Raw genomic sequence first — 56,818 nt, forward strand, 5'->3', positions numbered from 1 at the left:
CAGGCCGGGTTCGGACAGCCCCTTCGACTGGCTGGCGATCCACGGCCCGACCAGCGGAAAATACTTGGGCTTGGCATCGATATAGAGCCGCAGGTTGTCGACCGCCTTGCCGACCACCATGCGCGAGCGCAGGATCTCGATTTCCGCGGTCGCCTGCGTCTTGACGTCGAACAGCGACGAGACATCGCCCAGCAGGCCGTTGGGACTGTTCTGGCTGTCCTCGACCTGCACCATGATGTTGGCCTCGTACACCGGACGCGCCAGGAACGCATAGGCAACCCCCAGCATCAGGACGGCAAAGGCAATGGCCGCGATCAGCCAGCGGTTTGCCACCAGCACGTCGAGGTAGCGGACGACGGCAATCTCGTCCGACTGGGCCGGCGCCGCGACGGGAAGATAAGTGGACTGGTTCATGGCAGGCAGGACAGTATCGGTTTAACCCAGGGCCCGGATGCGCGGCACCCAGGACTCCACGCCGCGCTGGATCAGTTGCAGCGCGCTCTCGAATGCCGCACGGGGCTGGCGGTAAGGGTCTGGCACATCGAATTTTTCCAGCTCGCCCAGGCGGAATACCCTTCCGGTGGTCGCCGGATGCAGGCGCTGGATCTCCTGCCGCTGCGCGCCGTCCATCACCAGTATCAGGTCCGCGCGCCGGATCAGCACGTGATTGAGCTGCTGCGCCCGGTGCCCGGATATGTCCACGCCCTGGCGGCTCATCAGGTCCACCGCATGCGGATCCGCGGCGTGCCCGGACAGCGCGCCGAGGCCGGCCGAGACCACCTCGCCCTCGGGCAGCGCCTGCCTGAGCAGGCCCTGTGCCATCGGGCTGCGGCAGATATTGCCGATGCAGACCACGAGTACGGTCTTGATCATTTGACGGCGTTCGCGGTGGACGTGAAGAAGTTGCCGCTCGGCACCAGCTGGTTGATCACGCGGCTCCAGCGCACCACGCCCGCGGCATCGACATAGACCACGTCGCGCGGCTTCAGCTCGAAGGCCTCGGCCAGGGCAAACGCGACCGGTGACTTGCCGTCGAGGTGGAACACCTCGGCCTGCCCGTCGGCGGCTTTGCGAATTACGTAGAGCTCCTTGGCGTTGGCCGAATTGGGGTTCAGGCCGCCGGCTTCACCGATCGCTTCGCTGAGCGTGAGCCGGCCATTGCGCGGCATCACCGGCGTCGGCTTGACGACTTCGCCGGTCACGAAGACCTTGCTGTCCTCGCGCTGCTCCACGCGCACGATGTCCCCGTTGCGCAGCAGGATGCGCGCCGGGTCGATGCCTTGCTGCAGCAGCGCCGGCAGGCTGACGTAGTAGGTCTTGCCCTCGCGCGAGATGCGGATGCGGCTGTTGTCGCCGGTCAGCACGTTGATGCCGCCGGCGCGGTTGAGCGCCTCGACCAGCGTCATCGGCACGTCGTCGATATTCTGCGGACCCGGCGTCTTGACTTCGCCGTCGAGGTAGACCCGCTTGCTGCGAAACGCCAGCACGCGCACCGTGACCTGCGGCATCGTGACCACCGGCTTGAGCTGGGTACTCAGCTGCCCGCGGATCTGGTCCGGCGTCTGGCCGAGCACCTTGAGCACGCCGGCGTAGGGAAACTGGATGGTGCCGGCCGGGCTCACCACGTAGCCCGGAATGTTGGCCGCGCCGCTGTAGCTGGGGATCTCGTAGGCGGCGCCGATCGAGTAGGTCTGCGTGGGGAACACCAGTTCCGGGTGATCCCACACCACGATCGAGAGAATGTCGCCGACCCCCACGGTATAGGGCCCGGGCTCGCCGAACAAGGCCTCGACGCCAGCGTTCGCGGGCGGCGTGGCGGCCTTCAGCGTGCGCACCAGCGCCGGCGTGATCTGCGTGACCTTGGGCACCGACTCCGGGTCTTCCGGATCCAGCGGGCGCTGCGGATCGAAGCGCATGCCCGGCGCCAGCGCGCACGATGCCAGCAACGGAACGATCCCCAGGCACATGACGGCCCTGCCAAACCTCAAGCTGCTTGAAAGCTTTAGCACTCTCGATGATTCCCTTGTTTGCAAGAAGACCCGCATGGCCCGCCGCCACCCTGTCGTAACGCACAGCGGTGACCCCGCTGGTCCGGCATGGCACCCGGGGGTGCCTGTCCGCTTGTCTGCACGGCTGCGGAACTGAACCTGGCGGTGTTGACTGGTTGTGCCCGGCGCGCTGGGCGCGCTCTTTTCTGCACTGCGTCATCCGTAAATGACCGGCGAAGTTTATGGCTCGCGGGACTACATCTTCAAGGCGCGGCCGGCGTTTTTACCAAGTTTCCGATCCCCCCATCGGAGTGGAAACGAATTCCGTCCCAACGCGTGAGGGGTACCGCGGGTGGTGCGACGCAGCACAATCGCGGGTGGCACCCCGTGCCGACTTAAGGGTGTAGGCGATTGATTCCCTGTTGCGCCTACACCCTCTTTCTTTGCCGGCGGATGAAGGCAGGCCTCGCCGCCATCGCACCGAGCATTGCCGAACCTTTGAAGGGAACCACTGAAATGACAAGTCGCGTTAGCAAGGCCGTCTTCCCGGTCGCAGGCCTGGGCACCCGCTTCCTGCCGGCCACCAAGGCCAGCCCCAAGGAAATGCTGCCGGTGGTGGACAAGCCGCTGATCCAGTACGCCGTGGAAGAAGCCATGGCCGCCGGCATCACCGAGATGATCTTCGTCACCGGCCGCTCCAAGCGCGCCATCGAAGACCACTTCGACAAGGCCTTCGAACTGGAAGTGGAGCTCGAAGCCAAGAACAAGCGCGCGCTGCTGGACGTGGTGCGCTCGATCAAGCCCGCCAACGTCGAATGCTTCTACGTGCGCCAGTCCGAAGCGCTGGGCCTGGGCCATGCGGTGCTGTGCGCGGCCAAGCTGGTGGGCGACGCCCCGTTCGCGGTGATGCTGGCCGACGACCTGATCGACGGCAACCCGCCGGTGATGAAGCAGATGGTCGATGCCTACGACCACTACAACTGCTCGGTGCTGGGGGTCGAAGAAATCCTGCCGGAGCAGAGCCGCTCCTACGGCGTGGTCGAGGGCCGCGAGTGGGGCGAAGGCGTGATCAAGGTCTCGGGCATCGTCGAGAAGCCCGCGCCCGAAGAGGCCCCGTCCAACCTCGGCGTGGTCGGCCGCTACATCCTGACGCCGCGCATCTTCGACCACCTGCGCGCACTGAAGCCCGGCGCCGGCGGCGAGTTCCAGCTCACCGACGCGATCCAGTCGCTGCTGAGCCAGGAACAGGTGCTGGCCTATCGCTACCAGGGCACGCGCTATGACTGCGGCAGCAAGCTGGGCTACCTGAAGGCGACCGTCGAGTACGCGCTCAAGCACCAGGAAACCGGCGCGCAGTTCCGCAGCTACCTGGAGCAGCGCGAGCCTCAGCTGTTCCACAGCCTGGCGGCCTGACGGTCCCCTGCTTCGCGCCCCCTTCGAACCGCACAGCAACCACAAGGCAGCCGCCACATGATCGACTGGATCCACCTGGGCAAGGCATTCTTTCTCGGCCTGCTCGAGGGCCTGACCGAATTCCTGCCCATTTCGAGCACCGGGCACCTGATCCTGGTGGGCGACTGGATCGGCTTCACCTCGCACGAGGCGCGCGTGTTCGACGTGGTGATCCAGCTGGGCGCGATCCTCGCCGTGTGCTGGCTGTACCGTGCCAAGATCACGGACCTGTGCGAGGGCGTGGTGCGGCGCGACCCCGACGCACTGCGCTTCGCCACCGCGGTGCTGGTCGCCTTCCTGCCCGCCGCGATCATCGGCGCGCTGCTCATCGGCCCCATCAAGCACCACCTCTTCGATCCGGCCGTGGTTGCCGCCGCCCTGATCGCGGGCGGGCTGGTCATCCTCTGGGTCGAGCGCCGCAGCGCCGTGCCGCGCATCCACGCCATCGAAGACTTCGGCTGGAAACAGGCCATCGGCATCGGCTTCGCCCAGTGCGTGGCGATGATCCCCGGCACGTCACGCTCCGGCGCCACCATCATCGGCGGCATGCTGTCAGGCGTATCGCGGCAGGCAGCGACCGAGTTCTCCTTCTTCCTCGCCATCCCCACCATGCTCGGCGCCGCCACCTACGATGCCATGCGCCACTACCACCTGCTCAGCCTGCAGGACATCTGGTCGATTGCTGCCGGCTTCACCGCCGCCTTCCTCTCCGCGCTCTTTGTCGTCAATGCGCTGGTGCGGCTGGTGGCGCGGCATTCGCTGCGGGTGTTTGCGTGGTATCGGATCGGGCTGGGGGTGGTGATCGGGGTGGTGAGTTTGGGGTGGTCGTTTTGAGTTGGGGGCACTCGCGACGAATGGCGGCATCGTTGGCTACTGGTGCGCCCAAGGATTGATCACCGTAAGGCCGGCTGCCTCGAACGGGCTGGTATCGCGGGTGGCCACGATAAATCCCCTGGAGGCGGCAACGGCGCCAATATACCCATCAGGCGTCGGAAAGCCCTTTCCTGCCGTGCGGGCCTTTACCGCTAGTTCGGCATAATGACGAGCCGCTTCAGTATCGAACGCCAGCAAGCGCTCGGCAAACAACGCTATCAAGCCGTCCAAGGCTTCACCCAGGGCCTTCTTGCGCTTACCGTCCGGCAGCGCACCGATGCCGAACAGCAGCTCGGCCAGCGTCACACTCGACAGATACAGAGTTTCCGCCACCTGCTCATTCAGCCAGGCGCGTACGGCCGGATCGGGTTCCGCCTTCATCGCCTCGGAAACGACATTCGTATCGAGGACGATCATTCAAACCTCATCGGCTCTGCTGACACCTTGTCGCGTACCTTGTCCAATTCTGCGAAATCCTCATTCGTCAGCCCGGCGCGACGACCCAGAGCCGCCAACGCATCGCCTATGCGGACGCGCTGGTCGGACTTCACCGCACGCTCGAGAATCTCGCGGACTTCTGCCTCGGTGCTGCGGCCATGCTCGGCGGCCCGCAAGCGCAGAGCGCGATGTACCGCATCCGGCACATTTCTCACTGTCAGGATGGCCATAGTCCACCTCATTCATGCCTTCATTGACTGCAAATTTACGCAAATGACAGCATGAATGCAAGGGCCATTGTGCTGCCATCAACGTTCCAGCCGTAGCGGCCAGCCTCGCGGAGCAGTATTCGTTGAGCAGCTAAGACGAATGAATGCGGGAACTTGGTTCAGTTGACTCCCCTTCGGCCAGCCTGGACAATCGCCCCCTTGGGTTACGTTTGATGCACATGAGTTTACATATCAAACGTTCCTCCATACTATCCAGCCCACCATCACACGCGAAATCTCCAGGTCATTGATGGCCGTCAGGAAAGAGATGCCAAGATAGCGCGGATACTTCTGTGGGGAATATCGGCAAGCGTGGCAGAACTGACAGCTGATAGTCGCGGGGTCCTGTCGATTTGCGTCCGTCGCCGCCATAAGCCAAAACACGGAGGAGTGCCGGCAATGGCAGTTCATGACCTGACCGACCAAATTCGCCAAGAGAAGGCGGCTGAGCGCTATCCGCCGCTCTTCAAGCGCCTGCCTGATCGCCTTTTCGCGCCGCTGGCCTCAGCTAATCGTTTCCAATATTGGTCACTGCTGTGCGTACTGCATGCCAAACGCTTTGGACCCGAGGCCCCGCTGCCGCCGAGTACAGGCTTCCTGATGCGCGAAATCACGTCCGACATCGCCGAGGAACTTCAATATCAGGACTGGACCCCGGAAGGCGATGATGTGACGCCCGCCACACCCCTAGCAATCCGGGCCATTATGGTCTTCAACCGCCTTCGCGACGCAGGATGGATCCGCGTGGACCGTGTCGGCGTGCGTGAGATGGTGACGATGGCACCTGCCGTGGCCCATTTCATGAACCGCCTCGTAGAGTTCGCGCACACAGGACCGGAATTCGTCTCTGGCAAGATCCGCAGCATCGAGGCTAACCTGAAGCTCCTACTGGACGCGAGCACAGACGGTGCCTCGCTGCAGGAGGCGGCCCGGCAGTCGCGTGCTTTGCTTGAGCACGTCCGCATCGCTGGCACCAATGTGCGCGACTTGATGTTCGAGATCGGCCGCGTCGACGCCACAGGCGAGTTCGTGCGACGCTTCTTCGACGACTATGTCGAGCGCATGTTCATCGGCGACTACAAGGAGTTGCGCACGCGCGAGCACCCCCTCGCGCGACGCCAGGAGATCCTGCGTCTCGTGGCACACGTACAGCAAACACAGGATCTGCGCGCACGCCTGATCCAGTGGTACCTCGAGAAGCAGGCCGGACGCGACCGTACCCGCGCAGAAGCAATGTTCGAGCGAGACATCCAGAAGGTGGAGGACTTGCGCCGGATCGACGAGTACTTGGATCGGCTGGACGACGAGATCCGGCGCGCTAACAAGCTGGCGCTCGCCTACCTGGACTACCGTCTGCGGGCGGCCCGGCCCCTAGACGAGTTGATCGGTCGAGCCATCGATGCTGTCGTCAAGCATGGCAGCAAGGCGGCCGCGCTGGCACCGTTCGCACCCGGCGATTGCATCGCTGGCGACCGTCTGGCTTCACCCCGTGTCGAGACCAAGCGTCCGCCGCCCAGCGGACTTCGAAAGCAAGTCATGTCCGCAGAACAAGAGGCGCGCGCCCGCTTGGCCCTAATGGCTCGGGACCGGCGCACCATGTCGCTACCAAAGCTCGCGGCCTTCGTGCGCCGGCAGCTCGGCGAGGCCGATGCGATGCCCAGCGCCGCTCTCCAGGTCGACAATATCGAGTCGGTCCGAGCGCTGCAGGTTTTGTGCTCCATCGCAACGGCGAACGCGACACCTAGCAAGGTGCTACGCGCCAACGCGCGGGCGATGAGCAGCGGATTCACTACGGTGCGGATGGAAGGCGAAGAAGACCATACCTTGGGCATATCCCACCTGCCCTTCACGATAGCAAGAACAACCAAGTCAGCAAAGTGAGGTGACTAATGGGTTTCTGGGCGAATGCGGCCGAGGCCACCAAGAACGTGGTCACAGAGGATGATTTCGAGTCGACGGCGAACCGGTTGATCACCGAGCAGGTCCTTTACGCGGCGGATCGCGGCAGCAAAGTGGCCTTCGGCCTGATCCGAGACTTCGAGCGCGAGTTCAAGCGGGCATTGGAGCCTCTAGGCTACGTCGTACGGGTCAACAGCCAACTGCGCTATGCCTGTGCTATCCCCAAGCACGTCAAGACCTCTCCAATCACGGTGGACCAGACGCTGCTCGCGCTGGTGCTGCGCAAGATTTTCGACGAGGAGACTCGCTCCGGGCACCACGACGAAAACGGCGAGGTGGCCTGCGACCTGGTTACGTTAGAAGTCAAGTACAAACAGACAACGGGTGGCCGCGAGCTGGCCACCGGCGGCAAGCTCGCCGCGCTGTTGCAGTGGATGCGGCGCTGGGGCCTCGCCCGCGTGTCGGACGAGGACGGCAATCAGTTCGGGCACGATGCAGACCAACCCTACGTGGTCATCATTCGCCCCGGCATCGCCGAGGTCTTGGGAGAAGCAGCGCTGGCGCGCATCGCCCTCTTCACCGACCCGGACGCCGAGGTCGAGCGCTTGAACCATCCGGTCACCCCTGTCACAGAAGAAGGCGGTGCCGCATGAAGAAGCTGATCCGAATCAGGGTGGTTCAGTTCTTCCTATATGAGATGCGCGACGTCGAGGTCGGCATGAACTGCGGCATCTTCGGTGCCAACGGTAGTGGCAAGTCCTCGCTGCTGGACGCCGTGCAAATTGTCATGCTAGGGGCCAACGAGAGCCGCGGCAGCGCAGGCGTCGCGTTCAACGCACAGGCAGACGAGTCAAACCACAACAGCCGCAATATCCGTAGCTACTGCCTGGGCCAGTACGGCGACTCGCCGGATGCACGCGTGCGCGACAGTGCCAACACCTACATCACCCTAGTTTGGGAGGATACTGCGACCAAGGAGATCGTCTCCACCGGCGTGTGCATCTACGTGAGCGCCGACCGGGAAAAAGCCGACGTGCAAGGTCGCTACGTACTCCCCGCAGACCTCACGCTCAACGACCACCTCGAACTCGTCGACTGCGACTACCGACCGCGGCCATGGGCTAGCTTCAGGCAGATGCTGTCGCAGCGTGCACAGGGCGAGGAAGTGCTCTTCCACGACTCCGAGCGCTTCGTCAGCGCAATGCTATTCCGTCTAAGAGGCGCGCGCGGCGCACCACGCCTGGATGCCTACCGCCAGGCGTTCCGCTTCGGATTGCGCATGAAGTTCGACAAGAACGTCGACGACATCGTCCGCCAGCAAGTGCTTGAGACCCGGCCGACCAACATCAAGCGCTTCAAGGAGGTACTGCACACTTTCCAAGAGATGGCAGCGCTGGTGCGCAGCGTGCAGGCCAAGCTTGATGAAGCCGAACTTATCGAGATGGATTTCGCAGACGCGCACCGGCGCAACAGCCACTCGGTTTCGCTAGCGGCCTTGGCCCAGGCGGCACAACTTGAGGTCGCCAACGAAGCAGTGGCTGCCGCCGAGGAAGCAGAAGGTCGCGCGAAAGCGGCCCTGAAAGAGGCCAACGCGAAGCGCGACGAGGTAACTCAGCAGGTTGTGGCGGCCGAGCAGCACGCACGTGACAGCGCCTCCGAGCGGGATAAGCACGCGTCTCACGCCGACGCGGCGCTACTGCGCGAGAGCCTGGCGGGGGTCCAGAACCGGCTGACCGAACAAAGGACCGGACTGCATCGCAGCATCAAAGCCATTGGCAAGGCCATCGATGCACAGATACCTGGCAAGCTAGTCGCCGATTGCGCCGAGGCCACCAGGCTGGCGTTCCAAGACGTCCATGCACTGCTGGAGGGCGACAAGGCCGGCAGCCGCGATGCTTTGGAGTCGACCATCCGCAGGGCGTTGCGCGCGGCCAAGTTGCTCAGCAACGAGGTGTTCGAGGAGATGCAATCTGTCGGTCGCGCCCAGACCATGGCCGAAGCCGAACTCGCTGATGTGAAAGAGAACCAGGAGCGCATCGCCAAAGGCAAGCCGCCGCTGGATGGTCCGGCCGCAGCGCTCAAACGCGTGCTGGCCAACGCTGGCATTGAAGCTACCCCGGTGTGCGATTTGGTGCGCGTCGATGCCCCGGAATGGCAGCCTGCCATCGAGTCCTATCTGACCGCGTCGAACATGCAGGCTCTGCTTGTCGATGAAGCTGACGAGCGCGCGGCCTTCCGGGTGTCCCGCCGGACCGGGGTCTACGACGCGAAGGTCGTGATGCCCAGCAAGTTCTCCAATCGCGTCAGCCCCAGGCGCGGAACCGTGGCTGAACTGATTAGCGGTAACAGCGCCGCCGCGGTCAACTACCTGCGGTCCAAGTTCGGCGACACGCGGCAAGCGGATACCGAGGACGAGTGCTTTGCCCACCGGTTCGCGATGACCAAGGACGGCATGTTGCTGGCTGACGGCGAGATGGTGCGCAAGAAGCTGACGGATCCCGCCTACTTCAAGATCGGTCCGACTTCCACAGCAACGCGCAGCTCCATCGCCGAACGTGCCCTGCAGCTTCAAGCACAGGTTGATGCTCTCAAGGACAGGTACGACAAGCTCAAGCTGCTCTTGAACAACCTCGGCCCTTTTGTGGGAGGCGAGCAGGATAAGGTTGACGAAATCCTCGAGACATTCGATCGGGTGGCCAAGGAGGCCCGCGACGAAGCAGAATTGACGCGACGCCTGCAAGCCCTGGACACCGAGGAGTACCGCCAGTTGGTGCATGCGGCCGAAGCGGCAGAGGCGAGCGTAGTCGAAATGCGTAAGCAGCTCCTGGCTGCAGCCCAGGCCGTCGGTGCAGCAGAAACGGCATGCCAGCAAAAAAGCGAAGACACCAAGAACAGGCAGGAGTGGGCCGTCAGTCAGAAGCGAATCGCCGAAGCAGCGCGCGCTGTCGAGGGCTATGATGCCGACTATGCGTCGGACCAGTGGGAGAGGCTTCTTACGCGCCAAGGCTTCTCTTTCCGCGAGATCGTTACCGACTGCAATCGCCGAAGTACCGGCGCTAAGGACGACTCCCGCCAGAAGGCGTCGAGCGCGATGCAGAAACTGTCAGCCTTCCTCGTCAGGCACAACGAGTTCATGCCGGCTGGCAACCAGGACGACTGGCGCAGCGCCCGGGCTTGGCTGGAAGCGCGCGTCGTGATCCTAACCGAGACCGGCCTGCGCGAGAACACGGCTCGAATGGAAGATGCCCTGAGCGCGGCCAAAAGCACCTTCCGCAACGACGTCGCAGTAGCGCTGCACGAGCACCTTGAGTGGTTGAGCGACACCATCAACCGCATGAACGAGGCGTTGCGGCTGGCGCCGATGTTCACAAACAACGAGCGCTACCAATTCCGCTCACATGTGCGACCAGCCTTCGCCACGCTACTAAAGTTCATCAAGGACGTCGCCCAGTACGGCCCAACCGAGGACTTGCTCGGCGGAGCTGGGGAGTTGCCAAAGGAATTCGAGGAGCTGATGCGCGAGAAGACAGTCACTGGCGCTGCCGCGGTGAAATCCCCTCTGGACGACTATCGCGAATTCTTCGATTTCGATATCGAGGTGCTCCGCGAAGAATCCTCCACTGGCATGGCCAGACACATCGGCTGGCTCAGCAAGCGCGTCGGATCCGGTTCCGGTGGCGAGCATCGAGCTCCGCTGTATGTGATCGCGGGCGCCGCGCTGTCGTCAGCCTATCGGCTAGAGCGCGGCGACGACACCGGCATCCGGCTGCTGGTCATCGACGAGGCCTTCATCAAAATGGATCCGAGAAACATCGTCGCCACCATGCGCTACTTCGAGGAGCTCGGCCTGCAGGTTTTCATGGCCAGCACGGGCGATGCCTTGGGTAGCCTGACCGCTTTCCTTGACCGGTACTACGACATCATGCGCGACGCCGAGAGCAATGTGGTTCTGCTTGAGGGTCACGACGTGTCCCCTGAAACGCGCGAGATGTTTCGCGCCGACTTGCCGGAGTTCAATCCGGAACTGGTCGAAGTGGAGATCAGGAGGCAGTACCGGCCGCGGGTCGGCTCGACGGAGGACGCCGCAACGTGAGCCGCCAAGCCCCGGACGAGATGGATCCGCTGGCCAGGAAGGCGCTGGAGCGCCTGCTCAAGTCCGCCGACAAGCACGAGGCCGGCGCCGCAAAGCGGCGCCCGGCCCTAACGGACTCCGCGCTGTCCGAATACCGCGCGTTGCGCAGCCTGAAGGCCAAAGAGGACTTTGAGGCGGTGATGGCCTACGCCCAGGCTGAGGGCGCGATCATGGCCCTGCGCCCTCTGCGCGATCCCGAGGGGCTCATCGAGCGCGTCGAGCTGGTCGACGTCGTCAAGCTCGCCTCCATCCTGGGCAAGATGCCCCATGCGGTGCGAGTCCGGTCGGCAATAGAGACGTTCGCCGCGCACCTCGGCGAGCACCCAGTCCTGAACGACGTGCTGTCCAGCTGGGAAAAGCTCAAGAAGGTCCGTGGCACGGGAATCGACGCCGCGGCCAACTGGGCCATGGCCTGTGACGTCATCGCATACTGCCGGGCCCAGGTGGCGCTCGGTACCACGGAGACGCCGGTGCGGGACGCCAGCGCGCGCCTGTTCAAGGACAGCAAGCGCATCGAATCCCTGGTGCCTTGCCTCGATGTGCTGCTGGCAGGCAATGTCGAGGACGCTGCGCGCCCGGAAGCCGAAGTGCTTCAGGAACTCGGCCTCTACCGCGAGCCACAGCCCGCGCGACTGGCCGGCGACATTGTTGTCCGCCGCAAGCGTGGCGCATTTCCGCTGGACTGGCCCTACTGCGCCCTGCCCCCTTCGACGGTGCTGGGCCTCGGATCCATGCCCCGTCACGTGCTGACCATCGAGAACCAGACCACGTTCCATGTGTGGGCGCGCCAGCACTGCAACTCCGATGTGCTGTGCCTCTACACCGCTGGCATGCCTTCACCTGCCTGGCGGGCAATGTACCTTCGTCTGCTTTCCGAGCTGCCGGCTTCAACTCCAGTGCTGCACTGGGGCGATGTCGACGAAGGCGGTTTCCGGATCGCCGCCTTCCTGAGCCGGTGTGCGGCGGAGACCGGGCATTCGCTGTCGCCTTGGAAGATGCGCCCTTCAGACATCCCTGAATTGCAGCGCCGGGCGGCGCCGGCACGCACCGTGGATCGAATGGTGAAATACGCCGGTGAGGCCGGCTGGAACGACGTTGCGCATGAGTTGGCGCAAGCAAAGCTCGTCGCCGAACAAGAGGGCTAAGCTGCCTCGAGCAGCATGCTGGAGCGGGTCGCGCAGAGGCGCGATTTACGCCCCGGCTGCCGAAATACAAGAACTGCGTCGTGGGCGTTGGCAGTGGCGCTACGCACCGAATATCCCGCCGATGCCCAGCGGCGTGGTCGACTTGATAATGACCTCACCGTTCCTCGGGCAGCGAACAATGCAGTCATAGCGAATATTCGATAGAAGGACAATCTTCACTGTTCAGCGAATCAACCGTTCGCCTTCTCCAAAGCGAAAAAACAGGGCGCCTCGCAGGCGCCCTGTTCATTAACTCAAACGCCTACCAGATCACTCCCACTCGATCGTCGCCGGCGGCTTCCCCGACACGTCATACACGACCCGGTTCAAACCCCGGACTTCGTTGATGATGCGGTTGGAGCAGCGGCCCAGCAGCGCATACGGCAGGTGCGCCCAGTGCGCGGTCATGAAGTCGGTGGTCTGCACCGCGCGCAGCGCGACGACGTAGTCGTAGGTGCGGCCATCGCCCATCACGCCCACTGACTTGACCGGCAGGAACACGGCGAAGGCCTGGCTGGTCAGGTCGTACCAGCTCTTGCCGACGTGATCGGGCTCGCACAGGCCGGCGGCGGCGTCGTGTTCGGTGGCGATGGTCTTGCGCAGTTCTTCGATGAAGATGGCATCGGCGCGGCGCAGCAGCTCGGCGTAGTCGCGCTTGACTTCGCCGAGGATGCGCACGCCCAGGCCCGGGCCCGGGAACGGGTGGCGATAGACCATTTCGGGCGGCAGGCCCAGTTCCACGCCGAGCTCGCGCACTTCGTCCTTGAACAGGTCGCGCAGCGGCTCCAGCAGCTTCAGGCCCAGCGTCTCGGGCAAGCCGCCGACGTTGTGGTGGCTCTTGATGGTGGTGGCCTTCTTGGTCTTGGTGCCGCCCGACTCGACCACGTCGGGGTAGATGGTGCCCTGCGCCAGCCACTTGGCGTTGGTCAGCTTGCGGGCCTCGGCCTGGAACACCTCGACGAACTCGCGGCCGATGATCTTGCGCTTCTGCTCCGGGTCGGTGACGCCGGCCAGGTGGCCCAGGAACTGCTCGGACGCATCGACATGGACCACCTTGGCGTGCAGGCGGCCGACGAACATCTCCATCACCAGCTTGCCTTCGTCCTGGCGCAGCAGGCCGTGGTCGACGAAGACGCAGGTCAGCTGGTCGCCGATGGCGCGATGGATCAGCGCCGCGGCCACCGACGAATCGACGCCGCCGGAGAGGCCCAGGATGACTTCCTCATCGCCGACCTGCTCGCGGATCTTGGCGACCGCTTCCTCGATATGGTCGCGCATGACCCAGTCAGGCTTGCAGCCAGCGATCTGCAGCACGAAGCGCTCCAGCATCTGGCGGCCCTTGACCGTGTGCGTGACCTCGGGGTGGAACTGCACGGCGTAATAGTGGCGCGTTTCGTCGGCCATGCCGGCGATCGGGCAGCTCGGCGTGGACGCCATCAGCTTGAAGCCGGGCGGCAGGCCGGTGACCTTGTCGCCATGGCTCATCCACACCTTGAGCATGCCGTGGCCTTCCGGCGTGCGGAAGTCCTCGATGTCCTTGAGCAGCTCGGTATGGCCATGGGCGCGCATCTCGGCGTAGCCGAATTCACGATGGTCGCTCCACTCGACCTTGCCGCCCAGCTGGACCGCCATGGTCTGCATGCCGTAGCAGATGCCCAGCACCGGCACGCCCAGGTCCCACACCGCCTGCGGCGCGCGCAGCTGGTGGTCTTCATAGGTGCTGGCGTGGCTGCCGGACAGGATGATCGCCTTGGGGGCGAACTCGCGCACGAACGCGTCGCTGACGTCGTTCGGGTGGATTTCGCAATAGACGTGCGCCTCGCGGACGCGGCGGGCGATCAGCTGCGTGACCTGCGAGCCGAAATCAAGAATGAGGATTTTGTCGTGCATGATGGGCCGATGGCGTGTCTTCCGGGATGGGCTCGGTCACGACTTCCGTGCCGGGGCCATAGCCCGGCGGCGGCGTGATGACCGGCTCGCGCCGGTATTCTGGGGTATTCGTGGGGCGCGCCGCGGGGGCAACGCCGGGTTCCTTCCTGCTTTCCTGTTCCTGCAGCGCGCGTTCCATCTTCCGTTGCTGTTCGCGCACGCGCACGCGCTTGGCCGCCGGGATCTGCACCACGGCAAAGAACAGCAGCACCACCGCCATGGTCGGCAGCCAGATCTTGCCGGCGCCTTCCAGCGGCAGCTCCAGGAACACCATCCAGCCGATGATGAGCACCGCGCTGGCCAGGTTCACGTAGCCTGCCGTGCGCGCCACCGGCACCGTCAGCTGGCCATTGAAGGCGGCTTGCCACAGCAGCACCGACAGCCCCACCAGCGCCACGCCCAGCAGCTGCCCGAACAGCGCAGGCTGGGGCTGCGGCAGCTGCAGCGCCGCGTACAGCGTGGTGAACGGGGACATCAGCAGCAGGATGCCCAGCAGCAGGTCCACCAGGGCATCGAAAAACAGCACGGCTCGCAGCAACACCTTCATTGGCGCTCCTCGTCTTGGCCCCGGCCGGTGGTGCGGCGGGCATCAGGACAACGCCTGCATGGCGCGCGGCCAGGTTCGGATGGGATGGCGGGTCGGGCGCGGGCACGCGCTGGCGCGCCCGCGCCCGGATGCCGGCGGCCGCGCACCGCCTGCAGGGACGGTGCACGGCCATGGGGCATCAGTCGATATGGTAGTTCGGCGCTTCCTTGGTGATCTGCACGTCGTGCACGTGCGATTCACGCATGCCGGCTGCCGTGATCTGGACGAACTGGGCGCTGTCGTGCCAGTCGGCAATCGACTTACTGCCGCAATAACCCATCGAGGCGCGTACGCCGCCGGTGAGCTGGTGGATGATGGCCATCACCGAGCCCTTGTACGGCACGCGCCCTTCGATGCCTTCGGGCACCAGCTTGTCGACGTTGGCGGTGTTGTCTTCCTGGAAGTAGCGGTCGGCCGCGCCGTCCTTCATCGCGCCCACCGAACCCATGCCGCGGTAGCTCTTGAACGAGCGGCCCTGGAACAGGAAGGTCTCGCCCGGCGCTTCCTCGGTGCCCGAGAACATGCCGCCCATCATCACGGTGTGCGCGCCGGCCGCGAGGGCCTTGGCCACATCGCCCGAATAGCGCACGCCGCCGTCGGCGATCAGCGGCACGCCGGTGCCCTTGAGCGCTTCGGCCACGTTGGAGACGGCGGTGATCTGCGGCACCCCGACACCGGCCACGATACGCGTGGTGCAGATCGAGCCCGGGCCGATGCCGACCTTGACGCCGTCGGCGCCATGCTCGACCAGCGCGCGCGCGGCATCGCCGGTGGCGATGTTGCCGCCAACCACCTGCACCTGCGGGAAGTTCTGCTTGACCCAGCGCACGCGGTCCAGCACGCCCTGGCTGTGACCGTGCGCCGTATCCACCACAATCACATCGACGCCGGCCTTCACCAGCAGTTCGACGCGCTCGTCGTTGTCCGGGCCCACCCCGACCGCGGCGCCGACGCGCAGCTGGCCGTGGTCGTCCTTGCTGGCGAGCGGGTTGTCCACCGCCTTCTGGATGTCCTTCACCGTGATCAGGCCGCGCAGCTCGAAGGCCTGGTTCACCACCACCACGCGCTCGAGGCGGTGGCGGTTCATCAGCCGCTTGGCTTCTTCCAGCGGCGCGCCCTCGGCCACGGTCACCAGCTTCTCGCGCGGGGTCATCTTGGCGCGCACCGGGGCGTCGAGCTCTTCCTCGAAGCGCAGGTCGCGGTTGGTGATGATGCCGACCACGGCCTTGCCCTCGACCACCGGGAACCCGGAAATGCCGTGCTGCTGCGACAGCGCGATCACATCGCGGATCTTCATGTCCGGCGAAATGGTGATCGGATCACGCAGCACGCCCGACTCATAGCGCTTGACGCGCGCGACTTCGCGGGCCTGGTCGGCGGGCTTCAGGTTCTTGTGGACGATGCCGATACCGCCGGCCTGCGCCATGGAGATCGCCAGGCGCGCCTCGGTCACTGTGTCCATCGCCGCGGATACCAGCGGGATGTTCAGTTCAATGGAGCGGGTCAGGCTGGTGCGGAGGGAAACATCCCGGGGAAGGACGGCCGAATAGGCCGGGACGAGCAGCACGTCATCGAAGGTGAGTGCTTTCTGGACAAGACGCATAGCAATTCCTCTAGGCGCAAAACCGAATTATACAGGAATGCGCGATTTGCTGATGCCCGGCAACGGCCTTTCCCGGGTGCTGTCTGCTATGCTCGTTGTCTTTTTATCCGGGCACGGCGAAGTATGGGAATCGGCGTATTGTGCGGGCTGCTGGCTGGCGCGTTCTGGGGCATGGTCTTCATCGCCCCCAAGCTGCTGCCCGCGTTCTCGCCGTGGGAACTGGCCATCGGCCGCTACCTGGCCTACGGGCTGGTGGCCTGCGTGGCGGCGCTGCCGCTGCTGCGGCGCATCGCGCGCAAGCTGACCCGCGCCGACTGCGTGGCGCTGCTGCGCCAGGCGTTTACCGGCAACCTGCTCTACTACGTGCTGCTGGCCTTCGGCGTGCAGCTGGCCGGGGTCGGCCCGACCTCGCTGATCATCGGCATCCTGCCGATCTCGGTCACCATCATGGGCCGGCGCGACCACGGCGCGGTGCCGCTGTCGCGTCTGCTGTGGCCGCTGCTGGTGGTGGCCGCGGGCATTGCCTGCATCAATATCGACCTGTTCGGCGGCGGCCAGAGCGCCCATGCGGCGGCGGCCGGCGCCGTGGCGCGGCCGGTGTGGCAGAAGCTGGCCGGGGTCGGCTGCGCCGCCGGTGCGCTGGTCTGCTGGACGCTCTACGCGGTGGACAACGCGCGCTACCTGCAGCGCAACCCGCATTACAGCGGCAATGAATGGTCGGCGCTGTACGGGCTGTCGACCGGCGCGGTGTCGGCGGTGCTGGCGCTGCTCGGCTGGGTCATCGCCGGCGACATCCTGAGCGCCGCCGACAGCGGCCGCGACTGGCAGTGGTTCTGGATGGTCAACGCCGCGGTCGCGCTGGGCGCTTCGCTGATCGGCAACAACCTGTGGAATATCGCCAGCCGCCGCCTGCCGCTGACGCTGTCGGGCCAGATGATCGTGTTCGAAACGCTGTTCGCGCTGGCCTATGGCTTTGTCTTCGACCAGCGCTGGCCCCGCCCGCTGGAAATCGCCGCGATCGTGTTGCTGATGGCCGGCGTGGCCTGGTCGGTGCGCTTGCACGCCACCGACAAGTCTGCGTAGACTAGCGAACCATGGCGCGGGGGTCACACGCGCCACCTAAAAATACAACGCACACCCAGGGTCAAACCGGCGCTACGCATTGCCTTGCATGCGGGGCGCCCAGGCTGTCGCCGCGCTGGTCTGCCGCGGCATCGCCACGCATGCAGCCGACGGCCCGTGCTTCCAGAGCCACTTTGAGACGTCCCGCCATGCAACGATCGTCCGCGCCGTGCCTGCTTGCCGCTGCCCTTGCCGCTGCCTTTGCCGCCGTCCTGGCCGTGCCTGCGCCGGCCCTTGCCTACTGGCAGTGGCGCGACGCCAACGGCCACATGGTCTACAGCGACGTGCCGCCGTCCACGGCGGCGGCCAGGATCCTGCGCGCCCCGGGGCGGCATGCCGGCGACTTCCAGCCGGTCCAGGCGGCGCAGCCTGCGGACGCCGCCATGGCCGCACCGGCTCCCGCCAAGGCGTCGGCCAGGCCCGCCGCGCCGACGCCCGAAGAAGCGTTCCAGAAGCGCCGCGAAGCCAGCCTGAAAGCCGCCGCCGAGGAAGCCCGCAGGGAAACCGAGGCGGCCGAGCGCGCCGTGCGCTGCGCGCAGCTGCGCAACTACGCCACCGGACTGCAACAAGGCATGCGCGCCGCGGTCGCCGGACCGGATGGTTCGCTGCAGCACCTGAACAGCGAGCAGCGCCAGGCCGAAATCCTCAAGACCAGCGCCAACCTGGAAAAGCACTGCCACTGAAGCCATGAAAAACGGGGCCGCACGGGCCCCGTTTGGTTCGGCGGCAAGGCGCGGCTCAGCTGTTGCCGCGCAGCCATTTCTGGCCTTCGCGGGTGCCGCTGGCGCGCTGCTTCTGGACCCGCTTGCGGCGCGCCTGCTTCGGATCCGCCGTCAGCGGCCGGTACACTTCGATGCGATCGCCGTCGCGCACCACCGTCTCCGGGGTCTTGAGCTTGCCGAAGATGCCCACGCGCATGGTGGCCGGATCGACCTCCGGGCAAGCCTGCTGCAGGCCGGAGCCGACGATCGCGGCGGCAATCGTGGTGCCGGCTGGCACGTCGATGGCCTTCAGGAACACGGCATCCGGACGCGCGTAGCAGACCGCGATATGCACCGTGCCGGCGCCACGTTCAGCTGGTGCCATACACCACCTCGGCGCGCTTGACGAAGGCATCGACAAAGGTATTCGCGATCATGCTGAAGACCGGGCCGATGAGTTTTTCCAGCAGCAGGCTGGAAAACTCGTAGTGCAGGTGGAACTCGATCTTGCAGGCATCTTCGCGCAGCGGCGTAAAGCGCCATGACCCGTTGAACGTCTTGAATGGCCCGTCGGCAAAGGTCATGTCGATACGCGTGGGGCGTTCCTGGGTATTGCGCGTATGGAAGAACTGCTGGATGCCCTTGAAGTGGATATGGATCTTGGCGTCGAGTTTGGTCTCGGTCTGCTCGAACACCTCCACGCCGCCGCACCATGGCAGGAACTTGGGATAGTCCTCCACGCGGGTGACCAGGTCATACATCTGCGCGGCGGAGTAACCGAGCAGGACGGATTTATGGACGTCTGCCATGTAAGGGGAAATCTGGCTTGCGGACCTGCCGCGCGCGCTGCGCGGCAGGCATGCGCCTGTGCCGGGGGCTGGTTTGCTAGAATCCCGATTTTAGCCGACCCGCGCGTCCCGCGGCATCCCGCCATGCGGCGCTGCAGCGAGCCGGCCAGAATCCACCCTACCGCACCCTACCCGCACGCATGACCATTGCAGATAACAAGAAGGCCTTCTTCGACTATTTCATCGAGGAACGTTACGAGGCCGGGATCGTGCTGGAAGGCTGGGAGGTCAAGGCGATCCGCGCCGGGCGGGTGCAGATCAAGGAAGGCTACGTGGTCGTGCGCGACGCCGAGATGTTCCTGATCGGCGCCCATATCAGCCCGCTGCAAAGCGCCTCCACCCACGTCAAGCCCGATCCGGTGCGCACGCGCAAGCTGCTGCTCAAGGCCGACGAAATCAAGAAGCTGATCGGCAAGGTCGAGCAGCGCGGCTACACCCTGGTGCCGCTGAACCTGCATTACACGCGCGGCCGCGTGAAATGCGAGATCGGCCTGGCCAAGGGCAAGAAGCAGTTCGACAAGCGCGAAACCGAAAAGCAGCGCGACTGGCAGCGCGAGAAGGCCCGCATCATGAAGGGCGACACCAAGCACTGAGCCGCCACGCCGCGGCCCGGCTTGCGGCGGCCCTTCATTCCACCCCGCTTCAAGCGGCCTTCTGCTGTCCCTTCACGATCTGCAGCGCGGTGGCGATCATGCTGCTCATGTCGCCCATATTGCCCGGCACGATCAGCGTATTGCCCTGCTTGGCGAGGTTGCCGAACGCAGCCACGTACTCCTCGGCCACCTTAAGGTTGACCGCGTCCATGCCGCCTTCGGCGCGGATCGCATTGCCGATCTTCTGGATCGCCTGCGCATTGGCCTCGGCCACCGCCAGGATCGCGCTGGCCTCGCCCTGGGCCTTGTTGATGGCTGCCTGGCGCTCGCCCTCGGACTTCTGGATCGCCGCCTCGCGCGCGCCGGTGGCCAGGTTGATCTGCTCCTGGCGCTTGCCTTCGGACGCCGCGATCAGCGCGCGCTTCTCGCGCTCGGCGGTGATCTGCGCCTGCATCGCATGCAGGATCTCCTTGGGCGGGGTCAGGTCCTTGATCTCGTAGCGCAGCACCTTCACGCCCCAGTTGGAGGCGGCCTCGTCCAGCGCGTTGACCACGCTGTGGTTGATGAACTCGCGCTCCTCGAAGGTCTTGTCCAGTTCCAGCTTGCCGATCACCGAGCGCAGCGTGGTCTGCGACAGCTGCGTGATCGCCACCACGAAGTTGCTGGAGCCGTAGGAGGCCTTCATCGGGTCGGTGACCTGGAAGTACAGCACGCCGTCGACCTGCAGCTGCGTGTTGTCCTTGGTGATGCAGACCTGACTGGGCACGTCCAGCGGGATTTCCTTGAGCACATGCTTGTAGGCGACGCGGTCGACGAACGGCACCACGATCGACAGCCCCGGCGTCAGGGTCGCGTGATAGCGGCCCAGGCGCTCCAGCACCCAGGCGTGCTGCTGCGGCACGATCTTGATGCCCTTGGCAATCAGCACGATAACGGCGATAAGGATGATCAGCGGCAGCAAACCAAGCTGAAAAGCGAGCATGTAACGACCCTCCAGGCAGAACACATCGGTACGACGCCGCCGGTCGGCGGCAGGCGGAACACACCGCGGCCGCGGCCGCGATGCGTAAAGGATCCGGAAGACAGGGCTTCAGCGGGGCGACACCACCAGCGTGCTGCCGCGCACCGCGACGATGCGGTAGCGGCCCGGCGCCAGCGCGCGCTCGGGGGGACAATCGGGCGCCAGCTCGACGGTCCAGTCGGCGCCGCGATACGGCACGCGCGCGCGCCGGTTGGCGTCCCACGCCGGCACGTCGAGCTCCTGGCCGATATCGAGGTTGACGTTGGGATCGGCCGCGGCATTGCCGCGCCGCAGCTTGCCGAAGCGGGTGCGGCGCAGCCCGGCGATCAGCACCGCCGCGACCAGCGCCCCGACCAGGGTCTGCGCCGCGGGCGAGGCGCCGAGCAAGGCCGCCACCCCGGCGGCGGCCAGGCCCACCGCCACCATCAGCAGATAGAAGGTGCCGGTGTTCAGTTCGACGATCACCAGCAGCACCGCCGCCACGAACCAGATGTAGTACGCCATCCAAGCTCCCGTTCGACCACGGATTTCCCGAAAAAGTAAAAACCCCGCAGCGCCATACAGCGTCTGCGGGGCTTTGCAACACCTGACGCAGGGCCGGTGCCTCCGCCGGCTGCCCGAGGGCGCCGGCAATCGTTATTGTGACGTCAAATGCCTCAGGAAGCCAGCTTTTGCCAGGTCTCGACCACCGAGTCCGGGTTCAGCGAGATCGACTTGATGCCTTCCTTGGCCAGCCATGCGGCAAAGTCCGGATGGTCCGAAGGACCCTGGCCGCAGATGCCGACGTACTTGTCCAGGCGGATGCACGCCGAGATCGCGCGCGACAGCATGAAGCACACCGCCGGATCGCGCTCGTCGAAATCCTTGGCCAGCAGCTCCATGCCCGAGTCGCGGTCCAGGCCCAGCGTCAGCTGGGTCAGGTCGTTCGAGCCGATCGAGAAGCCGTCGAAGAACTGCAGGAATTCTTCGGCCAGGATCGCGTTGGACGGCACTTCGCACATCATGATGATGCGCAGGCCGTTCTCGCCGCGCTTCAGGCCATGCTTGGCCAGCAGCTCGATCACCTTCTCGGCCTGGCCGAGCGTGCGCACGAACGGCACCATGATCTCGACGTTGGTCAGGCCCATTTCGTCGCGCACGCGCTTCATGGCCTTGCATTCCATCTCGAAGGCTTCGGCGAAGTCTTCGGCGATGTAGCGCGAGGCGCCACGGAAGCCCAGCATCGGGTTTTCTTCATCCGGCTCGTAGCGCGAGCCGCCGATCAGCTTCTTGTACTCGTTGGACTTGAAGTCCGACAGGCGCACGATCACGGGCTTCGGGTAGAAGGCCGCGCCGATGGTGGCGATGCCCTCGGCCAGCTTGTCGACGTAGAACGCGCGCGGGCTGGCGTGGCCGCGGGCCACGCTTTCGACGGCCTTCTTCAGGTCGGCATCGACCTGCGGGTAGTCGAGGATGGCCTTCGGGTGGACGCCGATATTGTTGTTGATGATGAATTCCAGGCGAGCCAGGCCGACGCCGTTGTTCGGGATCTGCGCGAAGTCGAATGCCAGCTGCGGGTTGCCGACGTTCATCATCAGCTTGACGTCGATTTCCGGCATCTCGCCGCGCTGGACCTCGGTCACCTCGGTTTCGAGCAGGCCGTCGTAGATGCGGCCTTCGTCGCCCTCGGCGCACGACACGGTGACCAGCGTGCCATCCTTCAGGATGTCGGTGGCATCGCCGCAGCCGACCACGGCCGGCACGCCCAGTTCACGCGCGATGATGGCGGCGTGGCAGGTACGGCCGCCACGGTTGGTGACGATGGCCGAGGCGCGCTTCATCACCGGCTCCCAGTTCGGGTCGGTCATGTCGGCCACCAGCACGTCGCCGGGCTGCACGCGCTCCATCTCGGACGGGTCGTTGATCACGCGCACCGGGCCGGTACCGATCTTCTGGCCGATGGCGCGGCCGCTGGTCAGCACCGGGGCCGTGCCCTTGAGCTTGAAGCGCTGCTCGGCCTTGCCGGCCGACTGGCTCTTCACCGTCTCCGGGCGGGCCTGCAGGATGTAGATCTTGCCGTCCTTGCCGTCCTTGCCCCATTCGATGTCCATCGGGCGGCCATAGTGCTTCTCGATGATCATCGCGTAGCGCGCCAGCTCGGTCACGTCTTCGTCGGTGATCGAGTAGCGGTTGCGCAGTTCGCCCGGCACGTCGACGGTCTTCACGCGGCCGGCTTCGCCCGGCTTGGTGAATTCCATCTTGATCAGCTTGGAGCCGATCGAGCGGCGGATGATGGGGTACTTGCCGGCTTGCAGCGTCGGCTTGAAGACGTAGAACTCGTCCGGGTTGACCGCGCCCTGCACCACCGTCTCGCCCAGGCCGTAGCTGGAGGTGATGAAGACCACGTCGGGGAAGCCCGATTCGGTGTCGATGGTGAACATCACGCCCGAAGCGGCCAGGTCCGAGCGGACCATGCGCTGGATGCCGGCGGACAGCGCCACCACGTCGTGGGCAAAGCCCTTGTGCACGCGGTAGGAGATAGCGCGGTCGTTGTACAGCGAGGCGAACACGTGCTTGATCTTGTCGAGCACGTCGTCGATGCCGCTGACGTTCAGGTAGGACTCTTGCTGGCCGGCGAAGGAGGCGTCGGGCAGGTCTTCGGCCGTGGCCGACGAACGCACCGCGAACGAGGCCTCGGCGCCTTCGCGCTCGGACACGCGGGCATAGAACTCACGGATTTCCTGTTCCAGGCGCGGCTGGAACGGCGCGGTGGCGACCCAGTCGCGGATCTCGGCGCCGGCCTCGGCCAGTGCCTTGACGTCGTCGACGTTCAGGGTCTTCAGGCGCTGCGAGATGCGCTCGGTCAGGTTGTTGTGGGCAAGGAAGTCGCGGAAGGCGAGCGCGGTGGTGGCAAAGCCGCCCGGAACCCGGACGCCGGCTTCCGCCAGCTGGGAGATCATCTCGCCCAGCGACGAATTCTTGCCGCCGACGATTTCCACGTCAGCCATGCGCAACTGCTCGAACGGCAGCACATAGGCGCCGTTATCTGCCTGGTTAGTCATGAGAGCCTCAAAACAAAGTAGAAAACTGGTTGCGCATGCCCGGTATGTTGTTGATGTTCTGTTTCCGGACGGATCGCTTGGCTAAGCAACCCCGAACTGGCGCTGCGGACCTGGCGCTACGGCTCTCATCGCGTAGCGCGCATTGTCGACAATTCCTGGCGTGGTTTGTGGCGCGGGCATGTTGCGGAGCCGGCCACCCTATGGAATTGCTTAGCGAAAAGATCGCCGCTATTCTACCGTGCTGCGCCGCACTTTTCTGCGGAAGATTGAATCTATTTATTCCAACCCTCCCCATGTCCCAGCCAGAAGCGCCCGGTACGGCGACACCCGGGTCCCAGCCTGGAACGCAAGCCGAAAGCCCTGCGGCGCCGGCGCCCCAGGCGGCCGACCGCCCCGCGGTGCGCACCGTGTTCATCGTCTCGGATGGCACCGGCATCACCGCCGAGACCTTCAGCCACTCCATCCTGGCCCAGTTCGAGATGCGCTTCCGCAAGGTGCGCATGCCCTTCGTCGATACGCCGGAAAAGGCACATATCGCCGTCGGCAAGATCAACGAGGCGTTCCACAACGAGGGCGTCCCCCCGATCGTCTTCACCACGCTGGTCAATCAGGAAGCGAACAAGGCACTGCGCCGCGCCAAGGCGATGATCCTGGACATGTTCCAGACCTTTATCGAGCCGCTCGAGAAGGAACTGGGCCTGAAGTCCACCCACGCCATCGGCCGCTTCCACCAGAATGCGGACACCGAGGCCTACAAGAACCGGATCGAGGCGATCAACTTCTCGCTGGCGCATGATGACGGCCAGTCACACAAGAACCTGGAAGAAGCCGATGTGATCCTGGTGGGCGTGTCGCGCAGCGGCAAGACCCCGACCAGCCTCTACCTGGCGATGCAGTACGGGCTCAAGGCGGCCAACTATCCGCTGATTCCCGACGACTTCGAGCGCGGCAGGCTCCCATCGGCGCTGTATGCGTTCAAGCCGAAGATCTTCGGCCTGTCGATCGACCCGCACCGCCTGACCGAGATCCGCAACGAGCGCCGCCCCGGCAGCAAGTACGCCGCGCTGGAAAACTGCCGCTACGAGGTCAACGAGGCCGAGGCGATGATGCGGCGCGAAGGCATCAAGTGGCTGTCGTCGACGCACAAGTCGATCGAAGAGATCGCGACCACGATCCTGCAGGAGATCAAGGTCGATCGCGACAACTACTGAAGCAATAAAAAAAGCGGCCGCCCGGGCCGCTTTTTTTATTGGCCGCGCCGCCGCGGTCAGCCGGCGCGCCGCTGGCGCACCGCCTCGAACAGGCAGATCGCCGTCGCCGCGGCCACGTTCAGCGACTCCATCCCGCCCGGTTGCGGAATGCCGACCTTGCGCGTGACATGCGCCATCCAGCCCTCGCTGACCCCTGCCCCTTCGTTGCCCACCACCCACGCCACCGGTCCGCGCAGGTCGGTATCGAACACCGCGGCGTCGGCATGCGACGAGGTCGCCAGCAGCGGGATCGCCAGCCGCGGCGCCAGCGCCTCGAGCGAGCAATGCTCGACGATATTCAGGTGGAAGTTCGCGCCCATGCCGGCGCGCAGGGTCTTGACCGACCACGCGAAGGCACAGCCGGTGGCGAGGAAGGCGTCGCGGATGCCCGCCGCGGCCGCGCTGCGCAGGATCGAGCCGACATTGCCCGCGTCCTGCACCCCGTCCAGGATGATGCAGTCCTGCTCGATGCGCGCCGGCAGGTGGCCCGCCGGCGTCTCGATCACCAGCATCAGGTCGATGCCGTTGACCACGCCGCTGATCTGCGTGAACAGCGCATCGGCCAGCACCACCACGCGCTCGCTGTCCACCTCGGCCAGCAGCGGGGCCACTTCGGCGTGGTCGTAGTGGCGCTCCGACACCACGCAGGTCACGGGCTGGCCGCGCGCGGCCACATAGGCCTGCGCCAGGTGCACGCCGTCGAGCAGCGACTGCCCGGCCTTGCGGCGCTGGTGCGTGGAACCGGCAAGCGCCTTCAGGTGCTTGAACAGCGCGTTGTCGCGCGAGGTGACGTGCTTCACGATGCTTCGGGTGGCAGGAAGGTGCCGAGCTGGGTGGCGGCCTCGGTCGCGGCAGCGGCGAAGATGCCGGCGTCAGCGACCGCAATGTCTTCAGTCACCGGCGCGGCGGCGACCATGGCGGTAAACAGCGGCCGCTGCGCCAGTGCCTCGCGCACGGGCGCGAACGAGCGGCGATGGTGCGGGGTCGCGCCGAATTCGGCCAGCGCCGCCATATGCTGGGGCGTGCCGTAGCCGACGTGCGAATCGAAGCCGTACTGCGGGTAGGCCACGTGCAGCTCCATCAGGGCGCGGTCGCGCGCCACCTTGGCCAGGATCGAAGCCGCCGAGATCGCCTTGACCAGGGCATCGCCCTTGACGATGGCTTCGACCGGGTACGCGACCTGCGGACAGCGGTTGCCGTCGACCTGCACCAGGTCCGGCACCACGCCGCTGGCTGCCAGGCCCTGCACGGCACGCTGCATCGCCAGCATGCTGGCGTGCAGGATGTTGATGGAATCGATTTCCTCGACCGTGGCAAAGGCGATATGCCAGCCCAGCGCGCGTTCGCAGATCTTCTCGTACAGCGCTTCGCGCCTGGCGGCGGTCAGGATCTTGGAATCGGCCAGGCCGCGGATCGGGCGTTTCGGGTCGAGCACCACCGCGGCGGCATAGACCGGCCCCGCCAGCGGGCCGCGGCCCGCCTCGTCGACGCCGCACAGGCGCTGGACGGCGCCTGCGCCGGGCGCCAGGTCCAGTCCCAGTTGCGGAGAAGCAGCATTGCGCCGTGCCATCAGGCGGTCCCCCGGCTGCGCATCAGGTCGACCACGACATCGGCCGCCAGTTGCGCGGTGTTGCACTTGAGCGTCTCGTGCATGCGGGTGAAATGCTCGTACAGGAAGGCGGTATTGCCCTCGTCGTTGAGCTGCAGCAGGGTCTCGCGCGCCAGCGCCTCGGGCGTGGCGTCGTCCTGCAGCAGCTCGGGCACGACAAAGCGCCCTGAAAGGATATTAGGCAATCCCACGTACGGTAGATAACCCTGGCGCTTCATGATCTGCGCGGTCAGCCAGGGCACCTTGTACGAGATCACCATCGGTTTCTTGTACAGCGCCGCCTCGAGCGTGGCGGTGCCGCTCGCCAGCAGCACCACGTCGGCCGCTTCCATCGCCTGGTGCGACTTGCCGTCGACAATGGTCAGGCACAGTTCCGGATGCTGGTGGTGCAGGTCTTCGACGATGGCGCGCAGCGGCGCGCTCGCCGCCGGCAGCACGAACGCCAGCTTCGGGTCCATGCGCTGCATGCGAGCCATCGCCGCGAAAAAGGTGGCGCCGAGGTTGCGCACCTCGGACTGGCGGCTGCCCGGCAGCACCGCCACCACGCGGTGGCCGGCCGGCAGGCCCAGCGCGGCGCGCGCACCGGCCACGTCGGGCACCATCGGGATCACGTCGGCGAGCGGATGGCCCACGTAGGTGGCCGGAATGCCGGCCTTGGCGTAGATCTCGGGCTCGAACGGGAACAGGCACAGGATGTGGTCGACCGCGCGCGCGATGGTGCGGATGCGCCCGCCGCGCCAGGCCCAGATCGACGGGCTGACGAAATGCACCACCGGGATGCCGGCGCGGCGCAGCGGCACTTCCAGGCCGAAATTGAAGTCCGGGGCATCGACCCCGATAAAGCACAGCGGCGGCTCGGCCAGCAGCCAGTCGCGCACTGCGCGCCGCGTGGCGAGGATCTCGCGCAGCGAGCCCAGCACCTCGACATAGCCGTTGACCGACAGCGTTTCCATCGGCCAGCGCGAGGTGAAGCCCTGCGCCATCATGCGCTTGCCGCCGATGCCGGCGTAGTCGACCGCCTTGCCGGTCTCCGCCAGGCGGGCCTGCAGCCCGCCCATCATCAGCGAAGCCAGCAGGTCGCCCGAGGCCTCGCCAGCCACCATGGCGATGGTGCCGCGCTTGCCCGCGGCGCTGCCGCTGCCCGCGGGCAGGTCCTTCCGAATCGCGGCGTCAGCCATGTGGGTCCGGTCTCAGCGCACGATGCCGCGCTGGGTGGCGGCAAGGAAGTCGACAAAGGCCTGCAGCGGCGCCGCGGTGCCGGCATCCACCTGGGCCAGCAATGCGGAAATCTCGTTGCGCGCCTCGTCGAAGCTGAGGTCGGACTTGTAAAGCAGCTTGTAGGCCTGGCGCAGCGCGGCGATCTGGCCGGCGTCGAAGCCGCGGCGGCGCAGTCCTTCGACATTGATGCCGTGCGGCGTGGCCTTGTTGCCGCTCTTGTCGCTGGCCGCGATCACGAACGGCGGGACATCCTGCACCAGCGCCGAGGCGCCGCCCAGCATCGCATGGGCGCCGATACGCACGAACTGGTGCACGCCGCTCATGCCGCCCAGGATGGCCCAGTCACCGACCTCGACGTGGCCGGCGATCTGCGCGTTGCTGGAAAACACGGTGTGGTTGCCGACCATGCAGTCATGGGCGATATGGACGTAGGCCATGATCCAGTTGTCGTTGCCGATGCTGGTCAGGCCGCGGTCCTGCACCGTGCCGGTGTGGATCGTGGTGAATTCGCGGATGGTGTTGCGGTCGCCGATCTCGAGCCGGGTCGGCTCGTTGCGGTACTTCATGTCCTGCGGCACGCCGCCGACCGAGGCATAGGGGCCGATGTTGTTGCCCGCGCCGATCGTGGTATGGCCCTCGACCGTCGTATGCGAGCCGATCCGGGTGCCGCTGCCGACCCGCACGTTGGGGCCGACGATGGAGAACGGGCCGACGCTCACGTCGGCGGCCAGCTCTGCCTTCGGGTCGACCAGTGCGGTGGGGTGGATTTGCGTCATGCGTACTGTCCTGTGATGGGTCTGGTGAAGGATGGGCCAATGCGCCGGGCAAAGGTTCCCGTCCGGGCCATGCGCCCCCGCGGCACGGGGACGCGGCAGTCAGCCCGCGGCAGCGCCGCGGGCCGCGGGCTGCCTCACTCGGCCTGCTTCACGGTGCACATCAGCTCCGCCTCGCAGGCCACCTTGTCGTCGACCGTGGCAAACGCCTTGAACTTCCAGATGCCGCGGATATAGCGCTCGACCGTCACGTTCATGTGCAGCTGGTCGCCCGGGTACACCACCTGCTTGAAGCGGGCGCCGTCGATGCCGACGAAGTAGTACAGCGCGCCTTCCTTGCGCTCCATGTCGGCGCCGAAGGTCAGCAGGCCGGCCGACTGCGCCAGCGCTTCCAGGATCATCACGCCCGGCATCACCGGCTGCTCGGGGAAATGGCCCTGGAAGTATGGCTCGTTGATGGTGACGTTCTTCAGGGTCTTGATCCGCTTTTGCGCCTCGAACTCCAGCACGCGGTCGACCAGCAGGAACGGGTACCGGTGCGGCAGCAGCTTGAGGATCTTGCGGATATCGATTTCGGCCGCGCTCATGATGATTTCTCTTTAGTCTTGTGAGGGTTGGGACCCGGCGGCCTGGCCGCGCAGGCGGCGTTCCAGCGCCACCACCCGTTCGCGCAGCTTGCTCAGGCCGCGCACGATGGCTGCGTTGCGCTCCCACTCGCCGTGCGGCAGGAACGGGAACACGCTGGTGAAATGGCCGCCGGGCTTGGTAATGGATTTGGTGATCGAGGTGCCGCCCGACACCGTGGTGCGGTCGGCAATGGTCAGGTGGCCGGCAAAGTTGGCGGCGCCGCCGATCACGCAGAAGCGGCCGATGCGCGTGCTGCCCGACACCGCGGCGCAGCCGGCGATGACCGTATGCGCGCCGACCCGCACGTTGTGCGCGATCTGGACCTGGTTGTCGATCTTGCAGCCGTCCTCGATCACGGTGTCGGCCATGGCGCCGCGATCGATCGCGGTATTGGCGCCGACCTCGACGTCCTGGCCCAGCACCGCGCGCCCGGTCTGCGGGATCTTCACGTATTCCACCCCGGTCGCGCTGATGTCCGGCGCGAAGCCGAAGCCATCGGCACCGATCACCACGCCGCTGTGCAGGATGGCGCGGGCGCCGACCACGCAGTGGTGGTAGACCGAGACATTGGCGTAGAGCAGCGCATCGTCGCCGATCTCGGCATGCGCGCCGACATAGCCGTTGGCCAGGATGCGCACGCGCTCGCCCAGGCGCGCGCCGGCTTCGATGACCACGTTGGGGCCGATGTAGCACGAGGCCGGCACCACCGCGTCGGGCGCCACCGTGGCGCGCGCGTCGATGCCGGTGCGCGCATCGGTATTGGCGGCGCGGTCGAAACGCTGCGCCACGCGGGCAAAGCAAACGTAGGGATTGCGCGCCACCAGCCAGTTGCGGCCGTCGGCCTTGCCTTCGGCGCGCACGCGCTCGAGGTCGGCGGCCGAGACGATCACGGCGCCGGCCCTGGAATCCAGCGCCTGCTGCAGGTAGAGCGGATTGGACAGGAACGAGAGCTCGCCCGGTCCGGCCTGGTCGAGGGGGGCCAGGCCGGTGATCGCCAGGTCGGGGTCACCCACAACCTGCGCGCCGTTCTCGGTGGCGAGCTGACCCAGTGTGGGTGTCTGCATGGCGGTACTTCCTGATGAAAGAACGAACGAAGGAACGAACGACGAAGCGGCGGCGGCTTACTTGCCGCCGGCGTTCAGCACCTTCATCACGTCGTCGGTGATATCGATGCGCGGATTCACGTACACCGCTTCCTGCACGATCAGGTCGTACTTGCGCTGCTCGGCGAGCTGGCGGATCACGCGGTTGGCGCGCTCCAGCACCTGGGCCAGCTCCTCGTTGCGGCGCTGGTTCAGGTCCTCGCGGAATTCGCGCTGCTTGCGCTGGAACTCGCGGTCCAGGTCAGCCACTTCGCGCTGGCGGCGCTGGCGGTCGGAATCGGCCAGCACGGCCGTGTCCTTGTCCAGCTTGTCGGCCATGCCCTTGATCTTCTGGGCCATGTCCTGCAGCTCGCGGTCGCGCTTGGAGAACTCCTGCTCCAGCTTGACCTGGGCTGCCTTGGCCGGCTGCGAATCGCGCAGGATGCGCTCGGAATTGACCGCGGCGATGCGCGCTTCCTGGGCCGAGGCCGGCAGCGCGGCACACAGCGCCGCGGTGGCGAGCGCGGCGGCGCCCAGGGACTTGACCAGTTTGGATGTTGTAGTCATGAAAACAGATCCTTTTTCAGAATCAGAATGCCGTGCCGATCTGGAACTGGAAGCGCTGGACCTTGTCGTTGGTGTCGCGCCTGAGCGGGAAGCCCATGCTGAGCTTCAGCGGCCCGATCGGCGACAGCCACGACATGCCGAAGCCGGTCGAGTACTTCAGATCGCTGAAGCTCAGCGGCTCGCCTTCCTGATAGACGTTACCGAAGTCGAAGAAGGTGAACAGGCGCAGCGTGCGGTCCACGCCCGAGCCCGGCAGCGGGAAGATGAACTCGATGTTGCCGATCATCTTGGAGGCGCCGCCCACCGGGTTGCCGTTCTGGTCCTTCGGGCCCAGCGTGCTGGTCTGGTAGCCGCGCACCGAGCCGATACCGCCGGCGTAGAAGTACTTGAACACCGGGAACGGCGTGTTGCCGTAGCCGTGGCCGTAGGCGACCTCGCCGTTCAGTGCCAGGGTGAAGGCCTTCGAGATCGGATAGAAGTACTGCTGCTGCACGCTGGCGCGGTAGTACTGCGTATCGCCGCCCGGCAGGCCGACTTCGAGGTTGGCCTGGGTGTACGGGCCCTTGGTCGGGACCAGCGCGCTGTCGCGGCGGTCGCGCGCCCAGCCGATCGTGAACGGGAAGTTGTTGATGCCGTCGCCGGAGCTCTTGCCGATCTTGTTCAGCCAGTCGGTGTACTGGGTCGGCGTGTTGACCGAGGTGTACACCTGGGTGCGTTCGTAGCCGATGCCGAAGAACACGGTATCGACTTCCGAGAACGGCACGCCGAACTTGAAGCCGCCGCCGGCCGAGACGATCTTGTAGTCCTGGTCGCCGGTGTAGTACAGCGGGCGCGAGGTACGGTAGTAGATATCGGTCGAGCGGCTGATGCCGTCCACCGTGAAGTACGGGTCGTACTGCGTCAGCGCAATGGTGCGGAACGACTTGGCGGTGTTAACGTCCAGGCCCAGGCTGGTACCGGAGCCGAACACGTTGTCCTGGCGCAGGCCGGCCTGCAGCACCAGCTTGTCGGTCGACGAGAAGCCCACGCCCAGGCTGATCTGGCCGGTCGGCTTTTCGGTCACGTTGACGTTCACATCGACCTGGTCGGGCGCCCCGGGCACGTCTTCGGTGGTGATGTTGGTGTCGGTGAAGTAGCCGGTACGGTTGATACGTGCCTGCGACTGCTGCAGCTTTTCGCTGTCGAACCACGAGCTTTCCATCTGGCGCATTTCGCGCCGCACCACTTCGTCGCGGGTCTTGCTGTTGCCGACCACGTTGACGCGGCGCACGTAGACGCGGCGGCCCGGATCGACCATCAGGGTCAGCGCGACTTCACGCTTTTCCTTGTCGATCTGCGGTTGCGGGTTGATGGTGGTGAACGCGTAGCCATAGGTGCCGAGCAGGTCGGTAATGGCCTTGGTGCTCTGCGTCAGCTTCTCGGACGAGAAAATATCGCCCTTCTTCAGCTGCAGCAGCTTTTCCATTTCTTCCTGCTTGCCCAGCAGCTCGCCGGCCAGGCGCACGTCGGAAACCTTGTACTGCTCGCCTTCCTTGATGTTCAGCGTCAGGAAGATGTCTTTCTTGTCGGGCGTGATCGAGACCTGGGTCGATTCGATGGCGAATTCCAGGTAGCCGCGGTTCAGGTAGTACGAGCGCAGCGCTTCCAGGTCGGCGGTCAGCTTCTGCTTCGAGTACAGGTCGTTCTTGGTGTACCACGACAGCCAGTTGGGCGTGGACAACTGCATCTCGTCGCGCAGCGTGCTTTCCTTGAAGGCCTTGTTGCCGACGATATTGATCTGGCGGATCTTGGCGACCGGACCTTCGTCGACATTGAACACCACCGAGACGCGGTTGCGGTCCACCGGCGTGATCGTGGTCTGCACATCGGCGGCATAGTAGCCGCGCGCGACGTACTGGCGCTTGAGCTCCTGCTCGGCCTTGTCGATCAGCGCCTTGTCGTAGTAGCGGGCCTCGGCCACGCCGACCGCGCGCAGCGAGCGGCGCAGCGTGTCCTTGTCGAATTCCTTGATGCCGACGAACTCGAGCTGCGAGATCGCCGGGCGCTCTTCGACCTGCACCACCAGCACGCCGTCTTCGGAGCGGATCTGCACGTCCTTGAAGAAGCCGGTATTGTAGAGGGCACGGATGGCATCGGCGCCCTTGTCATCGGTGAAGGTTTCCCCGACGCGCACCGGCAGGTAGCCAAACACGGTACCCGGTTCGACGCGTTGCAGGCCCTCAACGCGGATGTCCCTGACGACGAACGGATCGGCAGCCCAGCCCGCCGGGCTCCAGGCTGCAATAACGGCACTCGCCAGCAAACCCAGCGAAATGCGCTTATGTCTGATCAATGTTGATCCCCTCTTTGATTCCATCCAGGATTGCGCTCCGATGCCTCATTGGACTGCGCCTGGCAAATGGCGTCCCCGGCGACGGTGTCCGACGACACCACCACCCCCTTGCCGACACACGTTTCTAGCCGTTCGCCAGAAACATTCGGCTGACGTCATTGAACAAAGCGAGCGAAGTCAGGAGCAAGATGCAAGCGATGCCAACCTTCTGCAGCATTGCCTGCCAGTGGTCTGGGACGGGCCGGCCAGTCAAAAATTCCACGCAATAATACAGCAAATGCCCCCCATCCAGAACCGGAATGGGTAACAAATTGAGTACGCCAAGACTAACGCTGACCAGCGCCAGGAAGCTGACAAAGGCTTGTATGCCGAGGTTTGCGGCACGTCCGGCGTAGTCGGCGACGGTCAGCGGACCGCTCAGGTTCTGCAGCGAAGCCTGCCCCACCAGCATCTTGCCCAGCAGCTTGAGCGACAGCGCGCTGGTATCCCAGACCTGTCCCGCCGCGCGCGCCAGCGCCTGGTCGGGCCGGTAGCGCACGGTCTCCATCTGCACCGCCTGGCTCAGCGCCGCGCCCAGCTTGCCCGCGGGCGCCGGCGCGGCGCCGCTGGCATCCGTGGCGCCATCGCGCGCCGCGGCGGTGTCGAGCGTGACCGGCACGTCCAGGCGCTGGCCGTCGCGCTCGATGCCCAGCGTCACGGCCTGGCCCGGCTGGCTGCGCACCGCCTTGATCAGCGCGCTGGCCTGCGTCAGCGGGCTGCCCTGCCAGGCCACGATGCGGTCGCCCTTGCGCAGCCCGGCGCGTTCGGCGGCCGAATCCGGCAGCACCTCGGTGATCGTCACCGGCCCGCCCTTCAGGTTCAGGCCGAGCGTGGCCAGCGGGTCTTGCTCGGGGTTGCCGCCGGTATTGGGCAGGCGCGGCAGCGTGACGTCGCGCTCGGCACCGTCGGCGCCGCGCACGCGCAGCACCGCGCGCGCATCGCCGAAGCCTTCGGCAAACACCGCCATGCGCAGGTCGTTCCAGGAGCGGACCGGCTCGGTGTGGCCGTTGGCGGTCAGCGACAGCACCCGGTCGCCCTCGCGCACGCCGGCCTGCGCCGCCATGGTGCCGGCCGCGGGCGCCGCCACCACCGGCACGGGCTCGCGCATGCCGCCGGCGAACAGCGCGAAATACAGCACGATCGCCAGCGCGAAATTGGCCAGCGGGCCGGCCGCGACGATGGCGAAGCGCTTGCCCACCGGCTGGCGGTTGAAGGCACGCGGCAGGTCGGCCGGGTCGATGGGCGTGTCGCGCGCGGGATCGATCTCGCGCTCGTCGAGCATCTTGACGTAGCCGCCCAGCGGGATCGCCGCCACGGTCCATTCGGTGCGGTCGCGGCTTTTCGAGATCCAGCGCAGCAGCGGCCGCCCGAAGCCGATGGAAAAACGCAGCACCTTCACGCCGCAGGCGCGCGCGGCCAGGTAGTGACCCATTTCGTGCACGTAGATCAGCACGCACAGGGCAACGATGAAAGCGAGTACGGTTTGCATGGTGCGGGACGTCGGTAAGATCGCTGGACCGGCCTGCGCGGTCCCCCGGGGACCGGCCGGCGCAGCCGCTATTGTCGCAGATGCGGCAGACCGCCCCGCCGGATCAGCGGGCCGCGGCCCGCGCGGTGACGCTGGCCCTGGCCGCCTCGCGCGCCAGCGCGTCGGCGCAGAGCACGGCCTCGAGCGTGTCGGCGGAGCCGTTCGGTGCTTCTTCAAGCACCTGGCGCACGATGCCGGCGATATCGGTAAAGCGCACGCGGCCGGCGAGGAATGCTTCCACCGCCACTTCATTGGCGGCATTGAGCACCGCCGGCGCCACCCCCGCCGCGCGCAGCGCGTCGAAGGCCAGCCCCAGGCACGGGAAGCGCACCAGGTCCGGCTTCTCGAAATGCAGGCCGCCGGCGAGGGTCAGGTCGAGCGGGCTCACGCCCGCGTCGATCCGTTCCGGGTAGGCCAGGCCATAGGCGATCGGCGTGCGCATGTCCGGGTTGCCCAGTTGCGCCAGCACCGAGCCATCGGCGTAGGCCACCATCGAATGCACGATGCTCTGCGGGTGGATCAGCACCTCGATGCGTTCGGCCGGGGCGCCGAACAGCCAGTGTGCCTCGATCACCTCGAGGCCCTTGTTCATCATGGTGGCCGAATCGACCGAGATCTTGCGGCCCATGACCCAGTTGGGATGGGCGCAGGCCTGGTCGGGCGAGATATCGTGCAGCGTGGCCGGGTCGCGCGTGCGGAACGGCCCGCCCGACGCGGTCAGCAGCACCTTGGCCACGCCGCGGCCGTAGCGCGGGTCGTCGGCGGGCAGGCACTGGAAGATGGCGTTGTGCTCGCTGTCGATCGGCAACAGCGTGGCGCCGTGCTCGCGCACCGCGTCCATGAAGATGCGCCCGGACATCACCAGGGCTTCCTTGTTGGCCAGCAGCACGCGCTTGCCCGCGCGCGCCGCCGCCAGCGTCGGGCGCAGGCCAGCCGCGCCGACGATGGCGGCCATCACCGCATCTGCCTGCGCATCGGCGGCGATCGATTCCAGCGCGGCTTCGCCGTAGCCGACCTCGGTCGGCACGCCGGCATCGCGCAGCAGCGTTTCCAGTTCGCGCGCCGCCTCGGCCGTTCCGACCACGGCGCGCGCCGGGCGGAATTCGATGCACTGGTCGGCCAGCTTGCGCACCTGCCGATGGGCGCTGAGCGCATGCGCCACGTAACGGCCGGGATGGCGCCGGATCACGTCGAGCGTGCTTTCGCCGATGGAGCCGGTGGCGCCCAGGATGGTGATGCGATGCATAGCAGACGGCTTCAGAGAAAAATCAGCATCAGGGCGGCCAGCGGGAACACCGGCAGCAAGGCGTCGATGCGGTCCAGCACGCCGCCATGGCCAGGCAGCAGCCGGCTGCTGTCCTTCTTGCCGACCTGGCGCTTGAGCAGGGATTCGAACAGGTCGCCCACCACGCTCGCCGCGACCAGCAGCGTGGTCAGCGCGGCGACGAAGCCCAGCCCGCCACGGTCGCCCATCACCGAGAACCAGGTCGGGGCAAAGGCGTGGGTGGCCGCCAGCGCGAGGCCGATCACCAACGCCAGCACCCAGCCGCCGATGGCGCCCTCCCACGACTTGCCCGGGCTGATGCCGGGCGCCAGCTTGCGCCGGCCGATCGCCTTGCCGGTGAAATACGCGCCGATATCGGCGGCCCATACCAGCACCGCGGCGGTCAGCAGCACGCCGATGCCGGCGCCGCGCAGGATCATGGTGGCATGGACGAACGCGGGCAGCATCACCAGCCCCAGCACCGCGCCCAGCGCCGTGAACGCCGGGGTGGCGGTGCGCACGCCGCGCGCCAGCAGCAGCACGGCCACGACCCAGCACACCACCGCGGCCTCGAGCAGCCAGGTGGTGGCGTGGCGCAGCGGCAGGTCATGCCAGGTGATGGTAGCGATCAGGCAGGCCAGCGCATAGACATAGGGCCACGGCCCGCGCAGTCCGATCAGGCGGCCGAATTCCCAGCCGGCCAGCAGCACGATCACGCCGAGCAGTCCCGCCAGGCCCGCCGGCGGCGCCAGGAACAGGATCGGCAGGATCAGCAGCAACAGGCACAGGGCGGTGATGACGCGGGTGAGGAGCATGCGCTGCAGTCCCGTGAAAAGTTGGAGTGGCCAGGCTCAGGCCGTACCCGAAAGTCCGGGCGCGACCAGCTGCGCGCTGGTGCGGCCGAAGCGGCGTTCGCGCTGGCGGTACGAGGCAAAGGCCTTGTCGAGTTCCGCGGCGTCGAAATCCGGCCAGTAGACGTCGGTGAAGTACAGCTCGGAATAGGCGAGCTGCCACAGCAGGAAATTGCTGATGCGCTGTTCGCCGCCGGTGCGGATGAACAGGTCCGGCTCGGGCGCATAGGCCATCGCAAGGTGCGGGGCCAGCAGCGATTCGTCGATGGTTTCGGGATCGAGCATGGGCGAGCGCGCCAGCATCTTGCGCATGGCCTGCAGCAGGTCCCAGCGTCCGCCGTAGTTGGCCGCGATGGTGACGGTGAGGCCGGTATTGCCGGCAGTGCGCGCTTCGGCATCCTTGATCAGGCGCTGGATGCGCGGGCTGAAGCGGCCCAGGTCGCCCACCACCCGCAGCCGGATGTTGTTGGCGTGCATCTTCACCACTTCGCGCCGCAGCGACATCATGAACAGCCGCATCAGGAACGAGACCTCGTCGGCCGGACGGCGCCAGTTCTCGGAGCTGAACGCGAACAGCGTCAGGTACTGCACGCCCCGGGCGGCGCAGGCTTCCACCACCGCGCGCACAGCGTCCAGGCCGCGGCTGTGCCCCGCCACGCGCGGCAGGTGCCGCTGGGTCGCCCAGCGGCCATTGCCGTCCATGATGATGGCAACATGCCGGGGCACGTAGGAGGTATCGGGTACGGCAAGCGTCGAGCTGATGTGCTGCATGGGCGTGAGACGGTCGCTGACAGTCCCGGCAAGGCCGGGACGGGCGTCAGACCGTCATGATCTCCTTCTCTTTTTCGGCGACCATCTTGTCGATCTCGGCCACGTACTTGTCGGTCAGTTTCTGCACCTCGTCCTGGCCGCGGCGCTCTTCGTCCTCGGAAATGGTCTTGTCCTTGACCAGCTTCTTGAACTGCTCGTTGGCATCGCGGCGAAGGTTGCGCACCGCCACCTTGGCACCCTCGGCCTCGCCCTTCACGACCTTGGTCAGTTCCTTGCGGCGCTCTTCGGTCAGTGCAGGCATCGGCACACGGATCACTTCGCCCATGGTGGCCGGGTTCAGGCCCAGGTCGCAATCGCGGATGGCCTTCTCGACCGCGCCCACCATTTTCTTTTCCCACGGCTGCACCGTGATGGTACGGGCATCGGCCAGGCCGATCGCCGCCACCTGGCTGATGGGCACCATCGAGCCGTAGTAATCCACCTGAACGTGGTCGAGCAGGCCGGTGTGGGCACGGCCGGTGCGGATCTTGGCCAGATCGGCCTTGAAGGCCTCGATCGACTTCTGCATTTTCTGCTCGACGCTCTTCTTTGTGTCGGCGACGCTCATTTTTACCTCCGGAAATCAGCCAACCAAGATCCCCTCTGGTGGGGATCGAAAATGAATCATTCTACTCTTTGCCCGGCGGGATACCAGCGCCGCGGCGCGGCATCCGTTACCGGACTCACAGATGCGGCTCAGCGATGAAGCTCACACATGCACCAGCGTACCCTCATCCTCGCCCAGGATGACGCGTTTGAGCGCGCCCGGCTTCACGATCGAGAACACCTTGATCGGCAGCTTCTGGTCGCGGCACAGCGCGAACGCGGTGGCGTCCATCACCTGCAGGTTGCGCGAGATGGCCTCGTCGAAGCTGATGGTGGTGTAACGCGTGGCGCTGGGATCCTTTTTCGGGTCAGCGGTGTACACGCCGTCGACCTTGGTCGCCTTCAGCACGATCTCGGCGCCGATCTCGGAGCCGCGCAGCGCGGCGGCGGTGTCGGTGGTGAAGAACGGGTTGCCGGTGCCGGCGGCGAAGATCACCACCTTGCCCTCTTCCAGCTGGCGGATCGCGCGCGGGCGGATATAGGGCTCGACCACCTGGTCCATGCGCAGCGCCGACTGCACGCGGCCTTCGATATTGGCGTGGCGCATCGCGTCCTGCAACGCCAGCGCGTTCATCATGGTGGCCAGCATGCCCATGTAGTCGGCAGTGGCACGGTCCATGCCGGCAGCGCCGCCGGCGACGCCGCGGAAGATATTGCCGCCGCCGATCACCACCGCCACCTGCACGCCGAGCTTCACGATCTCGGCAATGTCGTTCACCATCGCCTCGATGGTGGAGCGGTTGATGCCGAAGGCATCGTCGCCCATCAGGGCTTCACCGGACAGTTTCAGAAGGACGCGCTTGTAGGCTGGCATGTTCACCCTCGGAAGGAGCAGTTCGCTCGGTTGAGACGGCTCGGTTGAGACGGCTCGGTTGAGACACACTGGGACGTATGTTTTGGCACCGGCGGCACGGGTCATCGTGCCGCCGGCAGGAGAAAAGCCGGTTTTCGGGGTGCCCCGGCCGGGACCGGACCACCGCGGAAACAGACTGCTGCAGCGCCACGCCGGCTGCGCCGTGCTGCACTACTTATGCAGAGGGGCACCTTGCGGCGCCCCTGCGGCATTATAGGCGCCCGGACCGGCCACGATGGCCAGCCTGGCGCCCCGGACATCAGCCCTTCTGGGCAGCGGCCACCTGCGCGGCCACTTCAGCGGCGAAGTCGTCCTGCTTCTTCTCGATGCCTTCGCCCACGACGTACAGGGTGAAGCCCTTCACGGTCGTGTTGGCGGCCTTCAGCATCTGCTCGACGGTCTGCTTGTCGTTCTTCACGAACGGCTGGTTGAACAGCGAGACTTCCTTCAGGTACTTCTGCACCGAACCCTCGACCATCTTGGCGGCGATCTCGGCCGGCTTGCCCGACTCGGCAGCCTTCTGCTCGGCGATGCTGCGCTCCTTGGCGATCAGGTCGGCGGGGACCTGCTCGGCCGACAGCGACACCGGCTTCATCGCGGCCACGTGCATGGCGACGTCCTTGGCGGCGGCTTCGTCGCCGTCGAACTCGACCATCACGCCGATGCGGGTGCCGTGCAGGTACGAGACCAGCTTGCCGCCGTTGGCGTAACGGACAAAGCGGCGGATCGTCAGGTTCTCGCCGATCTTGCCGATCAGGGCGGTGCGGGTGGCTTCCACGCTGACGCCGTCGATTTCCAGCGCCGACAGGGCGGCCACGTCGGCCGGGTTCTGCTTGGCGATCAGTTCGGCAACCTTGGCCGAGAAGGCCAGGAAGTCGTCGTTCTTGGAGACGAAATCGGTTTCGCAGTTCAGTTCGACCAGCACGCCGGTGGTGCCGTCGATGAACGACGCGACCACGCCTTCGGCGGTCACGCGCGAGGCGGCCTTGCTGGCCTTGTTGCCCAGCTTGACGCGCAGCAGCTCTTCAGCCTTGTTCAGGTCGCCGTCGGCCTCGGTCAGGGCCTTCTTGCATTCCATCATCGGCGCGTCGGTCTTCGCGCGCAGTTCTGCAACCATGCTTGCGGTAATTGCCGCCATTTGTCACTCCTTGAATGGTTCGCGCCGGCTGCCGGCAGTCGCCCGCGGCACCCGGTCGGTGGGTCTTCAGCGCACCCGCGGCAGATCTTGCCTGGCGCGGATGACAACAATTCAAATTCGAAAAAAGGGGGCGCCAGATGTGCCCCCTTTTTTGCCCTGCTGCCGAAGTACCCCGGCTTGCGCCCTGCGCGCTGCCCGGCGTGCCGGGCGGCAGGCGATGCCTGCCTTGTCGTATGTTGACGTGCGCGCTATCGGGTTCCTTTCAGCAGCGGGCCGGGAGGCTATCAGCCTTCCTGCACTTCGACGAATTCGTCGTCGCCGCGGGCGGCTTCAACGACTTCCTGCACGGCATTGGCACGGCCTTCCAGGATGGCGTCGGCCACGCCGCGCACGTACAGGGCCACGGCCTTGCTCGAGTCGTCGTTGCCCGGGATCACGTAATCGATGCCTTCCGGCGAGTGGTTGGTATCGACCACGCCGATCACGGGGATGCCCAGCTTGTTGGCTTCGGTCACGGCGATCTTGTGGTAGCCGACGTCGACCACGAAGATCGCGTCAGGCACGCCGCCCATTTCCTTGATGCCGCCGATCGACTTTTCCAGCTTGATCATCTCGCGCTCGAACATCAGCGCTTCCTTCTTGCTCATGGTTTCCAGCGCGCCGGCTTCCTTGGCGGCTTCCATGTCCTTCAGGCGCTTGATCGAGGTCTTGACCGTCTTGAAGTTGGTCAGCATGCCGCCGAGCCAGCGGGCGTCGACGTAAGGCATGCCGGCACGGCCAGCTTCTTCAGCCAGGATTTCGCGCGACTGGCGCTTGGTGCCCACGAAAAGGATGGTGCCGCGATTGGCCGCCAGCTGACGCACGTACTTCATGGCGTCCTGGAACATCGGCAGCGTCTTTTCGAGGTTGATGATGTGGATCTTGTTGCGATGGCCGAAGATGAAGGGGGCCATCTTCGGGTTCCAGAAGCGGGTCTGGTGGCCGAAGTGGCAACCGGCTTCCAGCATTTCGCGCATGGTCACGGACATGTAAATCTCCAAAGGGTTAGGTCTGAAGCCCGCCCCGACATTCCTGAAAAGGAACACCCCGGATAGGCGGGCCAGCGATTTCAAGCGACAGGAAAGGTTCCTGCCAAAATAACCGACCTGGCCGGCGCAATTGCTGCGGCGCAACCAGATCAGCCCGCTATTCTAGCAACAAAAGCGCCGCCCGCTCAAGCCGCCCCGCTCTGTTCCGCCTCCGGCGCACGCCTCCGGGCGGCCCGGAACAGGCTGCGATCCGGCCTCGATGGTGCGATAATCCCACTTTGATCCATCGATTCCGGCGCGGCCAGTGGCCCCGCCATCACTTTATTCTGGCGACGCAGCATGAGCATTTACCTGAACACCGCCGAAGACATCGCCCACATGCGCGTGGCTTGCCGCCTTGCCTCCGAAGTCCTCGACTACATCACGCCCTTCGTGCAGCCCGGCGTCACCACCGGCGAACTGGACCGCCTGTGCCACGCTTACATGCGCGACGTGCAGGGCACCGTGCCGGCGCCGCTGAATTATGCGCCCCCGGGCTACCCGCCCTTCCCCGGCGCAATCTGCACCTCGGTCAACGACGTGATCTGCCACGGCATTCCCGGCGAGCGCGTGCTCAAGAGCGGCGACGCCGTCAATCTCGACATCACCGTCATCACCAAGGATGGCTACTACGGCGACACCAGCCGCATGTTCATCGTCGGCGAAGGCTCGATCCTGGCCAAGCGCCTGGCGCAGGTGACCTACGAGTGCATGTGGAAGGGCATCGCGCAAGTGCGCCATGGCGCGCGCCTGGGCGATATCGGTCACGCCATCCAGGTGCATGCCGAAGCCGCCGGCTACAGCGTGGTGCGCGAGTACTGCGGCCACGGCATCGGCAAGAATTTCCACGAAGACCCGCAGATCCTGCACTACGGCCGTCCCGGCACCGGCGCCGAGATCAAGGCCGGCATGATCTTCACGGTGGAGCCGATGATCAACGCCGGCAAGCGCGATATCCGCACCATGCCCGACCAGTGGACCGTGAAGACCCGCGACCGCAGCCTGTCGGCGCAGTGGGAACACACGGTGCTGGTCACCGAGACCGGCTACGACGTGCTGACGGTGTCCGCCGGCACCCCGGCGCCGCCGGCCTTCATTACCGATTCCGTGGCGGCCTGACGCCACGCAGAAGCCAGGGCGCCTGACCGGGCGCCCTTCTTTTTCCAGCCGTGCCGACGAACCCTTCCGCCCTCTCCATGGATACCACGCCGGAACTGCTGCTGGCCGCGCGCGTGCGCGACCAGCTCAAAGCCGACAAGCAGGCGCTGTTTGCGGACTTCAACGCGAGCGCCAACGCCGGCACGCTGACCACGCGGCTGCGCCGCGCCGTCGATGCCGCGCTGGGCGAAGCCTGGCGCGGGCTGGCGATGCCCGCCGACGCGGCGCTGGTGGCGGTGGGCGGCTACGGCCGCGGCGAACTGTTCCCGTACTCCGACGTCGACGTGCTGCTGTTGCTGCCCGCCGAGCCCGACCGGGATACCGCGGGCAAGCTGGAACGCTTTATCGGCCTGTGCTGGGACCTGGGGCTAGAGATCGGCTCGGCGGTGCGCACGGTGGATGACTGCATCCGCGAGTCGCGCCAGGACGTCACCATCCAGACCTCGCTGCTCGAGGCGCGCCTGCTGACCGGCAACCGCAAGCTGTTCGAGGCGCTGCGCAGCCGCTACCAGGCCGACCTGGATCCGGCGGCGTTCTTCCAGGCCAAGCTGCTGGAAATGCGCCAGCGCCACGCCAAGTACCAGGACACACCCTACGCGCTCGAGCCCAACTGCAAGGAAAGCCCAGGGGGGCTGCGCGACCTGCAGGTGATCCTGTGGATGACCAAGGCCGCGGGCCTGGGCGACAGCTGGAAGGAATTGTTCGAGAAGGGCCTGCTGACGCAGCGCGAAGCGCAGGAACTGGCCCGCAACGAGCGCCTGCTGAAGACCATCCGCGCGCGCCTGCACCTGGTCGCCGGGCGCCGCCAGGACGTGCTGGTGTTCGACCTGCAGACCGCGCTGGCCGAGGCCTTCGGCTACCGCCAGAACGCCAACAAGCGCGCCAGCGAGCAGCTGATGCGCCGCTACTACTGGGCCGCCAAGGCGGTGACCCAGCTCAACAGCGTGCTGCTGCTCAATATCGAGGCGATGCTGTTCCCGAGCGAGTCACAGGTGACGCGCGTGCTCAACGAGCGCTTCGTCGAGCGCCAGGGCATGCTCGAAATCACCAGCGACGACGTCTACGAGCGCGACCCGCACGCCATCCTCGAGACCTTCCTGCTGTACGAGCGCACGCCCGGCGTGAAGGGGCTGGCGCCGCGCACGCTGCGCGGCCTGTACAACGCGCGCACGGTGATGGACGCGCGCTGGCGCAAGGATCCCGAGAACCGCCGGCTGTTCCTGGCCATCGTGCAGGAGCCGCAGGGCATCACGCACGCGCTGCGGCTGATGAACCAGACCAGCGTGCTGGGCCGCTACCTGATCAACTTCCGGCGCATCGTCGGGCAGATGCAGCACGACCTGTTCCACGTCTACACCGTGGACCAGCACATCCTGATGGTGGTGCGCAACATGCGCCGCTTCGCCATCGTCGAGCACACCCACGAGTTCCCGTTCTGCAGCCAGCTGATGGCCAGCTTCGACAAGCCCTGGGTGTTGTGGGTGGCGGCGCTGTTCCACGACATCGCCAAGGGCCGCGGCGGCGACCATTCGCGGCTCGGCACGGTCGATGCGCGCCGCTTCTGCAGGCAGCACGGCATTGCGCGCGAGGACGCGGACCTGATCTGCTGGCTGGTCGAGCACCACCTCACCATGAGCCACGTCGCGCAGAAGCAGGATCTGACCGATCCGGACGTGGTCCATGCCTTCGCCGAAGTGGTCGGCAACGAACGCTACCTGACCGCGCTCTACCTGCTGACCGTGGCCGATATCCGCGGCACCAGCCCCAAGGTGTGGAATGCGTGGAAGGGCAAGCTGCTGGAAGACCTGTACCACATTACGCTGCGCGTGCTGGGCGGCGCGCGGGTCGACTCGCATTCGCTGTGGTCGCAGCGCAAGGAAGACACCATCTCGGAGCTGCGCCTGAAGGCGTTCGATCCGGCGCTGGGCAAGTCGCTGTGGGCGCAGCTGGACGTGGCCTTCTTCCTGCGCCACGATTCGCACGATATCGCCTGGCTGACGCGCCATCTCTACAACAAGGTCGACAGCCCGGTGCCGGTGGTCAAGGCGCGCGTGTCGCCGGCCGGCGAAGGCCTGCAGGTGGCGGTCTACATCAAGGACCAGCCCGACCTGTTCGCGCGCATCTGTGGCTATTTCGAGCGCAAGGCGTTCTCGATCCAGGACGCCAAGATCCACACCACGCGCCACGGCTACGCGCTCGATACGTTCCAGGTCACCGACCCCGGCATGGCCGGCGATGGCGGCAATTACCGCGACATCATCGCGCTGGTCGAGCACGAACTGTGCGAGCGGCTGCGCCTGCAAGGCGCGCTGCCCGAGCCGACCCAGGGGCGGCTGTCGCGCCAGTCGCGCAGCTTCCCGATCAAGCCGCGCGTCGACCTGCGCCCGGACGAGCGCGGCCAGTATTACCTGCTGTCGCTGTCCGCCAACGACCGCACCGGCCTGCTGTACGCCATCGCCCGCGTACTGGCACGGCATCGCGTGTCCGTGCATACGGCGCGCATCAACACCCTGGGCGAACGCGTCGAAGACGTGTTCCTGGTAGACGGCAGCCGCCTGGCCGCCGACAACCGATTGCAGATTCAGCTTGAACAGGACTTGCTCGCCGCCCTCGCCATCTGAGGCGGGCGGGCAGCATCAACATATGACCGACAGCAATTCGCCGAAGCGCAAGACGCTAGGCATCAAGGCCAAGGCCGCCAGCGATACCGGCACGGCCGCACGCAAGGGCGGCACCCGCCCCGTGCGCGTGTCCGACCTGAACCGCAAGCGCGTGCAGGCCGTTTCCGAGGGCATCAAGCGCGCCCAGCAGCGTGCCGGCGGCAAGACCGCCAGCGGGGCCCAGGGCGAAGCGCCGGCCCAGCCGCGCCAGCCGCGCGCGCCCCGCCCCGCCGACGGCGAGCGCCAGGCGCGTCCGCGCCGTGCGGATGCCGGCGAGGCGCGCCCGCGCCGCTTCGGCGACGACGACAACCGTCCGCGCCGCACCGGCGGCGATCGTGGCGAAGCGCGCCCGCGCCGCTTCGAAGGCAGCGAAGCGCGTCCGCCGCGCCGCTTTGGCGACGACGACAACCGTCCGCGCCGCACTGGCGACGATCGTGGCGAAGCGCGCCCGCGCCGATTCGAAGGCAACGAATCGCGTCCGCCGCGCCGCTTTGGCGATGACGACAACCGTCCGCGCCGCACCGGCGGCGATCGTGGCGAAGCGCGCCCGCGCCGCTTCGAAGGCAACGAATCGCGTCCGCCGCGACGCTTCGGCGATGACGACAACCGTCCGCGCCGCACCGGCGGCGACCGTGGCGAAGCGCGCCCGCGCCGCTTCGAAGACAGCGAGTCGCGTCCACCGCGACGCATCGGCGACGACGACAACCGGCCGCGCCGCACCGGCGACGATCGTGGCGACGCGCGACCGCGCCGCTTCGAAGGCGCCGACACCCGCCCGCGCCGCTTTGGCGACGACGAAAGCCGCCCGCGCCGCTTCGAGAATGCCGACTCGCGTCCGCGCCGCTATGGCGATGACGACCGCCGCCCGCGCCCCGCGCCGGCGGGCGAGCGCCGCCGCGAAGGCACGGCGCCGGCACGCCGCTTCAGCGACGCGGCCGACCGACTCCGCACTGCCGGCCCCGCACGCCAGCACGCACCCGCCGCGCGCCAGGAAAAGCCCGCCCCGGTCCGCGACGAGTCCACCCACGACGACGGCCTGGTACGCCTGTCCAAGCGCATGTCCGAACTCGGCCTGTGCTCGCGCCGCGAGGCCGACGAATGGATCCCACGCGGCTGGGTGCTGGTCGACGGCAAGCCCGTGACCGAACTCGGCAGCCGCATCCGCCCCGACGCCGAGATCGAGATCCTGCAGGAAGCGCGCTCCGAGCAAGGCGAGCGCGTCACGGTACTGCTGAACAAGCCGGTAGGCTACGTTTCGGGCCAGGCCGAGGACGGCTACGAGCCCGCCGCGGCGCTGTTCGCCCCCGAGAACCAGTGGGAAGGCGACCCCACGCGCAAGCGCTTCGCGCCGTGGCAACGCAAGAACCTGGCGCCGGCCGGCCGCCTCGATATCGACTCCACCGGCCTGCTTGTGCTGACGCAGGATGGCCGCGTCGCGCGCGCGCTGATCGGCGAGGATTCGACGGTCGAGAAGGAATACCTGGTGCGCGTGGTCTGGCACTCGCCGCACGGGCCGGTGGAGCGCAACATCAGCGCGGAATTCCCGGCCGATGACCTGGAACTGCTGCGCCACGGCCTGTCGCTGGACGGCGTGCCGCTCAGGCCGGCCAAGGTCAGCTGGCAGAACGAAGAGCAGCTGCGCTTCGTGCTGCGCGAAGGCCGCAAGCGCCAGATCCGCCGCATGTGCGAGCAGGTGGGCCTGCAGGTGGTGGGCCTCAAGCGCGTGCGCATGGGGCGCGTGGTGCTGGGGGATCTGCCGCCTGGCAAGTGGCGGTTCCTGGGGCAGTTCGAGAAGTTCTGATAAAGAAAAAAGCGGCCGCGATGGCCGCTTTTTTTGATGGGTTCTGGCAAATCACCACACCCTCGTTTCTCTACCGCTTCCTGCGCCGTCAGTCGTCGCTGTTCGCCGGCAGATCCGGAAACAACACCTCCGTAAACCCAAACTGCCGGAAATCCTTGATCCGCATCGGATAAAGAATCCCCTGCAGGTGGTCGCACTCATGCTGCACCACGCGCGCATGGAAGCCTTCGGCCACGCGTTCGATCCGGTTGCCCATCAGGTCGTAGCCGCTGTACTTCAGCCGCAGGTGCCGCGGCACCACGCCGCGCAGGCCCGGCACCGACAGGCAGCCTTCCCAGCCGTCTTCCATCTCATCGGACGGCATTTCCAGCAGCGGGTTGATCAGCACCGTCTTGGGCACGGTGGGCGCATCCGGGTAGCGCGGATTGCGATCGAAGCCGAAGATCACCACCTGCAGGTCCACGCCGATCTGCGGCGCGGCCAGGCCCGCGCCGTTGGCATGGTCCATGGTGTCGAACATGTCTTCGATCAGCGTGCGCAGCTCCGGCGTATTGAAGCGCTCCACCGGCCTTGCCACCTGCAGCAGGCGCGGATCGCCCATCTTGAGAATTTCGCGGATCATGGTTCTGTTCCCGGTTATTCCTCGGCCGGCGCGGCGCCGGCTTGCGCCAGCAGCGCCAGCATGCCGGCCTCGTCCAGCACCGGCACGCCCAGCGCCTCGGCCTTGTCCAGCTTGCTGCCGGCCTCGGCGCCGGCGACCACGTAGTCGGTCTTCTTCGACACCGAGCCCGCCACCTTGGCGCCGGCGGCTTCCAGCAGTTCCTTGGCGTCTTCGCGCGACAGCGTCGGCAGCGTGCCGGTCAGGACAAAGGTCTTGCCCGACAGCGGCGCCGGCGCTTTCGCCACCGGCTCGCTTTCCGGCCAGTGTACGCCCGCGGCGCGCAGTTGCTCGATGACCTCGACGTTATGCGGCTCGGCGAGGAAGTTGGCGATCGACTGCGCCACTACCGGGCCGACATCGTTGACCTCGAGCAGCGCCGCCTCGTCGGCCGCCATCAGCGCGTCGAGCTTGCCGAAGTGCCGGGCCAGATCCTTGGCGGTAGCTTCGCCGACGTGGCGGATGCCGAGTGCGAAGATAAAGCGGTTCATGGTGGTCGCGCGCGACTTGTCGATTGCCGCGATCAGGTTGGCGGCCGACTTGTCCGCCATGCGTTCGAGCGCGGCCAGCTTGGCCACGCCGAGCTTGTACAGGTCGGCCGGCGTGCGCACGATGCCCTGGTCGACCAGTTGCTCGACCAGCTTGTCGCCCAGGCCCTCGATATCCATGGCGCGCCGCTGCGCGAAATGCAGCAGCGACTGCTTGCGCTGCGCCGCGCAGATCAGGCCGCCGGTGCAGCGGGCAATGGCCTCGTCCTCGAGCTTCTCGATATGCGAGCCGCACACCGGGCAGGCGCTCGGCATCACGAAGGCACGGGCATCGGCCGGCCGGCGCTCGGTCACCACGGCGACGACTTCCGGAATCACGTCGCCGGCGCGGCGCACGATCACGGTGTCGCCGACATGCACGTCCTTGCGGCGGATCTCGTCCTCGTTGTGCAGCGTGGCATTGGTCACGGTCACGCCGCCGACGAACACCGGCTTGAGCCGCGCCACCGGCGTGATCGCGCCGGTGCGCCCGACCTGCACCTCGATGTCCTCGACGACGGTGGTCATCTCCTGCGCCGGGAACTTGTGCGCCAGCGCAAAGCGCGGCGCGCGCGAGACGAAGCCCAGGCGCTCCTGCTCGGCCAGTGCGTTGACCTTGTAGACCACGCCGTCGATGTCATAGGGCAGGTCGTCGCGGCGCTTGCCGATCTCGCGGTAGAAATCGAGCAGCCCTTGCGCGCCCTTCACCACCGCGCGGTCCTTGCACACCGGCAAGCCCAGCGCGGCGAAGCCGTCGAGCATGGCGCTGTGGGTAGGCGGCCGCTCCACGCCCTGCAGCTCGCCCAGTCCGTAGGCGAAGAACGACAGCGGACGCCGCGCGGTGATGCGCGGATCGAGCTGGCGCAGGCTGCCGGCGGCGGCATTGCGCGGGTTGACGAAGGTCTTCTCGCCGGCCTCGGCCTGGCGCGCGTTGAGCTTGTCGAAGTCGCGGCGGAACATGAAGACCTCGCCACGCACCTCCAGCACCGCGGGCGCCTGGCCGCGCAGCTTGAGCGGGATCGCCTTGATGGTGCGCACGTTGACGGTGACGTCCTCGCCGGTCTCGCCATCGCCGCGCGTGGCCGCCTGCACCAGGCGCCCGTCTTCATAGCGCAGCGACATGGCGAGGCCGTCGAACTTCAGCTCGCAGGCGTATTCGACCGCGTCGGCGGCACTGAACAGGTCGGCCTCGCCTGCCTCTGGCGCGCTGCGGCCCAGGCCCTGGGCGCAGCGACGGTCGAAGTTCAGCACGTCGTCGTCGGCGAAGGCGTTGTTGAGCGACAGCATCGGCACGCGGTGCCGCACCGAGTCGAACGCCGCCAGCGCCTCGCCGCCCACGCGCTGCGTGGGCGAGTCCGGCGTCTGCAGCTCGGGATGCTCGAGCTCCAGCGCCATCAGTTCGCTGAACAGCGCGTCGTACTCCGCATCGGGTACGGTGGGAGCATCCAGCACGTAATACTGGTAGTTGTGGCGGTCCAGCTCGTCGCGCAGCCAGGCCACGCGGCTGGCCGCGGCGTCGGCCGGCAAGGCGCCGGCGGGCGCGGAGGCATCTGCCTGCGCGCCGCGGTGTTTTGCGGTCATGGCAGGCTCCGGCTAGTTGCTGAACAGGCGCAGCGCCACCGGCGAACCGGCCGGCATGCCGCGCGCTTCCAGCTTCTGGTACAGCGCTTCGAGCTGGCTGAAGATGGCGACGAAGGAGGCTTCGGTCAGCGGACGCATATTGTCGTCGACCAGTTGCGCGCCCATGCGCTGCGCCAGCGTATGGCCGTATTCGCACACGGTCTTGAACGGCCTGGCGGCCTGGTCGGCCACCGGCACGTCGAGCAGCAGCGTGATCTGGCGGCCGGCCTTGACGGTGAGGTCGTCGCGCAGGAAGTTGGTGTCGCCGAACTGCAGCGTGAACAGCGGGCGCTGCACGCCCTCGGCATTGGCCTGGTAGCGGATAAAGCGGGTGCCGTCGCGCGACAGCACCAGCCCGTCCTGCGTCGCCACGTTCTGCACATAGGCGGCCGACCACGGCGCGCCGTCGGAGATCACGTTGACACCCAGCTGCACGTCGCAGGCGGCGGCAAAGGCGTCGAGCTCGCGCGCGTTGGCGACGGTCTCGCCCATGTCGGGCAGGTCGGCCGAGGCGTCGAGCGATTCGGCCAGCGACTCGACCGCGGTGATGAATTCGGAGAACTCCAGCGCGTTGAGCGGGCCGCCACGGTTGGCCAGCTGCACGCCGACCTGCAGGTCTTCGTACTGATGGCCGGCGGTGACGGGCTCCCACGCGTTGGCTTCGGCACGCAGGCCTTCGATATGGACCGGCTTGGTGCCGGCGCGGCGCAGCCGGCCGGTCAGCGGCAGGATGCGGTCGCCCGACGCCTTGCGTTCCAGGTGCAGTGGCACGATGCAGTCGATCAGCGGATCGACCACTGCGGGCGCGGGCTGGCCGTCCGGCACGGCAGCGACCGGAGCCGGAGCCGGAGCCGGCGCAGGCACTGGCGCGGGTGCGGGTGCAGGCGCCGAAGCCGGCGCCACGGCGATAGCGGCATCCGCCTCATCCTCCGCTGCGCGCGACGCCGCGGCCCCGATCGCGACTTCCTCGGCGACGGCTTCGTCGGCATCGGCGGTGCTGGCCGCCGCGGCCGCGGCGGCAGCCGCGTGGTTGTTGTCAGTCACGGTGGCGCCGGCGCTGGCCGGTGCCTGCGAAAAGGTGGGCTCGCGCCGCGGCGGCTGCTCGGCGGCGGTTTCGTGCACGCGTGCGGCGGTTTCCGGCGCGGTGCTCTGGCCGACCACCGGCTCGCGCATCGGCGGCAGGTCGTCTTCGGGCCGCAGCTCGCGCGGGCGGCGCGCCTTGCGGATCTGCCACTGGTTATAGCCGAACACCAGCACCACAAAAACCAGGCCGGCGACGATCAGCGCGGTCTGCAGGTCCATGTTGAGCTTCATGCCGCCTCCGCCATCGACACTGCCGCGTCCATATCTACTGCCACGATCCGCGAAACGCCCTGCTCCTGCATGGTTACGCCAATGAGTTGATGAGCCATTTCCATGGCGATCTTGTTATGTGAGATGAAAACGAATTGGGTCTTGTCCGACATGCGCGCCACCATATTGGCGTAGCGCTCGGTATTGGCGTCGTCCAGCGGCGCGTCGACCTCGTCCAGCAGGCAGAACGGCGCCGGATTCAGCTGGAACATCGCAAACACCAGCGCGATCGCGGTCAGCGCCTTCTCGCCGCCCGACAGCAGGTGGATGGTCGAGTTCTTCTTGCCCGGCGGCTGCGCCATCACCTGCACGCCGGCGTCGAGGATTTCCTCGCCGGTCATGATCAGGCGCGCCTGGCCGCCGCCGAACAGCGACGGGAACAGCTCGCCGAAATGGTGGTTGACCTGGTCGAAGGTGCCCTGCAGCAGCGCGCGGGTTTCCTGGTCGATCTTGGCGATCGCGTCCTCCAGCGTGCCAATGGCGTCGTTCAGGTCGGCCGACTGCGCGTCGAGGAAGGTCTTGCGTTCGCGCGCCGCGGCCAGTTCGTCGAGCGCGGCCATGTTGACCGGGCCGAGCGCGTTGATGGCATTGTTGATGCGCGTGACTTCGCCCTGCAGGTACGACGGCTTCAGGTCGCCGGTCAGCTTGTCGGCCAGCGCGGCCTCGTCCACCGCGGCGGCGCTCAGCTGCTCGCTGAACTGCTCCTGGTTCAGGCGCGCGGCCTGCTCCTTGAGCTGCAGCTCGGTGATGCGGTCGCGCAGCGGCTGCAGGCTGCGCTCGGCGGCCAGGCGCTGCTCGTCGTGCTGGCGCAGCTGCGCCGACAGCGCATCGAGCTCGGTGCGCGCGACGGTCAGCTTCTCTTCCTTCTCGGCACGGCGCTCCAGTGCTTCCTGCAGGCCGGTATGCGCGGTCTGCTCGTTGATGGTCTCGAGTTCGGCGCGGGCGTTCTCGAGCGATTCGGCGATGCGCTCGGCCTGGTCCGCCGCCACCTGGATATTGCGGCGCAGCTCGTCGATGCGGCTGGCCAGGTTGCGCTCGGCAAACAATGCTTCCTGCGCGGCGCGCTCGAGGTCGCGCAGCTGGTGGCGCGCGCCGGAGAGCTTGCTGTCCAGCGCCTCGAAGGCCATCTGCTGGTCTTCGTGGGTGGCCTGCATCTCGGCCAGCGCGGCGTCGTGCTGCTCGAAACTGGCTTCGGATTCGGCGCGGATGGCGCGCTGCTCTTCGATCTGCGCGTGGATCTCTTCCAGTTCCTCGCGGATCTGGCCGCTGCGGGCGGCATAGCGCTCCATCGCCTGCGACAGCTTGAGCACGTCCATCTGCAGCGCATGCACGCGGCGGGTGGCCTGCTCGGCGCGGGCGCGGGCGTCGCCCAGCGCCTGGCTGGCCTGGGTATAGGCCGCTTCGGCGCGCACTGCCTCGGTCTTGGCCTCGTCGGACAGCAGCAACTGCGCGCGCGCCTGCTTCTGCAGGTTTTCGATTTCCTGCTCGCGCGCGAGCATGCCGGCCTGCTCGGAATCGGCGGCGTAGATCTGGATCGCGTTGCGGCCCACTAGGTGGCCCTCGGCGACCACGAACGAGGCGCCGTCGGGCAGCGTGTTGCGCGCGGCCAGCGCCTGCGTCATGTCGGTGGCGACATAGACGTCGGCGAGCCAGTCCTGCATCACCGCGCGGATGCCGGGCTCGGTGATCTGCACCAGCGCCATCAGCGGGCGCAGGCCGGCCGGCGTTTCGAGCGGACGGGCCGCGGCCGGCGGCGAGTAGAACGCCAGCTTGGCCGGCGGCGCGTCGGACAGGAAGGCCTTGACCCAGTCCAGGTTCGACACTTCCAGCGCGGCGAGCTTCTCGCGCAGCACGGATTCGAGCGCGTTTTCCCAGCCCGGCTCGATATGGACCTTCTTCCACAGCCGCGGCAGCTCGGCCAGCTCATGCCTGGCGAGCCAGGGCTGCACCTTGCCGTCGGTCTGCACGTTTTCCTGCAGCTGGCGCAGCGCCGACAGGCGCGCCTCGAGCGTGGCGATGGCGGCGGCTTCGCTGTGCACGCGCGCCTGCGCGGCGCGGCGCGCCTCGTCCAGGCGCGGCACGTTTTCTTCGGCGTCGGCGAGCACGGCCTGGGCTTCCTCGACCAGCGCCTCCTGCTCGGCCAGCTCGGCGCGGGCCTGCTCCAGGCGGGTCTCGTCGGGGCGGTCCAGGCCCTTGTCTTCGGCCGACAGACGCTCGCGGCGCTGTTCCAGCTGCTGCAGCATCTGGTCGGCGCTGCGCTGCTGCGCGGCTTCCAGCTTCAGCGCCTGCTCGGCCTGCATGATGCCGGCGCGCTGCTCGTTGAGCAGCTGCTGGGCATCGCGCCATTGCGCCTCCAGCGTCGGCAGCTCGTCGTTCTGCTGCGCCACGGCCTCCTGGGCCTCGACCGTGCGGCCCTCCGCCACGGCGAGGTTTTCCTCGGCCTGCGCCAGTTCGTCGGTGGCCTGTTCGGCCTTGCCCTGCCACTGCTCGCGCTGCGCGGTCAGCGCCGCGATCTGGGCCTGCACGCGGTTGCGCGATTCCACCACGTAGCGGATCTCGGCCTCGAGCTTGCTGACCTCGGCATTGGCCTCGTACAGCGCGCCCTGCGCGGCGTGCATGCCGTCGGACGCGGCATAGTGCGCGGCGCGCATGGTTTCCAGCTCGGCCTCGACATGGCGCAGCTGCGCGGTCTGCGCTTCCAGGTCGATCTGGGCCTGTTCGATGGCGCGCTGGTGGCGTTCCTGCTCCTGCTGGGCCTCGCGCTTGCGCAGCAGCCACAGCAGGTGCTGCTTCTCTTCGCCGTCGGCCTGCAGCGTCTTGAAGCGCTGCGCCACTTCGGCCTGGCCCTCGAGCTTCTCGAGGTTGCTGCCGAGTTCGCGCAGGATGTCTTCGACCCGGGTCAGGTTTTCGCGGGTGTCGGACAGCCGGTTCTCGGTCTCGCGGCGGCGCTCCTTGTACTTGGACACGCCCGCCGCCTCTTCCAGGAAGATGCGCATGTCATCGGGCTTGGCCTCGATGATGCGCGAGATCATGCCCTGGCCGATGATGGCGTAGGCGCGCGGGCCCAGGCCCGTGCCCAGGAAGATGTCCTGGATGTCGCGCCGGCGCACCGGCTGGTTGTTGATGTAGTAGGACGAGGTGCCATCGCGGGTCAGCACGCGCTTGACCGCGACTTCGGCGTACTGGCTCCACTGGCCCGCGGCGCGGCCTTCGGCATTGTCGAACACCAGCTCGACGCTGGCGCGGCCGGCCTGCTTGCGCGCGGTCGAGCCGTTGAAGATGACGTCCTGCATGGATTCGCCACGCAGCTCGGACGCGCGTGACTCACCCAGCACCCAGCGTACCGCATCGATGATGTTGGATTTGCCGCAGCCGTTGGGACCGACGATGCCGACCAGTTGGCCCGGCACCTGGAAATTGGTGGGATCGACGAATGACTTGAAGCCCGCCAGCTTGATCGAGGATAGTCGCACGGTTTCTCGTGTGGTATCGGCCACTCCACAGGAAAGCGGGAGTCGGGCCTGGTATCGGGGCTATTGCACTGTTCAGGAAAGCCGGGCCGCGCGGGAGCCGGCGCGGCGTGACGCCAGCACCTCAAAATACCCCTCGGGCCCGAGAATTGGGGCTAATCATACCATCGCAGATGCCTTCGCCGGCCCGTTTGGGGCCGCTCCGCGGGTGGCGCCGGATGGCGGAATCTCTTTGCGTTTCTGACCCTTACAAGGGATTTCGCAAGCACTTTGGCAAACCAGGCGGGGGCCGCCGGCCGTGCTTGCCGGAGTTTCGACCTGAAACTAATTAGGGTAAATGCTAGTCTCTGCTCTGTCGGCGTGATGCCGGATGCGCTCCGGCCCCCACGCACCATGAACGCCCCCGCAGCCTTTGGGCCAACCAGGAGGACAGAGCATGAGTGAAGCGTCAGCGGCCGCCCGGCCGTGGTCTGTCAGCGACATCCAATATGAGGCGATCGACGTCGCGCGCGTGCGCGGCGACCGTGACCTGTTCTACCTGCTGGTGTCGGCATCGTTTATCGAAAGTGGCTCCGACACCTATGCGGGCAACCTTGCCACCTATTACGCGCGCGTGCCGGACGCCGCCGGCTGGCTGTCCGAGCACTGGGAAGCCGAGGAGCTGCAGCATGGCCTGGCGCTGCGGCGCTATGTCGAGCATGTCTGGCCGGAATTCGACTGGGCGCGCGGCTATGCGCGCTTTTTCGACGAGTACAGCCAGACCTGCTCGATCGACCAGTTCGAGCCGACCGAGGCGCTGGAGATGGCGGCCCGCTGCGTGGTGGAAACCGGCACGGCGGCCTACTACCGGGCGCTCGAGCAGGCCAGCGACGAACCGGTGCTGCGCGACCTGACGCGGCGCATCTCCAACGACGAGGTGCGGCACTACAAGCGCTTTTTCCACTTTTTCAACCGCTTCGCCGAGGCCGAGCGCCCGGGCCGGTTGCGTGTGCTGCGCGCGCTGGCGCGCCGGCTGCTGGAAATCAAGAACGAGGACGCGGCGATCGCGCTGCGCAACGTGCTGCGCATGGAACGCGGGGTCGAGTCGGTGCCCGAGGAGGAGGTGCGCGCGCTCAATACGCGCGTGTCAGGCGTGATCCGCCGCAACATCCCGATCGAGATGACGGTCAAGATGCTGCTGCGGCCGCTGCACCTGCATCGCGGCGTGGAACGCGCGGTGCGCGCCCCGCTGGTGGCGATGGTGTCGCGGGTGATCCTGCACTGAGCCGCGCCGGGACCAGTGTCAGGCGGCGGCCTCGGCGCCCGCGGCCGGCGCGGGCACGGCGCGGCTGCGGTGCACCAGCCCTGACAATGCGCCGGCCGCGATGATGCACAGGCCGCCCGCGGCCTCCTTCCAGCTCAGCACCTCGGTTGCCAGCCACCACGACGACACCGCGGCGATGACGATCTCGAACAGCATCAGCAGCGATACGCGGTTGGCCGGCAGCCGCTGCAACCCGTACTGCACCACCGAGTTGCTGACCACCAGCACCGCCGCCAGACCCAGAACCAGCATCGCCGCGCTGACCTGCGCGCCCGGCATGATGGCCACCGCCGGGCCGTCGAGCAGCAGCGCGGCCGGCACGCCGACCACGGTGCAGCCGAGGTAGACCACCACCGTTCGCACGCGTGCATCGGTGTCGGGAAAGCGCTGCCCGGCGCGGCGCGACAGCACGTTGTTGACGGCGAAGCCCATGCCGCCGATCAGCCCCGACCATTCCGCGGCGGAGCCCGGCAGCGGCACGCCGACCTCCGGCGTCCACAGCATCAGCCCGGCGCCGAACAGCGCCAGCCCCACCAGCGCCAGCCCGGCCGCCGACAGCCGCTCGCCCAGGAACAGCCGCGCGAACAGCGCGGTCCACACCGGCGTCAGGTAGAACAGCAGCAGCACCCGCATCACATGCCCGTTGACGCTGCCCCAGACGAAGCCGGCGTTGGTCACGCCCGCCGCCAGGCCGATCGCGACGAACAACCAGTGCGGGCGCAGCCCGCCCAGGTGGCGGCGGAAGGCCAGCAGCGACAGCACCGCCGCCACCGCGCTGACCAGCGCCGCGGCATGCATGCCGCCCAGCCCCCAGCCGGCCAGCAGCCGGTACGGGAACCAGGCGATGCCCCACACCGAGGCGCCGATCAGGATGGAAAGCGATGCCTTGACCGCATGGCGGTCAGCCGGCGCCAGCGGCGCCGAAAGTGTCTTTGTGCTCATAAAGGGAATCGGTGCGAGGCGAGCCGGCCGCCC

48 protein-coding genes (1 of these 48 only partly in view) are annotated in these 56,818 nt (G+C 66.7%); 14 read left to right on the forward strand and 34 right to left on the reverse strand.

Going from position 1 to position 56,818, the window contains the following annotated elements; all coding sequences use genetic code 11:
- The 3 genes in view from GA0116996_RS06885 to GA0116996_RS06895 are tightly spaced (at most 21 nt apart) and all read right to left on the reverse strand, a layout consistent with a single transcriptional unit that may run on beyond the window.
- Positions 1 to 414 carry the 5' portion of a polysaccharide biosynthesis tyrosine autokinase gene (locus GA0116996_RS06885; RefSeq protein WP_092308537.1) on the reverse strand. It extends 1,821 nt beyond the left edge of the window, so only the first 414 of its 2,235 coding nucleotides appear in the window; it begins with the start codon at positions 412 to 414; the stop codon falls past the left edge of the window.
- A 21-nt stretch (positions 415 to 435) separates the two neighbouring features.
- Positions 436 to 873, reverse strand: coding sequence for a low molecular weight protein-tyrosine-phosphatase (locus GA0116996_RS06890; protein ID WP_092308539.1), 438 nt, complete (start codon positions 871 to 873; stop codon positions 436 to 438).
- On the reverse strand, positions 870 to 2,009 hold the full coding sequence (locus GA0116996_RS06895) for a polysaccharide biosynthesis/export family protein (protein WP_092308572.1): 1,140 nt from the start codon (positions 2,007 to 2,009) through the stop codon (positions 870 to 872). The genes GA0116996_RS06890 and GA0116996_RS06895 overlap by 4 nt, the downstream gene beginning before the upstream one ends.
- Positions 2,010 to 2,504: 495 nt before the next feature.
- Here GA0116996_RS06895 and galU point away from each other — a divergent pair, with 495 nt between their 5' ends.
- Together galU and GA0116996_RS06905 are read left to right on the forward strand one after the other, a co-directional pair.
- Positions 2,505 to 3,401, forward strand: a complete 897-nt coding sequence (gene galU / locus GA0116996_RS06900; protein ID WP_092308575.1) for a UTP--glucose-1-phosphate uridylyltransferase GalU — start codon at positions 2,505 to 2,507, stop codon at positions 3,399 to 3,401.
- 57 nt (positions 3,402 to 3,458) lie between these two features.
- On the forward strand, positions 3,459 to 4,274 hold the full coding sequence (locus tag GA0116996_RS06905) for an undecaprenyl-diphosphate phosphatase (RefSeq protein ID WP_092308578.1): 816 nt from the start codon (positions 3,459 to 3,461) through the stop codon (positions 4,272 to 4,274).
- A 36-nt stretch (positions 4,275 to 4,310) separates the two neighbouring features.
- On the opposite strand, the gene GA0116996_RS06910 is transcribed toward GA0116996_RS06905, so the two are convergent.
- Positions 4,311 to 4,730: a type II toxin-antitoxin system VapC family toxin gene (locus tag GA0116996_RS06910; protein ID WP_092308581.1), complete on the reverse strand. Its 420-nt coding sequence runs from the start codon at positions 4,728 to 4,730 to the stop codon at positions 4,311 to 4,313.
- Entirely contained in the window at positions 4,727 to 4,981 is a 255-nt protein-coding gene (locus tag GA0116996_RS06915) for a FitA-like ribbon-helix-helix domain-containing protein (protein WP_092309763.1), read from the reverse strand. The genes GA0116996_RS06910 and GA0116996_RS06915 overlap by 4 nt, the downstream gene beginning before the upstream one ends.
- 438 nt (positions 4,982 to 5,419) lie before the next feature.
- Between GA0116996_RS06915 and GA0116996_RS06920 the strand changes: the two genes are divergently transcribed.
- The 4 genes from GA0116996_RS06920 to GA0116996_RS06935 are packed head-to-tail and all read left to right on the forward strand — an operon-like array spanning position 5,420 to position 12,196.
- A complete protein-coding gene (locus GA0116996_RS06920) occupies positions 5,420 to 6,901 on the forward strand; it encodes a Wadjet anti-phage system protein JetA family protein (protein ID WP_092308582.1) in 1,482 nt (493 codons plus the stop codon).
- A gap of 8 nt (positions 6,902 to 6,909) precedes the next feature.
- Positions 6,910 to 7,572 (forward strand): DUF4194 domain-containing protein, encoded by a 663-nt coding sequence (locus GA0116996_RS06925; RefSeq protein ID WP_092308583.1) that lies wholly within the window; start codon positions 6,910 to 6,912, stop codon positions 7,570 to 7,572.
- Entirely contained in the window at positions 7,569 to 11,012 is a 3,444-nt protein-coding gene (locus tag GA0116996_RS06930) for an SbcC/MukB-like Walker B domain-containing protein (RefSeq protein WP_092308584.1), read from the forward strand. The genes GA0116996_RS06925 and GA0116996_RS06930 overlap by 4 nt, the downstream gene beginning before the upstream one ends.
- Complete coding sequence (locus tag GA0116996_RS06935) at positions 11,009 to 12,196, forward strand: Wadjet anti-phage system protein JetD domain-containing protein (protein ID WP_092308585.1); 1,188 nt, start codon at positions 11,009 to 11,011, stop codon at positions 12,194 to 12,196. The genes GA0116996_RS06930 and GA0116996_RS06935 overlap by 4 nt, the downstream gene beginning before the upstream one ends.
- 309 nt (positions 12,197 to 12,505) lie before the next feature.
- Here GA0116996_RS06935 and guaA read toward each other — a convergent pair whose 3' ends face one another.
- The 3 genes from guaA to guaB form a co-directional block, all read right to left on the reverse strand.
- Complete coding sequence (gene guaA / locus GA0116996_RS06940) at positions 12,506 to 14,125, reverse strand: glutamine-hydrolyzing GMP synthase (RefSeq protein WP_092308586.1); 1,620 nt, start codon at positions 14,123 to 14,125, stop codon at positions 12,506 to 12,508.
- On the reverse strand, positions 14,100 to 14,711 hold the full coding sequence (locus tag GA0116996_RS06945) for a hypothetical protein (RefSeq protein ID WP_092308587.1): 612 nt from the start codon (positions 14,709 to 14,711) through the stop codon (positions 14,100 to 14,102). Before GA0116996_RS06945 ends, guaA begins: the two co-directional genes overlap by 26 nt.
- A gap of 178 nt (positions 14,712 to 14,889) precedes the next feature.
- The gene (gene guaB, locus GA0116996_RS06950) at positions 14,890 to 16,353 is read right to left on the reverse strand and encodes an IMP dehydrogenase (RefSeq protein ID WP_092308588.1); all 1,464 of its coding nucleotides are present in this window, start codon (positions 16,351 to 16,353) and stop codon (positions 14,890 to 14,892) included.
- Between the two features lie 123 nt (positions 16,354 to 16,476).
- Here guaB and GA0116996_RS06955 point away from each other — a divergent pair, with 123 nt between their 5' ends.
- Together GA0116996_RS06955 and GA0116996_RS06960 are read left to right on the forward strand one after the other, a co-directional pair.
- The gene (locus tag GA0116996_RS06955; protein WP_092308590.1) at positions 16,477 to 17,436 is read left to right on the forward strand and encodes a DMT family transporter; all 960 of its coding nucleotides are present in this window, start codon (positions 16,477 to 16,479) and stop codon (positions 17,434 to 17,436) included.
- 188 nt (positions 17,437 to 17,624) lie between these two features.
- A complete protein-coding gene (locus tag GA0116996_RS06960) occupies positions 17,625 to 18,158 on the forward strand; it encodes a DUF4124 domain-containing protein (RefSeq protein ID WP_092308592.1) in 534 nt (177 codons plus the stop codon).
- 55 nt (positions 18,159 to 18,213) lie between these two features.
- On the opposite strand, the gene GA0116996_RS06965 is transcribed toward GA0116996_RS06960, so the two are convergent.
- Together GA0116996_RS06965 and GA0116996_RS06970 are read right to left on the reverse strand one after the other, a co-directional pair.
- Positions 18,214 to 18,561: an RnfH family protein gene (locus tag GA0116996_RS06965; protein WP_092308598.1), complete on the reverse strand. Its 348-nt coding sequence runs from the start codon at positions 18,559 to 18,561 to the stop codon at positions 18,214 to 18,216.
- A complete protein-coding gene (locus tag GA0116996_RS06970; RefSeq protein WP_092308601.1) occupies positions 18,548 to 18,985 on the reverse strand; it encodes a type II toxin-antitoxin system RatA family toxin in 438 nt (145 codons plus the stop codon). The genes GA0116996_RS06965 and GA0116996_RS06970 overlap by 14 nt, the downstream gene beginning before the upstream one ends.
- A 179-nt stretch (positions 18,986 to 19,164) precedes the next feature.
- On the opposite strand from GA0116996_RS06970, the gene smpB reads away from it, so the two are divergent.
- Entirely contained in the window at positions 19,165 to 19,617 is a 453-nt protein-coding gene (smpB, locus tag GA0116996_RS06975; RefSeq protein ID WP_018005677.1) for an SsrA-binding protein SmpB, read from the forward strand.
- 49 nt (positions 19,618 to 19,666) lie between these two features.
- Here smpB and GA0116996_RS06980 read toward each other — a convergent pair whose 3' ends face one another.
- From GA0116996_RS06980 to ppsA, 3 genes are all read right to left on the reverse strand, one after another.
- Positions 19,667 to 20,599 (reverse strand): SPFH domain-containing protein, encoded by a 933-nt coding sequence (locus GA0116996_RS06980; protein WP_092308604.1) that lies wholly within the window; start codon positions 20,597 to 20,599, stop codon positions 19,667 to 19,669.
- Positions 20,600 to 20,707: 108 nt separating this feature from the next.
- Positions 20,708 to 21,142, reverse strand: a complete 435-nt coding sequence (locus GA0116996_RS06985) for an NfeD family protein (protein WP_092308607.1) — start codon at positions 21,140 to 21,142, stop codon at positions 20,708 to 20,710.
- 152 nt (positions 21,143 to 21,294) lie between these two features.
- Positions 21,295 to 23,679 carry a phosphoenolpyruvate synthase gene (gene ppsA, locus GA0116996_RS06990; RefSeq protein ID WP_092308610.1) on the reverse strand — a complete coding sequence of 795 codons (2,385 nt, stop codon included), beginning with the start codon at positions 23,677 to 23,679 and terminating at the stop codon, positions 21,295 to 21,297.
- 407 nt (positions 23,680 to 24,086) lie between these two features.
- Here ppsA and ppsR point away from each other — a divergent pair, with 407 nt between their 5' ends.
- Positions 24,087 to 24,890: a posphoenolpyruvate synthetase regulatory kinase/phosphorylase PpsR gene (ppsR, locus tag GA0116996_RS06995; RefSeq protein WP_181486971.1), complete on the forward strand. Its 804-nt coding sequence runs from the start codon at positions 24,087 to 24,089 to the stop codon at positions 24,888 to 24,890.
- Positions 24,891 to 24,946: 56 nt separating this feature from the next.
- Here ppsR and GA0116996_RS07000 read toward each other — a convergent pair whose 3' ends face one another.
- From GA0116996_RS07000 to rpsB, 16 genes are all read right to left on the reverse strand, one after another.
- Complete coding sequence (locus GA0116996_RS07000) at positions 24,947 to 25,729, reverse strand: TrmH family RNA methyltransferase (protein ID WP_092308618.1); 783 nt, start codon at positions 25,727 to 25,729, stop codon at positions 24,947 to 24,949.
- On the reverse strand, positions 25,726 to 26,499 hold the full coding sequence (gene rnhB, locus GA0116996_RS07005) for a ribonuclease HII (RefSeq protein WP_092308621.1): 774 nt from the start codon (positions 26,497 to 26,499) through the stop codon (positions 25,726 to 25,728). Before rnhB ends, GA0116996_RS07000 begins: the two co-directional genes overlap by 4 nt.
- Entirely contained in the window at positions 26,499 to 27,716 is a 1,218-nt protein-coding gene (gene lpxB / locus GA0116996_RS07010) for a lipid-A-disaccharide synthase (RefSeq protein ID WP_092308624.1), read from the reverse strand. Before lpxB ends, rnhB begins: the two co-directional genes overlap by 1 nt.
- A 12-nt stretch (positions 27,717 to 27,728) precedes the next feature.
- A complete protein-coding gene (gene lpxA / locus GA0116996_RS07015; protein WP_092308629.1) occupies positions 27,729 to 28,532 on the reverse strand; it encodes an acyl-ACP--UDP-N-acetylglucosamine O-acyltransferase in 804 nt (267 codons plus the stop codon).
- A 134-nt stretch (positions 28,533 to 28,666) separates the two neighbouring features.
- Positions 28,667 to 29,116, reverse strand: a complete 450-nt coding sequence (fabZ, locus tag GA0116996_RS07020; RefSeq protein WP_010809590.1) for a 3-hydroxyacyl-ACP dehydratase FabZ — start codon at positions 29,114 to 29,116, stop codon at positions 28,667 to 28,669.
- Positions 29,117 to 29,128: 12 nt separating this feature from the next.
- Positions 29,129 to 30,220 carry a UDP-3-O-(3-hydroxymyristoyl)glucosamine N-acyltransferase gene (lpxD, locus tag GA0116996_RS07025; protein WP_092308632.1) on the reverse strand — a complete coding sequence of 364 codons (1,092 nt, stop codon included), beginning with the start codon at positions 30,218 to 30,220 and terminating at the stop codon, positions 29,129 to 29,131.
- 57 nt (positions 30,221 to 30,277) lie between these two features.
- Positions 30,278 to 30,805, reverse strand: coding sequence for an OmpH/Skp family outer membrane protein (locus GA0116996_RS07030; RefSeq protein ID WP_092308635.1), 528 nt, complete (start codon positions 30,803 to 30,805; stop codon positions 30,278 to 30,280).
- Between the two features lie 22 nt (positions 30,806 to 30,827).
- Positions 30,828 to 33,161, reverse strand: a complete 2,334-nt coding sequence (gene bamA / locus GA0116996_RS07035; RefSeq protein ID WP_181486966.1) for an outer membrane protein assembly factor BamA — start codon at positions 33,159 to 33,161, stop codon at positions 30,828 to 30,830.
- Positions 33,162 to 33,261: 100 nt separating this feature from the next.
- Positions 33,262 to 34,665 carry an RIP metalloprotease RseP gene (gene rseP, locus GA0116996_RS07040; protein WP_092308641.1) on the reverse strand — a complete coding sequence of 468 codons (1,404 nt, stop codon included), beginning with the start codon at positions 34,663 to 34,665 and terminating at the stop codon, positions 33,262 to 33,264.
- A gap of 103 nt (positions 34,666 to 34,768) precedes the next feature.
- Positions 34,769 to 35,950 (reverse strand): 1-deoxy-D-xylulose-5-phosphate reductoisomerase, encoded by a 1,182-nt coding sequence (ispC, locus tag GA0116996_RS07045; protein WP_092308644.1) that lies wholly within the window; start codon positions 35,948 to 35,950, stop codon positions 34,769 to 34,771.
- 11 nt (positions 35,951 to 35,961) lie between these two features.
- Entirely contained in the window at positions 35,962 to 36,783 is an 822-nt protein-coding gene (locus GA0116996_RS07050; protein ID WP_092308645.1) for a phosphatidate cytidylyltransferase, read from the reverse strand.
- A gap of 36 nt (positions 36,784 to 36,819) precedes the next feature.
- A complete protein-coding gene (locus tag GA0116996_RS07055; protein WP_092308646.1) occupies positions 36,820 to 37,590 on the reverse strand; it encodes an isoprenyl transferase in 771 nt (256 codons plus the stop codon).
- A gap of 46 nt (positions 37,591 to 37,636) precedes the next feature.
- Positions 37,637 to 38,197 carry a ribosome recycling factor gene (frr, locus tag GA0116996_RS07060; protein WP_018005692.1) on the reverse strand — a complete coding sequence of 187 codons (561 nt, stop codon included), beginning with the start codon at positions 38,195 to 38,197 and terminating at the stop codon, positions 37,637 to 37,639.
- 141 nt (positions 38,198 to 38,338) lie between these two features.
- Positions 38,339 to 39,049, reverse strand: a complete 711-nt coding sequence (pyrH, locus tag GA0116996_RS07065; RefSeq protein WP_012352952.1) for a UMP kinase — start codon at positions 39,047 to 39,049, stop codon at positions 38,339 to 38,341.
- Positions 39,050 to 39,347: 298 nt separating this feature from the next.
- Positions 39,348 to 40,226 carry a translation elongation factor Ts gene (gene tsf / locus GA0116996_RS07070; protein WP_092308647.1) on the reverse strand — a complete coding sequence of 293 codons (879 nt, stop codon included), beginning with the start codon at positions 40,224 to 40,226 and terminating at the stop codon, positions 39,348 to 39,350.
- A 284-nt stretch (positions 40,227 to 40,510) separates the two neighbouring features.
- Positions 40,511 to 41,254, reverse strand: a complete 744-nt coding sequence (gene rpsB / locus GA0116996_RS07075) for a 30S ribosomal protein S2 (RefSeq protein ID WP_012352954.1) — start codon at positions 41,252 to 41,254, stop codon at positions 40,511 to 40,513.
- A 339-nt stretch (positions 41,255 to 41,593) separates the two neighbouring features.
- On the opposite strand from rpsB, the gene map reads away from it, so the two are divergent.
- The 3 genes from map to GA0116996_RS07090 all read left to right on the forward strand — a co-directional run bounded on the left by map (position 41,594) and on the right by GA0116996_RS07090 (position 46,912).
- Positions 41,594 to 42,412 carry a type I methionyl aminopeptidase gene (gene map, locus GA0116996_RS07080; RefSeq protein ID WP_092308650.1) on the forward strand — a complete coding sequence of 273 codons (819 nt, stop codon included), beginning with the start codon at positions 41,594 to 41,596 and terminating at the stop codon, positions 42,410 to 42,412.
- Positions 42,413 to 42,489: 77 nt separating this feature from the next.
- The gene (locus GA0116996_RS07085; protein ID WP_092308653.1) at positions 42,490 to 45,072 is read left to right on the forward strand and encodes a [protein-PII] uridylyltransferase; all 2,583 of its coding nucleotides are present in this window, start codon (positions 42,490 to 42,492) and stop codon (positions 45,070 to 45,072) included.
- Between the two features lie 22 nt (positions 45,073 to 45,094).
- Positions 45,095 to 46,912, forward strand: a complete 1,818-nt coding sequence (locus tag GA0116996_RS07090; protein WP_092308655.1) for a pseudouridine synthase — start codon at positions 45,095 to 45,097, stop codon at positions 46,910 to 46,912.
- 88 nt (positions 46,913 to 47,000) lie between these two features.
- Here GA0116996_RS07090 and def read toward each other — a convergent pair whose 3' ends face one another.
- The 4 genes from def to smc are packed head-to-tail and all read right to left on the reverse strand — an operon-like array spanning position 47,001 to position 54,543.
- On the reverse strand, positions 47,001 to 47,534 hold the full coding sequence (gene def, locus GA0116996_RS07095; RefSeq protein WP_092308658.1) for a peptide deformylase: 534 nt from the start codon (positions 47,532 to 47,534) through the stop codon (positions 47,001 to 47,003).
- Positions 47,535 to 47,548: 14 nt separating this feature from the next.
- A complete protein-coding gene (gene ligA, locus GA0116996_RS07100) occupies positions 47,549 to 49,678 on the reverse strand; it encodes an NAD-dependent DNA ligase LigA (protein ID WP_092308661.1) in 2,130 nt (709 codons plus the stop codon).
- Positions 49,679 to 49,690: 12 nt separating this feature from the next.
- Complete coding sequence (locus GA0116996_RS07105) at positions 49,691 to 51,031, reverse strand: cell division protein ZipA C-terminal FtsZ-binding domain-containing protein (protein WP_092308664.1); 1,341 nt, start codon at positions 51,029 to 51,031, stop codon at positions 49,691 to 49,693.
- Positions 51,028 to 54,543, reverse strand: coding sequence for a chromosome segregation protein SMC (smc, locus tag GA0116996_RS07110; protein ID WP_092308666.1), 3,516 nt, complete (start codon positions 54,541 to 54,543; stop codon positions 51,028 to 51,030). Before smc ends, GA0116996_RS07105 begins: the two co-directional genes overlap by 4 nt.
- Before the next feature lie 433 nt (positions 54,544 to 54,976).
- Between smc and GA0116996_RS07115 the strand changes: the two genes are divergently transcribed.
- Complete coding sequence (locus GA0116996_RS07115) at positions 54,977 to 55,804, forward strand: ferritin family protein (protein ID WP_092308669.1); 828 nt, start codon at positions 54,977 to 54,979, stop codon at positions 55,802 to 55,804.
- 18 nt (positions 55,805 to 55,822) lie between these two features.
- Here the strand turns inward: GA0116996_RS07115 and GA0116996_RS07120 are convergent, their stop codons facing one another.
- The gene (locus GA0116996_RS07120) at positions 55,823 to 56,785 is read right to left on the reverse strand and encodes a DMT family transporter (protein WP_092308672.1); all 963 of its coding nucleotides are present in this window, start codon (positions 56,783 to 56,785) and stop codon (positions 55,823 to 55,825) included.
- Positions 56,786 to 56,818 lie beyond the last annotated feature (33 nt).

The organism is Cupriavidus alkaliphilus, from assembly GCF_900094595.1.
In the GTDB taxonomy this organism is placed as follows: domain Bacteria; phylum Pseudomonadota; class Gammaproteobacteria; order Burkholderiales; family Burkholderiaceae; genus Cupriavidus; species Cupriavidus alkaliphilus.

What these genes read in the sequence shown, in the direction of transcription:
- def (WP_092308658.1), bottom strand. Translation starts at nt 47,534, where the DNA reads ATGATCCGCGAAATTCTCAAGATGGGCGATCCGCGCCTGCTGCAGGTG.
- ligA (WP_092308661.1), bottom strand. Translation starts at nt 49,678, where the DNA reads ATGACCGCAAAACACCGCGGCGCGCAGGCAGATGCCTCCGCGCCCGCC.
- guaA (WP_092308586.1), bottom strand. Translation starts at nt 14,125, where the DNA reads ATGCACGACAAAATCCTCATTCTTGATTTCGGCTCGCAGGTCACGCAG.
- pyrH (WP_012352952.1), bottom strand. Translation starts at nt 39,049, where the DNA reads ATGCCAGCCTACAAGCGCGTCCTTCTGAAACTGTCCGGTGAAGCCCTG.
- GA0116996_RS06960 (WP_092308592.1), top strand. Translation starts at nt 17,625, where the DNA reads ATGCAACGATCGTCCGCGCCGTGCCTGCTTGCCGCTGCCCTTGCCGCT.
- GA0116996_RS06925 (WP_092308583.1), top strand. Translation starts at nt 6,910, where the DNA reads ATGGGTTTCTGGGCGAATGCGGCCGAGGCCACCAAGAACGTGGTCACA.
- rseP (WP_092308641.1), bottom strand. Translation starts at nt 34,665, where the DNA reads ATGCAAACCGTACTCGCTTTCATCGTTGCCCTGTGCGTGCTGATCTAC.
- rnhB (WP_092308621.1), bottom strand. Translation starts at nt 26,499, where the DNA reads ATGGCACGGCGCAATGCTGCTTCTCCGCAACTGGGACTGGACCTGGCG.
- GA0116996_RS07030 (WP_092308635.1), bottom strand. Translation starts at nt 30,805, where the DNA reads ATGACTACAACATCCAAACTGGTCAAGTCCCTGGGCGCCGCCGCGCTC.
- GA0116996_RS06930 (WP_092308584.1), top strand. Translation starts at nt 7,569, where the DNA reads ATGAAGAAGCTGATCCGAATCAGGGTGGTTCAGTTCTTCCTATATGAG.
- GA0116996_RS07055 (WP_092308646.1), bottom strand. Translation starts at nt 37,590, where the DNA reads ATGCAGCACATCAGCTCGACGCTTGCCGTACCCGATACCTCCTACGTG.
- GA0116996_RS06920 (WP_092308582.1), top strand. Translation starts at nt 5,420, where the DNA reads ATGGCAGTTCATGACCTGACCGACCAAATTCGCCAAGAGAAGGCGGCT.
- GA0116996_RS06970 (WP_092308601.1), bottom strand. Translation starts at nt 18,985, where the DNA reads ATGGCAGACGTCCATAAATCCGTCCTGCTCGGTTACTCCGCCGCGCAG.
- galU (WP_092308575.1), top strand. Translation starts at nt 2,505, where the DNA reads ATGACAAGTCGCGTTAGCAAGGCCGTCTTCCCGGTCGCAGGCCTGGGC.
- GA0116996_RS06985 (WP_092308607.1), bottom strand. Translation starts at nt 21,142, where the DNA reads ATGGCGTACTACATCTGGTTCGTGGCGGCGGTGCTGCTGGTGATCGTC.
- GA0116996_RS07120 (WP_092308672.1), bottom strand. Translation starts at nt 56,785, where the DNA reads ATGAGCACAAAGACACTTTCGGCGCCGCTGGCGCCGGCTGACCGCCAT.
- GA0116996_RS07105 (WP_092308664.1), bottom strand. Translation starts at nt 51,031, where the DNA reads ATGAAGCTCAACATGGACCTGCAGACCGCGCTGATCGTCGCCGGCCTG.
- GA0116996_RS06910 (WP_092308581.1), bottom strand. Translation starts at nt 4,730, where the DNA reads ATGATCGTCCTCGATACGAATGTCGTTTCCGAGGCGATGAAGGCGGAA.
- smpB (WP_018005677.1), top strand. Translation starts at nt 19,165, where the DNA reads ATGACCATTGCAGATAACAAGAAGGCCTTCTTCGACTATTTCATCGAG.
- lpxB (WP_092308624.1), bottom strand. Translation starts at nt 27,716, where the DNA reads ATGGCTGACGCCGCGATTCGGAAGGACCTGCCCGCGGGCAGCGGCAGC.
- map (WP_092308650.1), top strand. Translation starts at nt 41,594, where the DNA reads ATGAGCATTTACCTGAACACCGCCGAAGACATCGCCCACATGCGCGTG.
- GA0116996_RS07090 (WP_092308655.1), top strand. Translation starts at nt 45,095, where the DNA reads ATGACCGACAGCAATTCGCCGAAGCGCAAGACGCTAGGCATCAAGGCC.
- tsf (WP_092308647.1), bottom strand. Translation starts at nt 40,226, where the DNA reads ATGGCGGCAATTACCGCAAGCATGGTTGCAGAACTGCGCGCGAAGACC.
- GA0116996_RS06945 (WP_092308587.1), bottom strand. Translation starts at nt 14,711, where the DNA reads ATGAAGGTGTTGCTGCGAGCCGTGCTGTTTTTCGATGCCCTGGTGGAC.
- rpsB (WP_012352954.1), bottom strand. Translation starts at nt 41,254, where the DNA reads ATGTCCGTGACCATGCGCGAAATGCTGGAAGCCGGTTGCCACTTCGGC.
- ispC (WP_092308644.1), bottom strand. Translation starts at nt 35,950, where the DNA reads ATGCATCGCATCACCATCCTGGGCGCCACCGGCTCCATCGGCGAAAGC.
- GA0116996_RS06890 (WP_092308539.1), bottom strand. Translation starts at nt 873, where the DNA reads ATGATCAAGACCGTACTCGTGGTCTGCATCGGCAATATCTGCCGCAGC.
- bamA (WP_181486966.1), bottom strand. Translation starts at nt 33,161, where the DNA reads ATGGAATCAAAGAGGGGATCAACATTGATCAGACATAAGCGCATTTCG.
- GA0116996_RS07115 (WP_092308669.1), top strand. Translation starts at nt 54,977, where the DNA reads ATGAGTGAAGCGTCAGCGGCCGCCCGGCCGTGGTCTGTCAGCGACATC.
- GA0116996_RS06905 (WP_092308578.1), top strand. Translation starts at nt 3,459, where the DNA reads ATGATCGACTGGATCCACCTGGGCAAGGCATTCTTTCTCGGCCTGCTC.
- fabZ (WP_010809590.1), bottom strand. Translation starts at nt 29,116, where the DNA reads ATGAGCGCGGCCGAAATCGATATCCGCAAGATCCTCAAGCTGCTGCCG.
- GA0116996_RS06955 (WP_092308590.1), top strand. Translation starts at nt 16,477, where the DNA reads ATGGGAATCGGCGTATTGTGCGGGCTGCTGGCTGGCGCGTTCTGGGGC.
- GA0116996_RS07085 (WP_092308653.1), top strand. Translation starts at nt 42,490, where the DNA reads ATGGATACCACGCCGGAACTGCTGCTGGCCGCGCGCGTGCGCGACCAG.
- guaB (WP_092308588.1), bottom strand. Translation starts at nt 16,353, where the DNA reads ATGCGTCTTGTCCAGAAAGCACTCACCTTCGATGACGTGCTGCTCGTC.
- frr (WP_018005692.1), bottom strand. Translation starts at nt 38,197, where the DNA reads ATGAGCGTCGCCGACACAAAGAAGAGCGTCGAGCAGAAAATGCAGAAG.
- GA0116996_RS06965 (WP_092308598.1), bottom strand. Translation starts at nt 18,561, where the DNA reads ATGGCACCAGCTGAACGTGGCGCCGGCACGGTGCATATCGCGGTCTGC.
- GA0116996_RS06980 (WP_092308604.1), bottom strand. Translation starts at nt 20,599, where the DNA reads ATGCTCGCTTTTCAGCTTGGTTTGCTGCCGCTGATCATCCTTATCGCC.
- GA0116996_RS06915 (WP_092309763.1), bottom strand. Translation starts at nt 4,981, where the DNA reads ATGGCCATCCTGACAGTGAGAAATGTGCCGGATGCGGTACATCGCGCT.
- lpxA (WP_092308629.1), bottom strand. Translation starts at nt 28,532, where the DNA reads ATGACGCAAATCCACCCCACCGCACTGGTCGACCCGAAGGCAGAGCTG.
- lpxD (WP_092308632.1), bottom strand. Translation starts at nt 30,220, where the DNA reads ATGCAGACACCCACACTGGGTCAGCTCGCCACCGAGAACGGCGCGCAG.
- GA0116996_RS07050 (WP_092308645.1), bottom strand. Translation starts at nt 36,783, where the DNA reads ATGCTCCTCACCCGCGTCATCACCGCCCTGTGCCTGTTGCTGCTGATC.
- ppsA (WP_092308610.1), bottom strand. Translation starts at nt 23,679, where the DNA reads ATGACTAACCAGGCAGATAACGGCGCCTATGTGCTGCCGTTCGAGCAG.